Source organism: Burkholderia sp. IMCC1007, from assembly GCF_027257875.1.
Taxonomy (GTDB): domain Bacteria; phylum Pseudomonadota; class Gammaproteobacteria; order Burkholderiales; family Burkholderiaceae; genus Burkholderia.
The window spans coordinates 1-55,547 of the sequence record NZ_JAPVQY010000036.1 but is presented as its reverse complement, the minus strand read 5'-3'; the positions used below and the strand labels follow the sequence as shown (position 1 = coordinate 55,547).

Below are 55,547 nucleotides of genomic sequence, written 5' to 3'. Positions count from 1 at the left end.
GCTTATCGCCTGAGCTTCGGTGGCGGCGCGCCGCCGGTCCCGGGCGGCGCGCTTCACTCACGTTACACCGTGCGCAGCTTCGACACGCGCCGGTTCTGCAGCATCACCAGGCGTTCCATGTACGCGAGATCCTTCGGCTCGATCGTGAACGCCGCGCGAACCCATTCCTCGGTGATGTCCATCAGCTCGGAACGCGTGAGCTGGAACACGCGCTCGCGCGCGCGCAGCATCGCGCGAATGCCGTTCAGCTTCGGCTTCGTCACGTCGATGAAGGTGCGCGTCGCGAGGTACGCGTCGCCCGCTTCGAACGTCTGGTCGATCAGCCCCTGATCCTCGTACCACTCGGCCACGTGCGCCTCGCCGGACGAGATCAGCGATTCCGCGAGCCCGCGGTTCGACTTCCGCGCGACCAGCGAATAGCCGCCCATGCCCGGGAACAGGTTGAACGCGATCTCGGGAAAGCCGAGCTTCACGCCCTTCTGCGCGAGGATGTAGTGGTGCGCGAGAGCGGCCTCGAAGCCGCCGCCCAGCGCGCTGCCCTCGACCATCGCGATCGAGATCGCCCCGGTGCCGAAGCCCGTGTAGATTTCGTACACGCCGTCGATGCATGAACGCGCGTAGGCCATCAGCTGATCCCGCCTGCCGCTGCGGATCGCGTCGACGAAGAAGCTCAGGTCGCCGCCGACGTTGAACAGCTCGGGCACGAGCGAGCCCGTCACCCAGAAGTCGAACCGCAGGCCCGAGTCGCGTGCGACGCGCGCGAGATGGATGATGTCGGTGACGAGTTGCTGGTTGAAGCACGGCCGCGGCTCCGATCGAAGCATCATCCACATGACGTTGCGACCTTCTTCGTAGAACGCGGTCAATTGCGTGAGTTCACCTGCTTCGTAAAACGGGCGGCACGCCGGATGGGATTGGAGTTGCATGGTATGTCCTCGTGATGTGGTTTTTCAAAGACCGCCGCGGCCGGTGTCGCGCGGGAGACCCGCTCCCCGGATGACCCCGGCCGCGAGGCATCGCCATTGTTGCGCGCGCACTAATGGCGAACTGCGGGGAATGACGCACGACGAGGACGCGATTGCGCGTTGCATCCGGCAGGTTCAGCGTCGATCGACGCGAATGGCGGAATCGGCCTGACGGGGCGGTGGTCGGTGCGGCAGCGCGCGGGCGGCGGCCGCAGTGCGAGCTGGCGGGATACGGCGCGACATGGCGCGCCGCGGGCGGCCGGCTTGCCGGCGGTGCGAGGTCGCTGCCGCGATGTCGGAGCGATGCCGGAGCGATGCCGGAGCGATGTCGATGCGGAGCCCAAGCGATGCCGCCGCGACGCCGCCGCGATGCCCCAGCGATGCCGCTCGCGCCGCCCTTTCGCTTACGCGTTGAAAGCGCCGCCAAGCCGTTGGCGGCCTCTTATGGAATGTGCGGACTGGCGCCGCGCGCGCGGGTGGGCTAGCTTGAGAAGATGACGCCGGTGCGCCCGGCGTTCGGGGAGGGGACCATGACCGGAGTCCAGAAGATGTGGCAGTTGCTCGTCGGCAAGCCGCTGGACCCGCTCGACCCGCGCACGCGCCATGCAATCGCCGTCACGCCGCTGCTGGCATGGGTCGGGCTCGGCGCCGACGGGCTGTCGTCGTCGTGCTACGGCCCGGAGGAGGCGTTCCTCGCGCTCGCGCAGCACACGCCGCTCGCGCTGTTTCTCGCGTTGGCGACGGCGGCGACCGTGTTCATCATCGCGCTCGGCTACAACCAGGTGATCGAGCTGTTCCCGACCGGCGGCGGCGGCTATCGCGTCGCGACGTCGCTGCTCGGGCCGAAGCCGGGGCTCGTGTCGGGCGCGGCGCTGCTGGTCGATTACGTGCTGACGGTCGCGACGTCGCTCGCGAGCGGCGTCGACGCGTTCTACAGCCTGCTGCCGGTCGGTGCGCAGGCGTTCAAGCTCACGACCGAGATCGTGCTGATCCTGTTGATGACGGGGCTCAACTTCCGCGGGATGCGCGAGTCGATCATCGTGATGCTGCCGATCTTCATCGGCTTCGTCGTGCTGCATTTCGGGCTGATCGTGTACGGCATCGCGGTGCACGGCAGCAACCTGACGACGATCGTGCCCGACGCCGTGCACGACGCGCACGGGATGTCGCAATCGCTCGGCACGTTCGTGATGCTCGCGTTGCTGATGCGCGCGTTCTCGCTCGGCGGCGGCACGTATACGGGCCTCGAGGCCGTGTCGAACAACGTGAACATGCTGGCCGATCCGCGCGTGCCGAACGGCAAGGTGACGATGTGGTACATGTCGACGTCGCTCGCGTTCACGGCCGGCGGCATCATCCTGCTGTACATGCTGTGGCACGCGCGGCCGGTCGAAGGCGAGACGCTCAACGCGGTCGTGTTCGGCAGCGTGATCGATCATCTCGGGCTCGGGTCCGCATTCGCGCGGCATGCGCTGCTCGCGGCCGTGCTCGCGTTCGAGGCCGGGCTGCTGCTGGTCGGCGCGCAGACGGGCTTCCTCGACGGGCCGGCCGTACTGTCGAACATGGCATCGGATTCGTGGGTGCCGCGCCATTTCCGCGACTTGTCGACGCGCCTCGTGCGGCAGAACGGCATCATCGTCGTCGGCCTGTCGAGCCTGCTGATCCTGCTGTGGACGCACGGCAACGTCGATGTGCTCGTCGTGCTGTACAGCATCAACGTGTTCCTCACCTTCAGCATGTCGCTGCTCGGGCTGTGCACGTACTGGTGGCGCCATCGCAGCGAGCGCGGCTGGGTCAAGCACTTCTGCCTGTCGGCGCTCGGCCTGAGCGTGACGGCCACCGTGCTCGTCATCACGCTGATCGAGAAGTTCACCGCCGGCGGCTGGCTCACGGTGCTCGTGACGAGCGCGGTGATCGCGCTGTGCTTCATGATCAACCGGCACTACGCGTACACGCGCGCGCAGCTCGCCAAGGAGGACGCATTGTTCTCCGGCGCACCGCCGGCAGTCGACGAAGCGAGCGCGCCTGGCCGGCCCGATCCGGCGCAGCCCACCGCGGTGCTGCTCGTCGGCAAGCATCGCGGCGCGAGCATGCACGCGCTGCTGTGGGTCAACCGGCTGTTTCCGGGGCACTTTCGCAACGTGATCTTTCTCGCGGTCGGCGAGGTCGATGCGAAGGCGTACGACGGACACGAGCATCTCGAACGGCTGCGCCACACGATCACCGAAGCGCTCGACTATTACGTCGCGCACTGCCGCCGCAACGGCATTGCCGCCGACTACCGGATCGCGTTCGGCACGAACCCGGTCGTCGAATTCATGAACCTCGCGTCGTCGACGCTCGACGTGTATCCGAACGCCGTGTGCTTCGCGAGCAAGCTGATTTTCCGGCGCGTGAACTTCCTGACCGCGTGGCTGCATAACCAGACGCCGGTCGAATTGCAGGCGCGGCTGCATGTCGAGGGGCGGCAGATGGTGCTGCTGCCGATGAACGTCGGTTAGCGGGTGAGTAGGTGGTCCGCGTCGCTGCCTGCCCGCCGAGTCCGACCGAGCACGAACGCGCGGAGAGCTTCTACGTGGTGCGTTTTCCGTTCCGCCGATTGACCGGCCACTTCCCGGCGCGCACGGCTGCACTCGCCGGCGTCCTCGCTGCGCTTGCGCTGGCGCTTGCACGGCCCGCTTTCGCGGCGACGGACGACACGGCGCCGGTGACGCTCGTCAGCGACGTCCACGTATTCGTGCTGCAGCACGACGGCTCGCTCGACGAGCACGACGATTCGACGCTGCGCGCGAACGACGCGAACGGGATCGATGCGATCGCGCAGCGCTACGTGTGGTTCGACAAGAACCTGGAGAAGGTCGATTTGCTCGCGGCCGAGACCGTCGATCGCGACGGCGTCGCGCATCCGGTCGGCGCCGACGCCATCCGCGACGTGCAGGAGCCGCGTTCGGCCGGCGCCCCGACGTTTCAGGACGGCTTGCTGCGCACCGTCGTGTTTCCCGGCGTCGAGGCGGGATCGAGCACGCGCATCGTGTTTCGCAAGACACGCACGAAACCCGTCAACGCCGGGTACTTCGGCTACTACGTCGAGCCGTCGCGCGAGCCGGTCGAGAGCCAGCGGTTGATCTTCGATCTGCCGGCCGACATGCCGCTGCATGCGGACGCACGCGGCTACGTCGCACTGCCGCCCGTGACCGAAAACGGCCGCACGCGTTACGAGTTCGATTATCGGCACGGGCCGTACGACCGGATCGAGAGCGGCTCGGTAGGCTACCCGACCTACGGCGACCGGCTCGTGGTGTCCACGCTGCCTGACTACGCGGCGTTCGCCGCGCGCTACCGCGATGCGGCGGTCGACCCGAGCGCGAACGATCCGGCCGTCGTGCAACTCGCGCGCGCGCTCACCGCCGCCGCTGCCGATCCTTACGACAAGGCGCGCATCCTGTACGACTGGGTGCAGGCGAACGTGCGTTACGTCGCGCTTTTTCTCGGCGAAACGGCCGCCGCGCCGCATCGCGTGGCTGACATCCTGCGCAACCGCTACGGCGACTGCAAGGACCACGTCGCGCTGTTCGGCGCGTTGCTCGCGGCAGTCGGGATCCGCAGCGAACCGGTGCTGATCAATCTCGGCTCGGTCTACACGCTGCCGTCGATGCCCGGTTACGGCGGCGGCGCGATCAATCACGCGATCACGTGGCTGCCGGATCTCGCGCTCTACGCGGACACGACGACAAGCGGCATCGCATTCGGCTACCTGCCGCCGATCGTGATGGATCGTCCGGCGCTGCTCGTCGACACCGGCGTGCTGTCGCGTACGCCGGCCGCGCAGCCGCGCCGCCGCGTCGCGCGGCTGGAGATCGATGCCGCGCAGGCGGGCGCCGCGCGTGTCCAGGCGCTGGTCGAGGACGAAGGCTGGACCGCGGAGCTCGAACGTACGATGTTTCGTCGTGCGCCGCCCGACCGTGTGCGGCAACTCGCGAACGAGCGCTTGCGGCAAAGCGGGCTGCGCGGCCGCGCGCAGATCGCGACGAGCGATCGCCGGGCGACGAACGGGCCGTTCGACGTCACGTATTCGGGCACGCTCGATCACTTCGTGTGGCCTGACGGCACGACGGCGGTGCCGGCGCTGTCGAGCCTGACGGGCGGGATCGCGACGCAGGTCGAAGGCTGGCTCACGGAGCCCACGCGCACGCAACCGTGGGTGTGCATCGGCGGCACCTTCGACGAGACCGGCCAGATCGCGTTGCCGGCCGACGTCGCGGTCACTGACCTGCCGGCCGATACGGCCGTGCACGAGCGCTTCGTCGATTTCACATCGCATTACGTATTCGATGCGAACGCGCACGTCGTGCAGGTGACGCGCCGGATGACGGCGGCTTTCGGGCGCCAGGTCTGCACGCCCGACGAATTCACGGCGCTGCGTGCGTCGCTCGAACGCATCGAACGCGACACGCAGGCGCAGATCGTCGTGCGGGCACGGCAACGTTGAATGTCGGGCACGGTACATGCTCTCCATGCGGCATGCGCGGCGCCCGGCACGATCGGACGCGTGGCCGAACCCGGCCGAACCGGGCGCGACGCGCGGGAGACGAACATGACTGAACGGGAACATGAGATCGCCGACCTGTCGAAGGATTTGCTGGGCCGGATCGTGCAGGGTGTGGTGATGAAGGGCGCGCCGGTGGATGCGCAACAGTGCGCGGCGCTGGCCGTGCAGTGTGCGACGGCGTTGGTGGACCAGCTCGACGCGCGCAGCGGGGGAGTCGGTCCGTCATGACCGGCGACGCGTATCGCGATGCCGATGGATAGCGCGGGCGCGACACGACGCGGCCGGCTCGCGCACAGGAAGGCGTGCGTTGCGCGAGGCTCGCTACGCGAGCCCCGTCACGCGTCGGCGTGCGCGTCGCTTTCCGCGCGCACCGCGCCCGGCGGCCGCCCGACCACGCGCTTGAACGCGCGGCTGAACGCGGCGAGCGACCCGTAGCCGAGCCGGTACGCGACCGCCTCGATCGCTTCGCGGTCGCGTGCGATCCACTGCGCGGCGAGCCGCATCCGCAGCTCGGTCAGATAGCGCACCGGCGTCATCCCGGTGGCCGAGAGAAAGCGCTCGGCGAACACCGAGCGCGACACGCCGGCTTCGGCGGCCAGTTCCGCGACACTCCAGTTGCGCCCCGGATCGCGATGCAGCGCGACGATCGAGCGGCCGAGCCTCGGTTCGCGCAGCGCCTGCACCCAGCCCGTCGCGTCGCCGCATCCGCATTCCACCCAGCCGCGCACGATGAACGCGGCGACCACGTCCGCGAGCCGCGCGAGGATGCCCGCAAAGCCCGCGCGCGCGGAGCACGATTCGCGCTCCATCGCGTCGAGCATCGGCCGGATCTCCGGGTAGCGCGCGAGCAGCGTGCCGACGTGCATGAACTCCGGCATCGTGCCGACGAGCGGCTGCATGCCGCCGAGATCGAGCTCCATGCACGCGCTGAAGATCAGCGCATCGCCGGCGCCCGGCTCCGGCGTCGCGCACGACGTTGCACCCACCGCCGCGACCGTGTCGCAGATCTTCGCGACCTCGAACCCGCCGATCTCGCGGCACGTGGCATCCGGATCGGACACCAGCGCGTGCGTGCGGCCGTGCGGCAGCAGGATCGCGTCGCCGGCTTCGAGCTGCACGGTCGTGCCGGCCGCGTCGCGCAGCAGCACCGGCCCGCGCCCGACGAAATGGAACTGCGCGCGGCCCGGCGCCTGGCCGAAGCTCAGCCCGAACGGCCGCGGCACCTGGATCCGGCGGTACTGCACGCCGCTCAGGCGCATGCCGAGCAGCAGCTCGCTGACGAGGTCGTGCGCGTCGTGGGCATCGGGAAGCAAAGGCTCGGACATATCAGATTCGGACGTTCGATCAATAAGAGCGGATTGTATGTCATAGACCGTCCTGCCGTGGTTCCTTACGATACGCCATCACTGGAACGCCTTTTCGTACGGAACCACACATGAATCCCGGAATGTCTTCTGCCGCCACCTCAGCGGCTCCCCGCGAACCGGCCTGGGGCGCGGTGTTCGCGATGACGCTCGGCGTGTTCGGCCTCGTCACCGCCGAATTCCTGCCCGCGAGCCTGCTCACGCCGATGGCCGACAGTCTCGGCGTGACCGAAGGCGTGGCCGGCCAGGCCGTGACGGCCACCGCGACGGTCGCGCTCGTCACCAGCCTGTTGATCTCCGCGCTGACGCGCACGATCGACCGGCGGCGCGTGCTGCTCGCATTCTCGGTGCTGCTCGTCGCATCGAATCTCGCGGTCGCGTTCGCGCCGAACCTGACGACGCTGCTGGTCGGCCGCGTGGTGCTCGGCGTCGCGCTGGGCGGCTTCTGGACGATGGCGACGGCCACCGCGATGCGGCTCGTGCCGACCGCGATGGTGCCGCGTGCGCTGTCGATCATCTTCAGCGGCGTGGCGGTCGCGACGATCGCGTCCGCGCCGATGGGAAGTTACTTCGGGCACCTGATCGGCTGGCGCAACGTATTTCTGATCGCGGCCGCGATCGGCGGCGTCGCGCTCGTGTCGCAGGTGATGACGCTGCCGTCGATGCCGCCGAGCGGCACGACGCGGCTGCGCACGCTCGTCGACGTGCTGCGCCGGCCGACCGTCGGCCTCGGGATGTTCGCGACGATCCTCGTGTTCACCGGGCATTTCGCGTTCTTCACGTATCTGCGGCCGTTCCTCGAACAGGTGGCGGGCGTCGGCGTGAACGGGCTGTCGGCGATCCTGCTCGGCTACGGCATCGCGAACTTCGTCGGCACGTCGCTCGCCGGCCGCGTGCTCGAACACCGGCTGCGGCCGATGCTGATCGGGATGCCCGCGCTGATGGTCGTGCTCGGCATCGCGCTCGTCGCGCTCGGCCGTGCGCCGATGATCGACGCGGTGCTGGTCGCGTTGTGGGGGATGGCGTTCGGCGGCGTGCCGGTCGCATGGTCGACGTGGGTCACGCGCACCGTGCCCGATGAAGCGGAGAGCGCGGGCGGGCTGATCGTCGCGGCGATCCAGCTCGCGATCGCGACCGGCGCGGCGGTGGGCGGTGTCGTGTTCGACGCGAACGGCGCGGGCGGCGTGTTCCTGGGCGCGGCCGCGGTGCTGGCCGTCGCGGTGGCGACGATCGTGACCGGCGTGCCGAAGCGGGTCGGGGCGGCGGCGGCGCTGGCCGAGTGAACGACGCGTGAGCGCCGGCTGCGGGCTGTTCGGCGCGTCGGCTGCGCGTCGAGCAACCGCCGGTGACGTGTTTCGGTGGCGTCGTCAGCGGGGAACATGCACTCGATGTGCAGCTCCTGCGCGGCGGCGCTTTGCGGCGTACCGACCGTCGTGATCGACGAGAAATAGCGCAGCACGACGCCTTCGTGGACGAAGCCGACCGGCACGACCGGCAGCGATGGTGCGGCGGTGCGGCGGTGCGGCGGCCGGCGCCGGCGGCGTTTTCCAGTCGTGCGCGGCCTGCGGACTGGCAAGCAGGTCGTCAAGCAGTCGCTGCGTGTCGTCGTCGATCACGCGCATCGGATGTAATCGATCGGGCTATGCACGTTGCTTCACCACCGCCGCAAGCGCGTTCATCGCCTGCAGGTATGGGTACGGCCCGTGACTGATGCGCGCGACGCCGTATTCGGCGAGTTCGGCCAGCGTCGGCGTGTCGGACACGCGCATGATGTTCACCGGCAGCGGCGATGCGGCCGTCAGCGCGCGAATCAGCGCGGGCGCACGCAGGCCCGGCACGAACAGGCCGTCGGCGCCGGCCGCCGCATACGCGCGTGCGCGGGCCAGTACTTCGTCGAGCAGCCGCTCGTCGTGCGTGTCGGCCGCGGCCTTGAAGAACACGTCGGTGCGCGCGTTGATGAAGTAGCCGATGTCGGCGCGATCGGCCGCCTGCCGGGCCGATGCGACACGCGCGGCTGCGTCGTCGAGCGTACGCAGCTCGCCCGTGGCCGGGAAACTGTCCTCGAGATTGCAGCCGATCGCGCCGGCCTCGATGCTGTGCGCGATCGTGTCGGCGACATCCGCCAGCCGCTCGCCATAGCCGCTTTCGAGATCGGCGGTGACGGGCAGATCCGTCGCCTGCGCGATCCGCGCGAGCACCTCCATCATCAGCGCCTTCGGCATCTTTTCGCCGTCGCTGAAACCGTTGGCGGCCGCGACCGACCAGCTTCCGGTCGCCAGCGCGACGCCGCCCGCATCGGCGACGGTACGCGCGCTGCCGGCGTCCCACACGTTGAACAGCACCAGCGGCTCGCCTGCGCGGTGAAGCGAACGGAAATACGCGCCTTTCTCTTTGTTACTGCTGCTCATACTCGTCTCTCCTGGTGAAAACGGGATCGTCAGTGGTGCAGAACGATACGGTGATCGCATCGAGTGCCGCGAGGAAATCACGCGCATCGAACAGTTCGCCGAGGCTGCAGACGCCGCCCGACGTCAGCGTCCTGCCGGTCAGCAGGCGGACCGTCGCTTCGACGATGATCGGTGCGCTGACCGCGTAGATGTCGCGTCCCGACGCGGTCGCGCGATGCATGACGCCGTTCTGCACGACGACGGCATCCATCGCGAACTGCTGCGCGGAGCGGCCGAGCGCGTCGACCGGTTGCGGCGGCGGCGTGCCGGCATCGCGGACGTCGCGCAGCGCGAGCGTCGCGAGCCAGGACTCGATCGTATCGACACGCAGATGTCGCGCGAGTGTCATCACTTCGGAAAACGGCAGCAGCGTGACGTCGACGTCACCGAGCGGCGGCGGGAACGGCCACCTGCGTTCGCGGGCGGCCGACGGCACCGCGGTCGGCTTGCCGCCCTTCACGATGAGCCGGGTCGCATGATTGCGCTCGCCGGTCACGCGCGTGCCGCGGGTCGGATGCCAGCTGTCGAGACCGGTCGCGATGTCGATGCGATCGATCGGCTGGTTCGCGTCGATCACGGCCGTGACGAGCAGGTCCGCCAGTCCGCCGTAGAACGCGGCGGCCGGCACGAGCGTCACGCCGGCGGCGCGCGCGCGGGCGTCGCGCTGTTCGGTCAGTGCGTGGACCGACGGCTGCTCGGCCGTCAGGTCCAGATACGGGATGCCGGCCCGCAATGCCGCATCGGCGACCGGCAGCGCGGTATCCAGGTACGGCCCCGCGCAGTTGATCACGGCGTGCGCGCCGCGCAGCGCGGCGTCGAGCGAGGCCGGATCGTCGACCGACGCGACGCGCCACGGCGCCGCGTCGTTGCGGCCTTGCGCGAGCCGCACCGCATCGCGCCCGATGCGGATCGTGCCGAGGCCGCGGCGCTCCAGTTCCGCGATCACGAATCGCGCGGTGTGACCCGTCGCGCCATACACTGCAACCGTCATTCGAGCATCCATGATCGACTCCGATACAGAACGGTCTGTTTTATAGTACAGACCTGTAGCGTCGTCAAGCACGCGGTGCTATCATCGGAACCACTTTGCGGGACAGGCGGCCCTGGATGGCCAAGTCGGGATGAAAAAGGCAACGGACACGAACGGCGTCGCGCTCGATACGCGCGAACGCATTCTGCAAACGGCCAGCGAGCTGTTCTATCGGGAAGGCACGCGGGCGGTCGGCGTGGACTTGATCGTCGCGCAGGCCGGCGTCGCGAAGACGAGCCTGTATCGGCACTTCGCAACCAAGGACGACCTGATCGAGGCGTTCCTGTTGCGCGAGGACGCGGATTTCTGGGCGCACTGGGATGCGGTGGCCGCGCAGTATCGCCGCACGCCGCGCGAGGAACTGGACGCGCAGCTGCAGTGGATCGGCGAACGGATCGAGCGCCCCGGTTATCGCGGTTGCCCGCAGATCAATATCGCCGCCGAATATGCGGACGGCAATCATCCGGCGCGCAAGGTCGCCGTCGCGCACAAGCAGGAACTGCGGCGACGCTTGACCGAGCTGGCGAATGCGATGGGGATCGACGAGCCGGAAACGTACGCGCTGCGGCTCGCGACCGTCATCGACGGCGCGCTCAGCAGCGGGCAGGCGCTGCACGCGCACGGGCCCGTGCGGTTCCTGCAGGAGTTCGCGCAATTGCTGATGCCGAAGCAGGGCCGCAAGTGAGCGGTGCGCGCGTCAGTCTCGCGTAGCCGGATCCTCCGACAGCGCGCGCAACTGGCCGCGCAGCAGATCGACTTCTCCCGGCGCAAACGGCCGTTCGATGTCGGCATGCGTTTGCTGCCACACCGGAAACGCGTCGGCGAGCAGCCGATGGCCGGCCGGCGTGAGTGCGAGCAGGCGGCTGCGCCCGTCGTCCGGATCCGGCTCGATCGTGACCAGCCCGCGCCGCTCGAGCGGCTTGAGCGCGGCGGTCAGCGTAGTGCGGTCCATCGCGAGCAGCGACGCGACCGATTTCATCGCGGCCGGTTGCGGCCGGTTCAGCGACATCAATAGCGAAAACTGACCGTTGGTCAGATCCAGCGGGCGCAGCGCATCGTCGAAGATGCGCGCGAGATTGCGCGCCGCGCGCTGCATGTGCAGGCACAGGCAGCAATCGCGCACCATCAGCGTCGTTTCGAAAGGGAGCTTTTCTTTGCGTGCCATGTTGCAATTGTGTTGATATCAACCTATCGTGTCAAGGGCGAGGTGCGGCGTTCCGTCGTGCCCGCGATCGGACGGAGGAAACATGAGTGCTCAACAGCAGTTGTATCTCGCGGTATTCCTCGGCAGCAAGGACAGCCCGCGCATGAAGGCATGGATGGCGTTGCCCGACGACGAGCGGCGCACGCGCGAGCGGGAAGGCATCGCCGCGTGGCACGCGTGGGTCGAACGGCATCGCGACGCGATCGTCGAGCTCGGCGGGCCGCTCGGCAAGACCAAGACCATCGGAGCGGGCGGCGTGAAGGACACCGCCAACGCGATGGGCGGTTTTACCGTGGTGCGCGCCGCGTCGCACGAGGCGGCGGCCGCGCTGTTCGAAGGCCATCCGCATTTCACGCTGTTCCCGGGCGAGACGATCGACGTGATGCCGGTGCTCGCCGTGCCCGGCATGTAAGCGGGCAGCGCAGGCGCGAGGCGCGTCGTCGCGGTGATCGCGGCGGGTGGTGTCGTCGTGATCGCGGCCGATGCGCGTTCGCCTGCACACGGAAATGGAAATTTCCCCGACGTTTTCGACGGAGACATGGCGATGAAGCTTTACGGATTCCCCGGCACGCGTTCGCAGCGCGCGCTCTGGGGGCTCAAGGAACTGGATGCGGATTTCGAGTTCGTGTCGGTCAACCTGCTGGCGGGCGAGCACAAGCGGCCCGAATTCCTGCGCCTCAATCCGGCGGGCAAGGTGCCCGTGCTGGTGGATGGCGATCTCGTGATTCCGGAGTCCGCCGCGATCGTGCTGTATCTCGCGGACAAGTATCCGGAGAAGGCGCTGCTGCCCGCTGATCTGGCGCTGCGTGCGCAGGCGTACCGATGGGTCATGTTCGCGGTGACGGAGCTCGAGCAGCCGCTGTGGCGCATCACGCGGCATTCGTTCATCTATCCGCCCGAGAAGCGGCTGCCGGCCGACATCGAACTCGCGCGCGAGGATTTCGCGACGATGGCCGCGATTCTCGACCGCCATCTGGAAGGGCGCGAATTCATCGTCGGCGATACGCTGACGGTGGCCGATTGCGTGACGGTGTATCTGATCGACTGGGCCAGCGAGTGCCATTTGATCGATGCGTTTCCGCAGTTGCGCGCGTATGTCGACCGGCTGTATGCGCGGCCGAAGGCGCCGCAGCGGATCGCGGAGGCGCGCAAGGCGGCGTGAGGCGCGGTGAAGTGGAATGGCGTGATCGACCGGGTAACTCGCCGGCCTGCGCCTACGACGCCTCGACAGGACCACCCAGCAGACGACACAGCACCGACAAGTCGCGAACGGTCAGATGCGCGGACGGGGCACGATGCGCAGCGTGCTCCGCTTCCGCGCGTTCATCGCGCACGACCCACGCCGCCTGCAGCCCCGCCTGCAACGCACCGACGATATCGAGGTGAAAGTCGTCGCCGACGTGCAGCAGTTCCGCCGTATGCACACCGAGTGTCGCGGCGGCCGCATGAAAGATCTGCGGCTCCGGCTTCGCGAACCCGAACGCCCGCGCGCTGAGCGTTTCGCGAAAGAACTCGCCGCCGCCCGTCAGCCGTAAATCCGCATTGCCGTTGGTCACCGCGATCAGCGGAAACCGCGCGCTCAACCACGCGAGCGCGGGCAACGCATCGTCGAAGAATTCCACCTGGTTCCGTGCCGAATAGAACACGTCGTATGCGCGGTTGGTCAGCGTGACGTCTTCGTTCGCGCGTTCCAGCGCAAGCCGGATCGATCCGATTCGCAACGCACGATAGTCGCTGACGAGATCGGGCCGCAGGCGCTCGTATTCGTCGCGCAATACGGCCAGCGCGTGCGACGTCGGCAGCACGCGCGCGGTATTGGGCGCATGTTCGATCAGCCACGCATGCAGCGAGGCTTCGGCTCGTTGGACCGAAGGTCCGAACGGCCACAGCGTGTCGTCGAGATCGAACGAGATGGCGGAAACGTGGGTGAGGCGCATGGCGATGGAAGATACCACGCAACGGCCGCTCACCACGGCCACGGGATCGAGCGCCCCGTCCCGTCGTCGACGGCCTGCCGATACAGGAAACGCGCAACGGTCAGATCCTGCAGCGCGAGGCCCGTCATGTCGAATACGGTGATGTCGCTCGCGCAGCGATCGACCGATACGGCCCCGGCGAGTACGGCGCCGATCTCGGTGCGCGGCAGCTCGGGCGCCCACTGGCACTCGCCGATGCTGCGCGCCTGCTCGTGATCGTCCACGTAAATGCGCGCGCGCTGCAGCACGCCGTCGGGCAGTTCGCGCTTGCCCGCGGTATCGGCGCCCACGCAGGTCAGGTGCGTGCCGGGCTGGACCGCGTCCGCGTCGAACAGCGGGCCGCCGCCCGGCGTCGCCGTGATGACCACGTCGCTGTCGGCCACCGCATCGTTGCGGTCGCGTGCGACGCGGAGGTCGCAGCGTTCGCGGAATGCCGATTCGAACCCCGGATCCGTGTCGCCGCTGACGTTCACGTATTGCACCGTGCATCGTTGCGGCAGCAGCCGGATCGCATAGTCGAGCTGGACGCGCGCCTGCACGCCGGTGCCGAACACGCAGATTCGTGAACTGTCGCGGCGAGCGAGCGCCTGCAGCCCGAGGCCGCCGGCCGCGCCGGTGCGGCCGGTGGTGATCGCATTGCCATCCATGATGCAGAGCGGCCGGCCGGTGGCCGGATCGAACAACGCGATGGTCGCCTGGTGCGGCTCGCCACCCCGGCTTCGGTTACTGGGCCAGAACCCGGCCGCCTTGAAGCCGAGCAGTTCCTGGCTCGCGACGTCGCCCGACTTGATGCCGAACACGCCGCCCGTGTGCAGTTTCTCGCGCACGACCGGGAATACGCGTCCGGCGCGTTGACTGTGCAGTACGAACGCTTCGCGGACCGCGGCCATCACCTGTTCGGCTTGGAGGGCCGGTTCGACGACATCCCGGTCGAGAAGAAGGAGTTGCGCGTCTGTCGGCATGGTCAGCGAGCCTGTGCAGGTGCAATACGAATTGCGGTATTTATAGTTTGTCTAGATTTGGACAATTAGTCAATGTCGTTCGGGCTAACGCGCGGCGTCGAATTTCTCGCGGGAAATCGGGGCGTTATGGGCGGCGACGCTGCTTACCACCCGTAGAAGCGCGGCCAGGTCTCGACGGCACCGTCGCCGCTCAGCGCGAGATATTCCGGATGTTGCGCACCGGTCGCGCACGCATGGTTCGGCAGGATGCGCAGACGGGTCCCGATCGGAAACCGCTGCGCGATGCCCGCATCCGGCGTACCGATCCGCGACACGATGCCGTGCTCCTGATTCGCCGCGCTCATCACGTACTCGCCGAGCACGTCGCCGTCCTCGGTACACACCTGCCCGTAGCCGAAATCGCGCGCCTGCCGCTGCGTGCCGCGATCGCGGCTCATCGCCATCCAGCCCGCGTCGACGATCGCCCAGCCTTTCTCTTCCTGATGCCCGATGACGGTGGTCAACACCGACAGCGCGATGTCGGACAGCGCGCACACGCCGATGTTGTGCATCACGAGGTCGAACATCACGTACACACCCGCGCGGACTTCCGTCACCCCGTCGAGGTGTTCCGCCGACAGCGCGGTCGGTGTCGAACCGATGCTCACGACCGGGCACGGCAACCCCGCGGCCCTGACGCGCTCGGCCGCGCGCACGGTGCGGCTGCGCTCCTGTTCGGCGATCGCGACCAGCGCTTCGCGCGTGTCGTATTCGTAGCTGGAGCCGGCGTGCGCGAGCACGCCGCCGAGCGTCATGCCGCCGTCGACGAGCGCTCGGCCGACGGCGATCAGCAGGTCGTCGTCGGGCGCAATGCCCGAGCGGTGGCCATCGACGTCGACTTCGATCCAGACTTCGAAGCGCTCGTCGTGCGCGCGCCCGAATTCGGCGATGGCGTTGGCCGTCTGCAGGCTGTCGGCGACGATCTTCAGGTCGCAACCCTGGCGGCGCAGCGCGAGCGCCTGGCCGAGCTTCGTGGGGATCATGCCGACCGCGTAGACGATGTCGCGCACGCCGCCGGCGAAGAACTGTTCGGCTTCCTTCAGCGTCGACACCGTGATGCCCCGCGCACCGGCGGCGATTTGCGCGTCGACGACGTGCCGGCACTTGGTCGTCTTCACGTGCGGACGGAACGTCACGCCGAGCGCGTCCAGATGCGTTTGCATGCGCGAGATGTTGTGCTGCATGCGGCCGACGTCGATCAGCGCGGCCGGTGTGTTGACGACGGGAATGCCCATGATGTGTGTACCTCGCTGGATTGCCGACGCGCACACTGTAGGGTCTTTGGCGCCGCGCGTGTTTAACGCGTGCCAAATCGTTCATTAAGCGCGGTTTAATCGCGTGGCGCGACGGATGCCTTGCCACGCCACGGCGGCGGGTCGAAGAACTGCGTCGCGGCTTCGAGGAACACCCGTTGCCGCGCCGAGCGGCCGGTGCGCGACGGCAGCAGGGCGGTCACGGGCGCGGGCGGCAGATGCCAGTCGGGCAGCAGCCTGACGAGCTTGCCGCTGGCGAGCAGCGGTGCGACGTCCCACTCGGAGCGTTCGACGATGCCGAGCCCGGCCAGTGCCCAGTCGGTGATGACGGTGCCGTCGTTCGACGACAGCGCGCCCGTGACGCGAATCACCGCCGAGCGTCTGGGTTCGCGTTTGCCGTCGCCGGCCTGCGAGAAGCGCCAGCGCGGAATGTCCTCGTCGTTCTCGCGCAGGCACAGGCAGTCGTAGCGGGCGAGGTCGGACGGATGGTTCAGTGACTTGATCCGGCGCGCGTAGCCGGGGCTCGCGCACAGGAAGCGCTCGTTGGGCGCGAGCGGATAGCCGATCCACGACGACGACTTCAGGCTGCCGACATGGACGACCACGTCGGCGCCCGATGCGCTGGTCAACGGGCTTTCCGACAGATGCAACGAGATCTCGAGCTTCGGGTGCGCGCGCTGGACGTCGCGCACGATCCGCGCGACGTACTTGCGCCCGAAGCCGAACGGCGCGACGACGCGCAGCGCGCCCTGCACGTCGCCGTGGTCGCCGGCGATATTGACCGGCAGCGCGTCGACGCGCTCGAGAATCCCGATGGCTTCCTGGTACAGCCGCTGGCCTTCGTCGGTCAACGCGATCCCTTTCGACTGCCGCACCGCGAGCCTGACGTTCAGGCGCGCCTCCATCCGCTGCAGGCGTATCGTGACCGCGGGCGGCGTGAGGTCGAGCAAGCGCGCGGCGGACGCCAGGGAGCGCGACGCGCCGATCGCGCGAATCAGTCGAAGGTCTTCGAGGTCGAGCATTTCGTGTCTCTTAACGGCGGGTGTGGCGAGCATTAAACCTCACATCACGCGGCGAGTCTGAAAATCAACGCGCATTTGTCGGCGGCGCTGAGAGGCCGAGACGACGCTGCTCGCGCGCTTCGGCGAGGTGACGCTGCTTGCTGTCGCGCGAATTCGAAGCGACGGCCGTGCGTCGCCGCAAGCCGCGCTGACGCGCCGCAACATCGCGTTCGGCGCGCGCTAGCGTGTAGTCCGACGCAATCCGGCGCAGCGTGAAATCCGTGCGCCGCACCGATCTGTCCCCCAACTTCTGCCCGGTTCGCCCGGCACAGGGCAAAATACGGGTTTTCCGCATCCGCGAGGGTGTGTCCGAATCACGCGCCGGGCGGTGGCAGTGCGCAATCGCACGCCGCCGCCGGGCGCCCAGGCAAGCTGCTCGCCGTGTCGCGAGCCCACAGGAGTCCAGACCTCATGCCCGAATCGAACCTGTCCTTCTTCGGCCGGCTATCGCTGGCCGTCGGCACATTCTTCTCCGTGCTCGGCAACCGCGAATTCGCGGCCGCCGTGCTGCGCGTGCGCAACGGCCCGCCGGCCTCGGCCCCGGTTGCACCCGCACCGGCGGCGGCCCCGGTTGCGCCTGCCGCTGCACCGGCCCCGGCACCCGCGCCCGTGAAGGCGCCGGCGCCCGAGCTGCGCGAAGCGAGCCCGCAAGCGGCGCTGCAACTGCTCGGCCTGCTGCAGCGCGATGCGCGCTTCATCGATTTCGTCGAGGAAGATATCGCCGGCTACGGCGACGCCGACATCGGCGCCGCCGCCCGCCTCGTGCACGACGGCTGCCGCGCCGCGCTGCGCGAACACTTCACGATCGTGCCGGTGCGCGACGAAGCCGAAGGCAGCCGCGTGACGCTGCCGGCCGGCTTCGACGCGACGGCCGTGCGCGTGACCGGCAACGTGGTCGGCGCGGCACCCTTCACGGGCACGGTCAGCCATCGCGGCTGGCGTGTCTCCGACGTGCGCCTGCCGAAGCTGACGGGCAGCCACGACGCATCGGTCATCGCACCGGCGGAGGTGGAACTGTGAGCGATCCGCGCTATTCGATCGGTATCGATCTCGGGACGACCCACTCCGCGCTGTCGTACGTCGACAGCGCCGCGAGCGACGGCGAAAAAGTCACGCAGCAGGTGCTGCCGATCCCGCAGCTGACCGCACCCGGCGCGCTGGAGTCGCGCGACCTGCTGCCGTCGTTCCTCTATCTTCCGCATGAAAGCGAGCTGACGCAGGGCGACCTCACGCTGCCGTGGACGGACTCGCGCGCGTTCGCGGTCGGCGAGATGGCGCGCACCCGCGGCGCCGGCACGCCGATCCGCCTCGTGTCGAGCGCGAAAAGCTGGCTGTGCCACCCGGGCGTCGACCGCCGCGCGGCGATCCTGCCGAGCGATGCGCCGCCGGAAGTCGCGCGCGTGTCGCCGCTCGAAAGCTCGATCCGCTACCTGACGCACCTGCGCGAAGCGTGGGACCACGCACGTCCCGATGCGCCGTTCGTGGATCAGGACGTGACGGTCACGATCCCCGCGTCGTTCGACCCGGCCGCGCGCGAACTGACGGCGGAAGCCGCGCGTGCCGCCGGCTATTCGCGGATGACGCTGCTCGAAGAACCGCAGGCGGCGCTCTACAGCTGGATCCAGAAGAGCGAAGGCGGCTGGCGCAAGCAGGTGCAGGTCGGCGACCTGATCCTGTGCGTGGACGTCGGCGGCGGCACGACCGACCTGTCGCTGATCGCGGTGGTCGAGCGCGACGGCAATCTCGAACTGCACCGCGTGGCGGTCGGCGAGCACATCCTGCTCGGCGGCGACAACATGGATCTCGCGCTCGCGCACGTGGTCGCGCGCAAGCTCGCGCAGCAGGGCACGCAGCCCGATCCGTGGCAACTGCGCGCGCTGACCTACGCGTGCCGGTCGGCGAAGGAAATGCTGCTGTCCGACCCGACGACCGACGCGGTGCCGCTCGTCGTGCCGAGCCGCGGCTCGAAGCTGATCGGCGGCTCGATCCGCACGGAGCTCACGCGCGCGGAACTCACGCAGACGATCCTCGAAGGCTTCTTCCCGCAAGTCGACGCGGCGGCGCGCCCGGTGAGCCGCGCACGCGTCGGTCTCACGCAGCTCGGGCTGCCGTATGCGCAGGACGCGGGCATTACGCGCCATCTCGCGGCGTTCCTCGGCCGCCAGGTCGCGGCGCTCGACGCACTCGAAGGCGTGCAGCGCACGCTGCCGCAGGGCGCGACGTTCCTGCATCCGACCGCGGTGCTGTTCAACGGCGGCGTGTTCAAGTCGACGCTGCTCACGGAGCGCGTGCTCGATACGCTCAACAGCTGGCTCGCCGCCGAAGGTGCGCCGCCCGCGCGACTGCTCGAAGGCGCGGATCTCGATCTCGCGGTCGCGCGCGGCGCGGCGTACTACGGCTTCGTGAAGCGCGGCCGCGGCGTGCGGATTCGCGGCGGCACGGCGCGTGCGTACTACGTCGCGATCGAGTCGGCGATGCCGGCCGTGCCGGGGCTCGAACCGCCGGTGCAGGCGCTGTGCGTCGCGCCGTTCGGGATGGAGGAAGGCACGGACGCGGCGCTGCCGCCGCAGGAGTTCGGCCTCGTCGTCGGCGAACCGGTGCAGTTCCGCTTCTTCGGGTCGTCGGTGCGGCGCCAGGACCAGGTCGGCACGCTGCTCGACTACTGGTCGCCGGAAGAGCTGCAGGAGCTCGAGGAAATCCAGGCGACGCTGCCCGCCGAAGGGCGTACGGTCGGCGAAGTCGTGCCGGTGAGGCTGCATGCGCGCGTGACGGAGGCCGGCACGCTTGAACTCGAGGCGATCCCGAGCGGCACGGACGAGCGCTGGAAGGTCGAGTTCGACGTGCGCGGCACCGCCTGAGCGCGATGAAGCGCTATACGGTCGGCATCGACCTCGGCACGAGCAACACGGTCGTCGCGTACGTCGAGGCCGGCTCCGACACGATCCGCGTGTTCGACGTCGAGCAATTGGTCGGCCCCGGCGCGGTGGCGGCGCAGCCGCTGCTGCCGTCGGTCCGCTATCACCCGGCGGCGGGCGAACTGCCGCCGGATGCGCTGCGGCTGCCTTGGACGCCCGGCCCGAAGGCCGATGCGAAGGCCGATGGGAAGGCGGCCGGCGCTCCGCCGGCCGTGATCGGCCGCTATGCGCGCACGCTCGGCGCGCAGGTGCCGGGCCGGCTCGTCACCAGCGCGAAGAGCTGGCTGTCGCACGCATCGGTCGACCGGCTCGCGGCGATCCTGCCGTGGGGCGCGGCCGACGGCGTCGACAAGGTGTCGCCGGTCGATGCGAGTGCGAGCTACCTCGCGCACGTGCGTGCCGCATGGGACACACGCTTTCCCGATGCGCCGCTCGCGAAGCAGGACGTGATCCTCACCGTGCCGGCGTCGTTCGACGACGGCGCGCGCGCGTTGACGGTCGAGGCCGCCCGGCGCGCGAAACTGCCGGCGCTGCGGCTGCTGGAAGAGCCGCAGGCCGCGTTCTACGACTGGTTGTACGGCCAGCGCGCGACGTTGCGCGACACGTTCGCCGCGGCGCGGCGCGTGCTGATCTGCGACGTCGGCGGCGGCACGACCGACCTCACGCTCGTCGACGTCGCGCCGGGCGACGACGGTGCGCCCACCTTCACGCGCGTGGGCGTCGGCAATCACCTGATGCTCGGCGGCGACAACATGGACCTCGCGCTCGCGCGCCTGGTCGAGACGCGGCTCACCGAGCCCGGCACGCGGCTGTCGGCCGCGAGCCTGTCGCAGCTCGTCGAACGCTGCCGTGCGGCGAAGGAGCGGCTGCTCGGCGACGATGCGCCCGCGTCCGTCACCGTGACGCTGCTCGGCGCGGGCAGCAAGCTCGTCGGCGGCGCGCGCTCGGCGGAGCTCACGCGGCAGGAGGTCGAGCAGATCGTCGTCGACGGGTTCTTTCCGCAGGTCGAGGCTGGCGACTTGCCGCGCCGCGCGCGGGCCGCGATCGTCGAATTCGGGTTGCCGTATGCGAGCGATGCGGCCGTCACGCGGCACGTCGCCGCGTTCCTGAATCGTCATGCGGAAGGCCCGCTGCCCGACACGCTGCTGCTCAACGGCGGCGTGTTCCGCGCGGGCGCGCTCGCCGGCCGTCTCGCGCAGACGCTCGGCGCGTGGCGCGGCGCGCCGCTCGACGTGCTGCACAACGCGCATCCGGACGTCGCGGTCGCACGCGGTGCGGTGGCCTACGGGCTCGCGCGCGCGGGGCATGCGCCGCGTATCGGCGGCGGCTCGGCGCGCAGCTATTTCCTGGTGCTCGACGATGGTGCGGGCGACGCGGCCGCGCGCGGCGTCTGCCTGCTGCCGCGCGGTTCGGAAGAAGGCCGCGAGATCCGGCTCGAGGATCGCACGTTCGCGCTGCAGCTCGGGCACCCGGTGCGTTTCCACCTCGTGTCGACGGTGGCCGATACCGTGTACCAGCCCGGCGATCTCGTCGACCTGGACCGCGGCGATTTCGTGCGGCTGCCGCCGATCGCGACGGTCGTCGATCGCAAGGCCGGCGGCGACGCGCGCGAAACGCCGGTGAAGCTCACAGCGTCGCTGACCGAGGTCGGCACGCTTGAAATGCATTGCATCGCGACCGACGATGCGTCGCGCCGCTGGCGGCTCGAATTCCAGCTGCGCGGCGACGCGCCCGCGCAGGGCGACGATGGGACACCGTCCCGCCATCCGCGTCTCGATCACGCGATCGAGCTGATCGACCGCTCATTCGGCGGCAAGGCCGCGGGCGTCACGCCGAAGGACACGCGACGGTTGCGCGCGCAACTGGAACAGGTGCTCGGCCCGCGCGACGAGTGGGACGTCGCGCTCGCGCGCGAACTGTTCGATGCATTGCTCGCGCGGGCGCGTCGGCGCCGGCGTTCGGCCGATCACGAGCGCGCGTGGCTGAATCTTGCCGGCTATTGCCTGCGTCCGGGCTTCGGTCATCCGCTCGACGCGTGGCGCATCGAGCAGCTCTGGCCGCTGTTCGACGACGGGATCCAGTACGTGAACGACGCGCAGGTGTGGTCCGAATGGTGGACGCTGTGGCGTCGCGCGGCCGGCGGTCTCGACGACGATGCGCAGACGCAGGTGCGCGATGCGATCGCGTTCCTCGAACCGTCCGACGACAAGCGCCGCAAGCTGCCGTTCGACCCGGCCAAGGTCGGCCCCGCCGACATGACGCGCTTGTCGGCGTCGCTCGAGCGGCTGCCGGTCGAGCGCAAGGTGGAGCTGGCCGAGCGTTTGATCGGGCAGTTGCAGAAGCCGGCCGAGCGCACGCTGTGCGCGTGGGCGCTCGGGCGCATCGGCGCGCGCCGGCCGTTCTACGGCAGCGCGCACAGTGTCGTGCCGGCCGACGTCGCGACGCGCTGGCTCGACGCGCTGTTCGCGCTCGACTGGAAACAGGTCGAACCCGCGGCGTTCGCGGCGGCGCAAATCGCGCGCATGACCGGCGACCGCGAACGCGATCTGCCGGACGATACGCGCGAAGCGGTGATCAAGCGTTTGTCGGCGGCCAACGCATCGGCGGCGTGGATCGACATGGTGCGCGAAGCGATCGCGTTCGACGAGGCCGACACGGCACGCGTGTTCGGCGAAACGCTGCCGGCCGGGCTGAAGCTGCTGGGTAGTTGAATCAACAACGGATGCATCGATCCCGTTCGGAGACCGATGCATCCGCTTGTGTCCGACAGTCCGCTGCAATGGCGGACGTGTGTTCGCTCAGGCGAGCGCCGTTGCTTCGCGTTGCCGCTCCACCGCTTCGCTTGCCATCACGCCATGCATCGACGTGCGCCGTGCGAGATGAATGCCCGCGAGCATGCAGCGCACCGAGCCGCCGGCCAGTTCGATCGTCGGCACGTCGAGCGGCAGCAGCCGCGCCGAGCGCTCGATCGTCACGCGTTGCTCGCCGGTCAGGCAGTCGAATGCGCGTCGCGACAGCGCAAGCACGCGCCCGTCCGTGCCCGACAGTTCCAGCGTATTGCCCGCGAAATGGGCGATCTGCGCGTAATCGAGCGCGATCACCGTGCGGCCGGTTTCGGTCAGGCGTTGTGCGATTTCCTCGCGGCGCCGGCGATCGGCGATCAGGTCGAGACCGACCATCGCGAACTCGGTCGCGACGCTCATCATCACGTTCGTGTGATAGATCGGCCGCCCGTTCGCGTCGGCCGTGTCGAAGCAGATCGGCTCGAAGTTGAAGTTCGTGCAGAAGCGTTCGAGTGCGACCGGATCGGCGCGGCGCGAACGCGCGGTGTATGCGATTCGTGCGACGTGGTCGAGCACCATCGCGCCGGTGCCTTCGAGAAACACGTCGTCGTATTCGAGGCCCGAGTAGTCGATCACGTCCTGCACGCGGTACTCGGCCTTCAGCATGTCGATGACATCGGCCCGCCGTTCGCGGCGGCGGTTCGGACTGTACATCGGGTACAGCGCGACGTGCCCGCCCGGATGCGTGGAGAACCAGTTGTTCGGGAACACGGAGTCCGGCGTGTCGCGCTCGCCGTGGTCGTCGAACACGTGCACGCGCACGCCGGCTTCGGCAAGCGTTTGCGCGGCGGCCGTGACTTCGTCGCGCGCGGCGGCGGACACCGACGCCGTGTCGCGCGCAGCGCCGCCGGCCGTGCGCTGGAACGCGTTGTCGGCCGCGGTCTGCGGGTTCGGCAGGAAGCGGTGCGGCCGGATCATCACGACGGCGGCCGGCGCCTGGATCGATACGAGATTCATGAACGGTAGTGGCGAGAGGCGAGGAACCGGGCGGCGCGCACGCCGCCCGGCAATGACGGTCAGCGCGCAAACGCGGCGACGGCTTCGGCGACGAACGCCGCGTGACCCTGCGCGACTGCGGCCGGATCGTCGATCAGCGCGAACAGGTTCTTCGGATCGACGGCCGGCGGAATCAGCGCGATCTCGATGCCGGCGTTGTGCTGCTGCGCGAGCGCGTACAGGTAGCGCAGCGCGGAATAGTCTTCGAGCGCGAAGCCGACCGAGTCGAACACGGTGACTTCGTCAGCGCGTTCGCGGCCCGTCGTTTCGCCCTGCAGCACGCGCCACAGTTCGGTGACGGGGAAGTCGGCCGGCATCTGCTGGATCTCGCCTTCGATGCGCGACTGCGGCTCGAATTCGACGAACACGCGGCCCGCGTGCAGCACGCCGGCGTCGAGCTCCGTCTTGCCCGGGCAATCGCCGCCGACCGCGTTCAGGTGCATGCCGGGCTCGATCATGTCGGCCGTGACGATCGTCGCGTATGCCTTGTCGGCGGTGACGGTCGTCACGATGTCGGCGCCGCGCACGGCATCGGCGGTCGACGCGGCGCGCACGACGCGCAGCGCCGGATACGCGGCGAGGTTCTTCGCGAGCTTGTCGGTGGCGAGCGGATCGACGTCGAACACGCGGATCTCTTCGATGCCGAGCAGCGTGTGGAATGCGATCGCCTGGAATTCGCTTTGCGCGCCGTTGCCGATCAGCGCCATCGTGCGCGAATCGGGGCGGGCGAGCGCCTGCGCGGCGAGCACCGACGTCGCGGCCGTGCGCAGCGCAGTGGTCAGCGTGAGTTCGGCGAGCAGCAGCGGGTAGCCGGTGTCGACTTCGGCGAGCGCGCCGAACGCCATCACCGTGTGCATGCCGCGCGCGGCGTTCACGGGATGGCCGTTCACGTACTTGAACGCGAACAGCGAGTCGTTCGCGACGGGCATCAGTTCGATCACGCCGTCGCGCGAGTGGCACGCCACGCGCGGCGACTTGTCGAAGTCGGCCCAGTGCAGGTAATCGGCGCGCAGCGTGTCGACGAGTTCGCGCAGGAACGGCGTGACGCCGGTCCTGGCGATCAGTCGGGCGGTGGCGGGAACGTCGAGGAAGCGAGTCATCGGTCTGTCTCCATTATTTTGCCGGTGCGGATATCCGGCGTTCCGGTCGACCGGGGCGGGCGCTGTGGCCCGGGCCCCGGCTCCATGAAAAGCGGCGTCGCGGCGCGTTGGGCCGGTCGATGGAGTCATTATTTCCGGGAGTCGAGCCAACAAAAAGACGGCAAAAGTGGCAGATTTCTCGGTAGACTTTGCAAATTGCTTGACATATCCGGCAGTTTGCTCAATTCCCGCTGGTCGGAATGCGCACTGTCCGGCACGCTGGCGGCCCGTTCACGCTCAACAGGAAGAGGCGTTCATGATTACGCTCGACGACGTCGACCGGCAGCTCATCGCGCTGCTGCGCGATAACGCGCGGCTGCCGGTCGTCGCGCTTGCGAAGGAACTGCGCGTCGCGCGCGCGACCGTGCAGAACCGGCTGACGCGGCTGGAGAAGAACGGCGTGATCGTCGGCTATACGGTGCGGCTCAAGCCGGCCGCCGAGCGGCACCGGATCCGCGCGCTGATGTCGATCGCGGTGCAGGGCAATCGCGGCGCGGAAGTGGTGAAGGTGCTGCGCGGGCATCCGAACGTCGCGTCGATTCACAGCACGAACGGGCGCTGGGATCTGGTCGCCGAGCTGCACGCCGATTCGCTCGAGCATTTCGATCGCGTGCTCGGCGCGATCCGGCTCATCGACGGGATCGCAAGTACGGAGACGAGTATTTTGTTGTCGACGCACAAGGCGTGACGCGGCGTGGCGTGCGCGTCAGTTCCGTTGCCAACGCGTGTTTGAAACGCCGACGGATACCACCGACGCGGCTGCGGCGGCCGTGCAAACGATAGCGGCGCGAAGTTCGTGAGCGGGCGTCGTCGTTCGGTTGCGATCACGGCCACGGGCCACGGCGTACGCGGCAATTACCGGGCCTGCTTCGTTCGGAATCCGAGCCAGTCTATTGCGGAGCACGAAGATGATTTCGTCAGACCGAGGAGCGTAGGCGCGGCGAAATTCAGCCCTTCTGACCTTCCACTCGTCCGATGTCCTCGGGACTTACACTAATCAACGTCACAAAGTCAGAAACCTGGCCTGCTGCATCGAGGCGGGCCATGCTAACCTGCAGCCGCAATATAAAAAAACGCGATAAATGACGGGGTCTATAAGATGAGAGAGGCCGTACAGGATGCAGGGGGACGGGGAGCATACGAGGAAGAAGCGCTGGTGCCGCACGTCGCAAGCGCGGCAGCGGAGTCGGAACAGATCGACCTGATCGAACTTGGCGCGCGCGTGTCGTCGGTGACCGTACTGGGCGCATTTGCCTATCTGACTTACATCCCGTGGCGACAGGATCCGAGCCGGATCACGCTGGTCCTGCTGCTGGTCGCCGCGGCATTGACCGTCGGCATGTCGGCATTCGCGAAATTGCCGAAGCAGCGCGACTGGCATCCCGTCGCGGTGTGCGTTTCTCTTGGCGGTTCGTTCTACTGCCTCGCCTATCAGCTCGACGCCAGCACACACCTGATTCCGGAGTGGGCAGGCGGAGCGTTGCAGATTTTCGGGATCGCATTCCAGCTGCTCGCGAAGCTGTCGCTGGGGCGCTCGTTCGGTCTGTTGCCGGCCAACCGCGGGGTCGTGGCGAGCGGCGCATACCGGTTCGTGCGTCACCCGATCTATGCCGCTTACCTGGTGTCCGAGCTTGGTTTCCTGCTCGCAAACTTCAGCTCCCGAAACTTGCTCATGGTCAGCAGCTGGATGCTGTTGCAGGTCGGGCGAATCATTCTGGAAGAACGCGTGTTGTCGGAAGACGCGGATTATCGCGCGTACAAGGCGCAGGTGCGGTACCGGTTGGTTCCGGGCGTGTTTTGACGGGCATGCGGAACGCCCGCCATTGCGCATTACCGGTGAAGCACCTTGGCGCCGGCCGTCGTGTCGCGATCGGTCGAGCGCCCGCCGGTCTATCGGCAAACCTCAGCATCGCTGAATTGACGGCGTCAGACAGTCATGTCGACGGGCCGCGTGCGCGCGTGATCGGGAAACACCGGTTCACCCAGCGTCAGCATCAACCGGTTCGCCCACGCGAAAATCGCGACGGCATGCGACAGGTCGAGAATTTCCTCATGCGTCAGCCCTTCCGCTTCGAGCGCGGCGATGTCGTGCTCGTCCACCGCGTCGGGCCGTTCGGTCAGCGCGATCGCGTAGCGGATGATCGCGCGTTCGCGCGCGGACGTGCCGGCCGTGGCCGGATCGTCAAACACCTGTTCGATCGCATCGGTACGCTTCGCGAGCTGCGTGAAGCGCTGCGCATGCACCGATGCGCAATACACGCAGCCATTCACGCGCGACACGACCGTGCTCGCCAGTTCGCGTTCCGCGCGTGAGAGGCCGCCGGGGCCGTACATGATCGCGTTGAACACGCCCGAGCGCTGCCGCAGGATCTCGGGCAGATGGACGAGCAGCAGGTAATAGTCGGACGTCTTTGCTTGCGGATGGCTCGCTTCGAGCACCGCGAGCTGGTCGGCCGTTGCGCCGTCGAGCGGCACGGTGTCGAGCCACGCGCGCCAGCCGAGCGTGTCGGACGTGAAGCCGTGGGCGGTCGTGGTCGTCATGCGGCCTCCTTGCCGGCGCGTGCCTGCAATGCGTGCGCGGCTGCCGCGACGCGCAATTGATAGGTAACGAATGCGACGAGCTGCGACAGCGCGACGATCGCCGGCGTCGTGAGCCCGGCCGACTTCAGCGCGTCGAGATCGGACGGGCGCGCGTCGACGGGCGCGAGCGTCAGCCGGTGTGCATGTGCGAGCAGTGCGCCGATGCGTGGCGGCAGCGCGTCGAATGCATCGGCGTCCGCATGCGCGATGTCGTCCGCCGTGCCGCCCGCAGCGAGCAGTCGTGCGCGGTACGTTGCGGCGAGCGCATGCGCGTTCGAGCGCTGCGCGACATATCGCGCCGCATGCAATCGTTCGGCCAGCGAAAGATCGGGCAGAGCGGGATCGAACAGCGCGGCTTCGCTCGATCGCGTATGGAGCAGGATCTTGTCGCGGGCGCGACGCAGTGCGGCTACTGCATCGCCGTCGCGCAGGCCGGCGACGGCGTCGATCGTATCCGGCGCGGCGGCCGGCGTGATGGGTTCGGTCATCGTGGTGGTTTCCAGTCTCGAGTGTCGTCGTTGATCGCCGCGGCGCTCATGCATCGGCATCGTGCCATTCGTCGCCTTGCAGCTCCGCGTTCGCGAACGCGACGAGCGCGTCGTAGTGGCGGTCGCGATCGGCATCGAACAGCCGGCTCGCGATGCCGCGCGCGAGCCGTTCGGCGCCGGCGCTGATCGCGGGGATGTCGCCGGACAGCTTGCCGTGGCTCAGGCTCGCCGCATGGTTGAAGCAATGAATGCGCGTGACGGCCGGGCATGCGCCGGGTTCGCGCTCCTGGAACGCGAACGCAGGGCCGAGATCGGGCGACTCGGCGAGCTCGTCGAGCGACGTGCCCGGCTCCGGGCGATAGCGATCCCTCCAGCGCCGCACATGCGGCCCGAACGACGCGAATTCCGCACGCGTCGTCCAGTCCGAATGAAACCCCGTCGCGAAGATCAGGAAGTCGACCGTGTAGCGCCCGCGCGGCGTGATCACGTCGAGGCCGTCCGCGTGTTCGACGAGCGTTTCGATCGGGCTGCCCGCATGGAAATACGCATGCGCATGCCGGGACACGCGCAGCACGCTGTCGCGCGGCGGCGGTGTCTGCGACGTCAGCGCGTAGTGCATGAAGCGCCACTTCGTCGCGTCGTCGAGATCGGCGTAGCCGTGCACGAGCCCGGGGCTGCCGATGCCCGTCAGCTTGTTGATGCGCGGAATGTCCGCACGTCGGAACAACAGGTCGACGCGCGCGGCGCCCGCTTCGAGCGCGGTGCCGGCATTGTCGAACGCGGATGCGCCCGCGCCGACCACGCCCACCCGCTTGCCGGCAAGCGCGGCGAAATCGATCGGCTCCGAAGAATGGGCCCAGCGGGTGCGCGGCGCACGTTGCGCGACGGGCGGCACGTATGGGCCGCCGAGTCCGTCGCGGCCGGTGGCCAGCACGACGTGCCGTGCGAGCAGCGTGTCGCCTTCGCCGTTTGCGCGGATGTCGAGCGAGAGCAGGCCGTCGTCGCGCGGACGCAGCGCGACGAGCGTGGAGTCGTTGCGCACCTGCAGGCCGAGCACGCGGCGATACCAGCGCAGGTAATCCATCCATTGCGTGCGCGGAATCTTGTAGAGCGCATCCCATGCTTCGCGGCCATATTGCGCTTCGAACCACGCGCGGAACGTCAGCGCGGGGAGTCCCAGCGCGGGGCCGGTGAGTTGCTTCGGTGAACGCAGCGTCTCCATGCGCGCGAACGTGATCCACGGGCCCTCGTAGCCGGCCGGCGCGCGGTCGATCACGCACTGGTTGTCGATGCCGAGCAGGCGCAGTTCGGCCGATGCGGCGAGCCCCGCCATGCCGCCGCCGATGATGGCGACATCGAGCACGCGTGCGCCGTCGACGTCGCGCGGCGGCACCCACGACGGGGCGGGCAGATCGAGCCAGCGCAGATCCTGCGCGAGCCGCGCTTCGAGGGCTTCGAGTGTGGCGGGCGTCGTCATGCGGCCTCCCGGCGCGTACGGCGCGCGCGCTTGGTGCCTGCGGTGCCTGCCGCTCGGGTTGCGCGATCGGTGCGCAGGCGGTCGCCGCGCAGCAGCGCGTCGTGCGCGGCAGCGTCGTGGAAGATCACGTCGTCGAGCAGCGTGCGCGTCGTGCGATGCAGCGCGTCGAGCAGCGCGTCGACGGCGGCCGTGCGCGCTTTGCCGGCCGGTGTCGCGACCCCGAACGCGAACGGGATGTCGACGTCGAGCGGGCGCGCGGCGACGCCGTCCACCGGCAGCGCGACGCCGGTCGCCGGATCGACGATGCCGATCCCGATGCCCGCGCGCGCGGCCATCACCGCATTCAACGACGCATTGGTTTCGATGAACACGCGCGCATCGACGCGGGCGGCGGCGAACGCGGCATCGATCCGCTGGCGCAGCCGGTGCCGGTTCGCGACCGTCACGATGCGACGCCGCGCGAGATCGCGCAGCGCGATGCGCGGCTTCGTCGCGAGCGGATCGTCGGCGGGCAGCACGGCGACGCACGGCGTCTGCGCGATCCAGTGCACGTCGAGCCCGGCATGCGCCATCGGCAGCGTGACGACGCCGATATCGGCGGTGCCGGCCAGCACCTCGTGCACGACGTGTTCGGCCGACTCGCTGCGCAGTTGATAGTGCGGCGCATGCGCGTCGCCGGGAAGGGCCGCAAGCGCGGCCGGCACGAGCGTGGCCGCGAGCGAGGGCGTGGCCGCGATGCGCACGGGTTCGGCCGTTTCGTCGCCGAGTGCGCGTGCACGCGCTTCGATCGCGCGCAGCCCGACGAGCGAACGCTCGACTTCCTCATAGAGCAGGAACGCGCGGCGCGTCGGCGTCACGCGCGGGCCGTGCCGGTCGAACAGCGCGTAGCCGAGATCGGCTTCGAGCTCCTGGATCTGCCGCGTGACGGCCGGCTGCGAGCGGCCGAGCAGTTCGCCCGCGCCGGTCACGCTGCCGGCCGACATGACCGCGGAAAAGGCTTCGAGTTGATGCAGCTCCATGACGCGTTCCGATGATGCGATTTGCGCATTGTAGGAGTGCGAGCATGCGCGATTCATATAATGATTTTTGCTATCGACAGCGCGATAAATGCGAAGCGCATACGCGCCGCGACGGCCGGTCATGCATGCACGCGCACTCGTTGCCATCGGCCCCGCGCGGGAAACGTCAATCGAATCAATGTGCTGCGCCGCGCGCCGATGCAGCGCGCGATGCGCGATACGCGGGACACCGTCACGCATGCGTTTCACTTCGCGCCATGCGCGATATCGATATGCGCAAAACTTCGTTGGAACGCTCCGGACCGGATGGTTACATGCCCTCACTCTTTTCGATCGACTGAAGCTGGGGGACGCATGAACGTTTCGGGGAACGACACACGCGGCGCATGGCGGCGCGTGCTGGGCACGGTGGCGGCGCTGGCTGCCGCATGGGGTTTGTCGACGGGCGGCGCGCTCGCGGCAGGCGTGGCGGGCGAGCCGGTCGTGATCGGCGTGAGCGGGCCGCTCACCGGGCAGGACGCGCAATACGGCGAGCAGTGGAAGCGCGGCTTCGATCTCGCGCTCGACGAGATCAACGGCAGCGGCGGCATTCATGGCCGGCCGCTCGCGATCGACTTCCAGGACAGCCGCAGCGATCCGCGCCAGGCCGTGGCGATCGCACAGAAATTCGTCGCGGACCCGCGCGTCGTGATCGAGCTCGGCGACTTCTCCAGCGCGACGTCGATGGCCGCGTCGCCGATCTACCAGCGCGGGCAACTGCTCCAGTTCGGCTTCACGAACTCGCATCCGGATTTCACGAAGGGCGGCGACTATCTGTGGAGCACCGCGCTGAGCCAGGCCGAAGAGCAGCCGCTGCTCGCGCGCTATGCAGTGAAGGAACTCGGCTTCAAGCGGATCGCGGTGCTGTACCTGAACACCGACTGGGGCCGCACCAGCAAGGACATCTTCGCGAAGGCGGTGACGGGGCTCGGCGCGCAGGTCGTCGCGGCCGAGGGCTACCAGCCGACGGAGAAGGATTTCCGTTCAACGCTTGTGCGCATCGGTGAATCGAAGCCCGATTCGATCGTGCTGATCTCGTACTACGCGGACGGCGCGCAGATCGTGCGGCAGGCGCGCACGTCGGGGCTCACGCTGCCGATCGCGGCGGTGGGCTCCGTGTATTCGCCGAAGTTCCTCGAACTGGGCGGCACGGCCGTCGACGGCGTCTATACGGAATCGAACTTCTTCCCGGCCGAGCCGCGTCCGGAAGTCCAGGCGTTCGTGCAGCGCTATCGCGCGAAATTCCATACCGATCCCGATTCGTTCGTCGCGCGCGCGTACGACGCGCTGATCCTGTCGGCCGACGTGCTGCGCCGCTACGGCACGACGCGTCAGGCCGCGCACGACGGTTTCGCGAAGGTGAGCGACGTGCCGAGCGTGATTTTCGGCAAGGTGCGCTTCGATCCGCAGACGCGCCGCGTCGCGGGCGCGCGCACCGTGTATCTCGTCGTGAAGCAGGGGCAGTGGGCGCTGTGGGATGGCGCGAAGCCGCAGATCGCGGCGCGCTGAATCCGAACGCGAATCTCACCCTCACTCTGACCTAGACCCGCATGCCCAAGACGGACGCATCGTGATGGCTTCCTGGCTCGACTACACGCTCAACGGCCTCATCGTCGGCAACATCTACGCGCTGCTCGCGGTCGGGCTCGCGCTGATCTTCGGCGTGTCGCACCTGATCAACTTCGCGCACGGCTCGGTCTACATGGTCGGCGCGTTCATCGGCTGGCTGTGCCTGACGCGCTTCGGGCTGCCGCTGCCGATCGCGCTCGCGGCGGTCGTGGTCGGCTGCGGCGCGCTCGGCATCGCGATCGAGCGGATCGGGTTGCGGCCGCTGCGCCATGCCGCGCGCATCGCGCCGCTGCTCGCGACGATCGGCATCAGCTTCATCCTCGACCAGCTCGCGTTCGGCGCGGACCCGCGCGCGGTGCCGACGCCGCTGCCCGACTGGCACGTGCGGATCGCCGGTGCGACGCTCGGCTCGCTCGACCTGCTGATCGCCGGCATCGGCATCGCGGCGGCCGCGCTGCTGTACGGCTTCCTGCGCTTCACGCGGCTCGGCTGGGCCGTGCGCGCGACCGCGCAGGATCGCGACGCCGCGCTGCAGATGGGCGTCGACGTCGATCGCGTGAACCAGACGGTGTTCGCGATCGCGTGCGCGCTCGGCGGCGTGAGCGGCCTCCTGGTCGGCATGTACTACAACAGCATCGATCCGGCGATGGGCTTCCAGGCGACGCTGAAGGGCGTGGTCGCGCTGCTGATCGGCGGGCTCGGCAACGTGCCGGGTGCGATCGCGGGCAGCCTGCTGCTCGGTCTCGTCGAAAGCTACGGCGTCGCGCTGTTCGGCACGAGCTACCGCGACCTGTTCGCGTTCGGACTGCTGATCGTGTTCCTCGTCTGGCGTCCGAACGGGCTGTTCAGCGCGAACCGCGCGCTGCCGCCGGAGCCGATGACGGGCACGTTCCTCGCGGCCGCGAAGGCGGTGCGCGTGCCGCGCCCGGTGCTGGCGCTGCTGATCGCGCTGGCGGCCGTGCTGCCGTGGCTCGGCGCATCGCCTTACGTGCTGCAGACGTTGACCAACGCGTGGCTGTACGGGCTGCTCGCATTGAGCCTCACGCTCGTCGCCGGCACGGTCGGGCAGATCTCGCTTGGTCATGCGGCGCTGCTCGTGATCGGCGCGTATGCGTCCGCGCTGCTGTCGTCGGATCTCGGCTGGTCGCCCGCGGTGACGATTCCGTGCGCGGGCGTGATCGCCGCCGTGCTCGGCACGCTGCTCGTCTATCCGGCGTTCCGGCTGCGCGGACACTACGTGTCGATCGCGACGCTCGGCATCGGCGAAGTGGTGAGCCTCGTGATCCTGAACTGGGACGGCCTGACGCGCGGCCCGCTCGGCATCACCGGTATCGCGCCGCTGCCGTGGGCGACCACCGCGCGCGCCGCGTACTGGTTCACGTTCGCGGTGCTCGTCGTGTTCGCGCTCGTGCAGGTGCGGCTGTTGCGCTCGCATCTCGGCCGCACGCTGCGCGCGGTGCGCGAGGACGACGTCGCCGCGCGCGCGCACGGCATCGCGCCGAACCGCTACAAGGCGATCGCGTTCGCGGTCGGCGGTGTCGCGGCGGGCGTGAGCGGCGGGATTGCCGCGCATCTGTACAGCTACATCAATCACCAGACCTTCGATTCGCAGGTGTCGATCCTCGCGCTGACGATGGTGATCCTCGGCGGGCTCGGCAACGTGCTCGGCGGCATCGTCGGCGCGGTTGCGCTGATCGGGCTGCCGGAGTTGTTCCGCTGGGCGGCCGACTACCGGATGCTGATCTACGGGCTCGTGCTGCTGCTCGTCCGGTTCCGGCCGCAGGGCGTGCTCGGCACGGTGTGAGGAGGAATGCAATGACCACCACCCGACCCTTGCTCGACGTGCAGGGCCTGACGCGCCGCTTCGACGGCGTGACCGCGCTCGACGGTGCGAGCCTCGCGCTCGCCGACGGCGAACTGCTCAGCGTGATCGGCCCGAACGGCGCGGGCAAGTCGACGCTGTTCAACCTGATCGCGGGCGCCGACCGGCCCGATGCCGGCCGCGTGACCTTCGACGGCCGCGACATCACCGGCACCGCGCCGGAACGGCTCGCGGCGCTCGGCATCGCGCGCACGTTCCAGCACGGCCGCGTGTTCGGCAACCTGAGCGTGCTCGACAACGTGCTGATCGGCGCGCATGCGCGGCTGCGCGCGGCGCGTCCCGGCTGGCCGGCGCTCGGCGCGGCCGCCGAAGTGCTGCGCGCGCTCGTGCGGCCCGCGTCGGTGCGCCGCGAGGAAGCGGCGCTGCGCGACGAGGCGCGCGACATCATCGCCGGCTTCGGCGAGCGGCTCACGCCGCGCATCGATCATCCGGCGCACAGCCTGTCGTATGCGAACCGGCGGCGCGTGGAGATCGGCCGCGCGCTCGCGCTGCATCCGCGCCTGCTGCTGCTCGACGAGCCGACGGCCGGCATGAACGAGACGGAAACGGCCGAGATGCTGCAGCTGATCCAGTCGCTGAAGGCGCGCGGGCTGACGATCCTGCTGATCGAGCACAAGCTCGAACTGGTGATGCGCGTGTCCGACCGCGTGATGGTGCTCGACAACGGCGTGAAGATCGCCGAAGGCGCGCCGCGCGACGTGCGGCACGATCCGCGCGTGGTCGAGGCTTATCTCGGCCGCCGCCATGCGGGCGGCGCGGCGGCCGAGCGCACCGTGCAGGCGGCCGCATGAGCGCACTTTATTCGGACGCCGATACGACTATGACCGACGCGCTGCTGAAACTCGAACACCTCGACACGTTCTACGGGCCGGTACAGGTGCACTTCGACGTGAATTTCGAAGTCGGCCGCGGGCAGATCGTCAGCTTGCTCGGCGGCAATGCGAGCGGCAAGTCGACGACGATGAAGCTGATCCTCGGGCTGATGCGGCCGAAGCGTGGCGTCGTACGTTTCGACGGCGACGACGTGACCGCGCTCGCGACACCGCAGCGCGTACGGCGCGGGATCGCGGCCGTGCCGGAAGCGCGGCGGCTGTTCGGCGACATGAGCGTGCGCGAGAACCTGTTGATGGGCGCGTACACGCGCGGCGATCGTGCGGCGGTGAGCGAAGACTACGAACGCATGCTCGACCTGTTTCCGCGTGTGCGAGAACGGCTCGCGCAGCGCGCGGGCACGCTGTCGGGCGGCGAGCAGCAGATGCTCGCGATGGCGCGTGCGCTGATGGCGCGGCCGAAGCTGATCTGCATGGACGAGCCGACGATGGGGCTGTCGCCGCTGTACGTCGACAAGGTGCTGGAGCTGATCGACACGATCAACCGGCAGGGCGTGACGGTGTTCATGGTCGAGCAGAACGCGAGCCTCGCGCTGGAGATCGCGCACTACGGCTACGTGCTGCAGACGGGGCGCGTGGTGCTCGAAGGGCCCGCGAAAACACTGCTCGACGATGAACGCGTGCGCGATGCGTATCTCGGCGGGGAGGCGGTGGCGGCGTAAGTCGTGCACCCTGGCGCGGCCGTGCTCGATGAAAAGTGGAGTAGATTGATGTTCTGTGGCGATCGGCGCCACGGAGATCACCCGCCATGTTGACCTATTCCACGCAGAAAGTCGGCTACGACTACGACCAGCTGGATCCCGAGCGAGCGACGGACTACGCGTCGTTCGCGCGGGCCTTCGATGCATTCCCGTGGGTCGCGCAGCATGCGGACTGGAACGTGTTGCAGGACGGCCCGTTGCCCGCGCTCGTGCTGCAGCATGCCGGCGATCGGCGCGAATTGTGGATCAGCGCGCTGAGCGACGCGCATTCGGACGGCTTCCAGTTGAATGCGGTTTCCATGCGGATGAAGAAGGGGTTGTTCGGCATCGGAAAGGCGAAGCTGGGGCAATACGTCGAAACGATCGACGTCAGGAAGCGCGTCGACGTCGACACGTTGTGCCGTCTCTTCTGCGACCGCCACTATCACGAGCTGGACCGGCTGGTGGCGCGGCATGCGGAGCGCAACGCCGACCGTCGCGACAGCGACGATTGAGCGCCTGTCGCGCGCTGCCGTTCGACTGACTCCGCGTCAGATCGTCCGGCGAACCGCGGCTTTGCTCGCGTGAGCCGTCACCGGCTGCGGAAACGTAAGCACCACCGCAAACCCGCCCGCATCGGGAAACGCGAACCCGACACGCCCGCCGTGCGCCTTCATCACTTCCTGCACGATCGCGAGCCCGAGGCCCGACCCGGTGCGGCGCTCGGTGCCGTCCGGCGCGAGCCGCACGAACGGCTGCAACGCCGCATCCCAGTGCTCGCGCGGAATGCCTCGTCCGTTGTCGGTGACGGTCAGCGTCACCGCGTCGTCCGCGTTGCCTGCGTTACCTGCGTTGCCTGCGTTGCCTGCGGTGGCGACCGATACGACGATGTCGTCCGCATGCCCATGCAGCAGCGCATTGTGCAGCACGTTCGACAACGCCTCCTGAAGACTGATCGCATCGCCGTCGATCCACGCTTGCGGCGCATCGCTTGCGAATGCAACGGCCACATCGCGTTCGTCCGCGAGTGGAATCGCGCGGCCTAACACGTCCTTCGCGAGCGCGACGAGTTCGACGGGTTGCAGCGGCACGGCCTCGGTGCGATGGATCACCATCGCATGATTGAGCAACTGCCCGGTGAGCCGTCCGACATCCGCGCTGGTCGCACGCAGCGCATCGAGCCGCGCCGCATGACGCGCGGGATCGGATTCGCCGTCGAGCAGCTCGATCTGTGCGTCGAGCCGCGCGAGCGGCGTGCGCATCTGGTGCGCGGCGTCGGCGATGAAGCGCTGCATCGCGTTGATTCGCTCGGCGAGGCGGTGCATCAAACCATTGATCGAACCGATGATCGCGTCGATCTCGCTCGGCGTATCGACGGCCACCGGCCGCAGGTCGGCCGGGTCGCGCGCGGCGATGATCGTGCCGATCTGCGCGAGCGGGCGCAGCCCGCGCCGGATCGCGAGGCCGCTCGCGCCGATCGCGAGCACGCTCATCAGCAGGATCAGCGTCCACACCTTGATGCTCATCTCGTTCGTCAGCTGCTGGCGCGCGTTGGTTGTCTGCGCAACGGTGACGAGCGCCCAACCGGGCGTGCTTTCCTCGGGCATGTAGCGCGCGATGGTCGCGGTGCGGATCCGGTGCCCCTGATAGACGGCGTTCGCGAACGCCGGGCCCTGTTTGGCGGCGGCGAGCGTCGCGGGGCTCGCGAGATCGTTGTAGCCGGCCACGACCACGCCGCGCGAATCGACGACCTTGTAGTAGACGAGGTCGTAGCGCGACAGCGTCGACAGCGCTGCCACGGGCGGATTCAGCGCAAGCACGCCGCCTTGTACGTAGAGGTTCTCCGCGACCTGGATCGATGCGCCGGCGAGCAACTGGTCGTAAGCGCGTTCGGCCGCGACGCCCGCGTAGTAGCGCGCGATCGCCGCGAGCGCGAGCGCGCCGGTCGCGACGACGAGCGCGATGAACAGCAGCGTGCGCCCGAACAGCGTCTTCGGGAACCAGTCAATGCGCGGCAATCTGATACCCCATCCCGCGTGCGGTACGGATCTCGACCGAGCTGCCCTGCAGCTTCTTGCGCACGCGCGTCACGTATTGCTCGACCGCGTTCGCGGTCGGCTCGTTGCCGAAGCTGAACAACTGGTTCAGCAGTTCGTCCTTCGAGAAGATCCGTTGCGGACGGCTCGCGAGAATCTCGAGCAGCGCGAACTCCTGGCGCGATAGCGACAGCGGCTGGCCGTCGAGTTCCGCGAGGCGGCTGCTGCGGTCGATCACGAGGCCGCCGAGCGTCAGCACGTCGTTCGCATGGCCGCTGTTGCGGCGCAGCAGCGCCTGCACGCGCGCGTCGAGTTCGCGGTAGTCGAACGGCTTCACCAGATAGTCGTCGGCGCCGAGGCCGAGGCCGCTCACGCGGTCGTCGATCGCCGAGCGCGCGGTGACGAGCAGCACCGGCGTCGTGCTGCCCGATGCGCGCAGGTTGCGCAGCACCGCGAAGCCGTCGAGGCCGGGCAGGTTCGCATCGAGCACGACGAGGTCGAAGCGCTCGACGCGCAGCAGGCTGTTCGCGGTCGACCCGTCGGTCTCGAGATCGACGGCGTGGCCGAGCCGCGTCAGGCGGCTGCGGATCGCCGCGCCGATTTCGGCATCGTCCTCCACGACGAGAATGCGCATGGTGCCGGTTCGCAGGTAGATGGGTTAGGGGTTTTCCCGGGGCCGGGGTGTCAGTATTTTCTCAGACTCGCTCGATAACCTGTGTCGAGCCGGAAGCAGGATGCAAGGACGGCATTAATACCAGAAATATTCAAGGAGACGGCAACATGCAGCATGTCACGGGCACGATGAACGCGCGCCGCGGCGCCACGCCGGCCTGCGCGTGGCCGCTGGCCGACCGCCGCACGGCGGCGCGCGCATGACGACGTCGCCACGCCGCCGCGCGTTGATCGCAGCCGGGCTCGGCGCGCTGGGCGTGCTCGGGGCGCCGGCGCTCGTGCGCTCGACGCCGCGCACCGTGCGGATCTCGAAAGGCTATGGCGTGCTGTACCTGCCGCTGCTCGTGATGGAGAAGCAGCGGCTGTTCGAGCGGCACGCGGCGCGGCACGGCCTGCGCGAGATCGCGGTCGACTGGGTGCTGCTCGACGGCGGCAACTCCGTCAACGACGCGATGATGGCCGGCACGCTCGATTTCGCGGGCGCCGGCGCGCCCGGCTTCATCGAGCTGTGGGCGCGGGCGCGCGGGATTCCGAACGTCGAGGTCATCGGCATCAGCGGGTTGTCGACCACGTCGCTGTCGCTCAATGCGAACCGTCCCGGCCTCGCGTCGCTGCACGACTTCACGCGCGCCGACCGGATCGCGGTGCCGGGCATCCACACGTCGCTGTCGGCGGTCGTGCTGCAGATGGTCGCGAGCCGGCAGCTCGGTGCGAAGCATTTCGCGCAGCTCGACTCGATCACCGTGAACCTGCCGCATCCGCAGGCGATGCAGGCGCTGATCCACCGCGAGAACGGCATCACCGCGCACTTCACGTCGCCGCCGTTCTCGACGCTCGAGTTGCGGCAGCCGGGCATTCATCGCGTCGTGAGTTCGGTCGACGTGCTCGGCCCGATGACGCTCGACGTCGTGTTCGCGCCGAAGCGGCTCGTCGATGCGGAGCCCGCGCTGGCCGCCGCGTTTCTCGGCGCGCTCGACGAAGCGAATCACGTGATCGCGCAGGATCCGCGCGCGGCCGCTGCGCTGTATGCGGCGTCGTCGGGTGTCGGCGTGTCGCACGACGACGTGATGCAGATGCTCGCCGCGCCCGACACGCGCTTCTCGGTGCGGCCGAACCAGCTGATGGACTACGTCGAATTCCTGTATCTCGCCGGCACGATCAAGGCGAAGCCGCGCGCGTGGCACGAGATGTTCGCGCCGATGCTCGACGACTACCGGTCGGGCTGAACGCCGCACGCGGCACGCCATTCACCGAAACATTTGCGCGCCCGCGCGCTCGTCGAGCGCGGCGCCGATTCAACCGATTCAACCGATATGCAACCGATTCACCCAAGGAGCCTGAAGTGAACGCCACCGAAACCCTGGACCCCGCGTCCGCCGAAGAGCAGCGCATCATGTCGAAGATGGCGCGGCGCCTGATGCCCATTCTCGTCGTGATGTTCCTGATCGCGTTCATCGACCGGCAGAACGTCGGTTTCGCGAAACTGCAGATGGTGCACAGCCTCGGGATGACCGAGGCCGCGTTCGGTCTCGCGTCGTCGCTGTTCTTCATCGGCTACCTGCTGTTCGAGGTGCCGAGCACGCTCGCGCTGCATCGCTACGGCGCACGCGTGTGGCTCGCGCGGATCATGCTGACGTGGGGCCTCATCACCGTGCTGATGGGCTTCACGACGTCGATGCCCGCGTTCTGTTCGCTGCGGTTCCTGCTCGGGATCGCCGAGGCCGGCTTCTATCCGGGCGTGATCTATTACCTGACACTGTGGTTCCCGCAGAGCTACCGCGCGAAGGTGCTCGGCATCTTCACGCTCGGCAGCGCGCTCGCGAACATGCTCGGTTCGCTGGTCGGCGGCGTGCTGCTGAGCCTGAACGGCGTGTGGGGGCTCGCGGGCTGGCAGTGGGTGTTCGTGGCGACGGGCATCCCGGCGGTGATCGTCGCGATCGTCGTGTTCCGCGTGCTGCCGGCGTCGTTCCGCGAAGCGCCGTTCCTCGATGAACGCGAGAAGCAGATCGTCGCGGCCGCGCTGGAGCGCGAGAAGCCGGCGCAGGCAGAGCATGCGCAGCCGTGGAAGGCGCTGCTCGATCCGCGCGTGATGCTGTTCGCGGCGACCTACATGCTGATGTCGACGTCGCTGTACGGCGTCACGTACTGGCTGCCGACGCTCGTGAAGTCGTTCGGCGTGTCGAGCACCATGAACGGGCTGCTGAGCATGCTGCCGTGGGCGCTCGCTGTGGTGCTGCTGGTGTGGCTGCCGTCGAAGCTGCGCCGCGCGAAGAGCATCCTGCGCACGATCGCGATCGTCGCGGCGCTGGGCGCGCTCGGGTTCCTGCTGAGCCTCGTGCTGCCGTCGACGCCGCTGCGCTTCATCGCGCTCGTGCTCGGCGGCGCGTGCATCCCGCTGCTGTATCCGTGCTTCTGGTCGATGCCGCCGCGTTACTTCACCGGCGCGCGCGCGGCGGCGAGCGTCGCGGCGATCAACTCGATCGGCAACCTCGGCGGCTTCTTCAGCCAGAACCTGATGCCGTTCGCGGGCAAGGTCACGGGCACCGCGTTCGGGCCGATGATCGTGCCGATCGTGTGCCTCGCGTTGCTCGGCGTCGGTGCGCTGGTCGCGTGGACGCGCTCGGAGCGGGGGATGGTGGCGGCGCGGGCGTGATGGATGCGGGAAGCGTTGGCGCTGCGCTTCCACGCGGTCCCAGCTCCCGGGCGTGCCGATGTGCTACCGTGCATGCGGTCGAGATGCATGGAGAGCGAAATGAAAACGACGGCGATGTCCACGCTAAGCGTCGATCGGAAACTGCTCGAGGCAGCGGAAACTGTGTTGGCTGAAAACGAGACGCTATCTGCGTTCGTCGAGTCGACGCTGCGCGATGCCATTGCGCGACGCCGCTTGCGGCGCGAGTTTGTCGCGCGCGGTCTGGCGTCGGCGCGTGAGGCGCGACGTACTGGTGAGTACGTCGACGCCGCGGAAGTCCAGGCCAAACTTGAGACGATGCTGAAAGCCGCGCGCGCTGCGGCGGCACCGCATTAGACGATCGGTGTCGATTCGTGCGAACGGTAGAACAAGTCACGATCCCGGCCGTCCGGTAGCCCCGTCCCCCCCATGCGCGATCGCCACATGCGCGGACGCCACCGGAATATCCACCTCGACCGTCGTCCCTTCGCCGAGCGTCGTATCGATCCGCAGCGTGCCGCCGACGAGATACGCGCGCTCGCGCAGCCCCACCAGCCCGAACGATCCCGACTTGCGCGCTGCGCCGGGATCGAAGCCGGCGCCGTCGTCGCGGATCGTCAACGCGATCGTCTCGTCCCGGTACAGCAGCGCCACGCTCGCGCTCGACGCGGCCGCGTGCCGCGCGACGTTCGCGAGCGCTTCCTGCGCGATGCGGAACACGGCCGTCGCATACGGTTCGTCGAGGTTCAGCTCGCCCGGCTCGACCTGCAGCGTGCACGCCATCCCGTGACGTTGCTGGAAATCCTCGACGAGCCATTGCATCGCCGCGGCAAACCCGAGATCGTCGAGCATCAGCGGCCGCAGGTCCGATGCGATGCGCCGCGTGGCGGTCACCGCGCCGCGCGCGAGCGCATGCATCGTCGCGATCTTGCGTGCCAGCGGCGCGTCGTCCTGCGGCACGTGATCGAGCAGCCATTCGAGATCGTTTTTCAGTGTCGCGAGCGTCTGCGCGAGTTCGTCGTGCAGTTCGCGCGCGATGCGGCGCTGTTCGGCCTCGCGCGCGGTCGCGCTGATCGCCGCGATCTCGCGCAGATCCTCGCGCGACGCCTGCAATGCCCGCTCCGCGCGCACGCGCTCCTCGACCTCGCGCCGCAGGTCGCGGTTCGACGCGCTCAGCTGCGCGGTGCGCGCGGCGACGCGTTGCTCCAGCCGTTCGTTCGCGTCGTTGAGCTGCGCGCTCTTCTGCACGACCAGCAGATGCTGATAGCGCGCGCCGGCCAGCGCGCGTACCGTCTGCGCATGCAGCCGGCCGTTCTCGAACAGCAGCGCGAACAGCACGACACCCGACGCGACGAGGCCGTAGGTGCGCCCGGCATAGAAGCCGAGATCGAAGCGCCCGCGATTCAGCATCGCCGACAGCGCGATGTCGAACAGCCACGCGACGAGCACGATCATCACCCACAGGTCGAGCACGGAATGCGGCCGCCGCTGCCGCCACATCAGCACGAGCGCGGCGAGGTTCAGCATCCAGACGGTCGTGATCGCGTAGCGCATCGTCGCGGCCATCCGGTTGCCCTGCATGATGCGCGGCAGCAGATCGTGGCCGGCGGTCGCGAGCAGCGCGAGCGCGATGGTTGCGGCCGCAACCGACACGATGCACAGCAGAATCGGAATCGCCGCGCGGCGCTGCGTCACCGACGGCTGGCGCGCGCGCGGCGCTTCACGCAGCAGCACGTACGCGGCGACCGCCAGCGGAAAGCCGCCGTGCCAGAACAGGTACAGCCACGCGGTGGTCTGTTCGCCCGCGCCGAGCAGGCCCGACGGCGTGAACAGCCCGGGGAAGCTCAGCATGTGCGTGCCGGCCATGAAGCCGGTGAACAGATAGCCGCCCGCGAGCGCGAGCAGCGATTTCTCGCGCAGGATCGCGTACTGGCCGAGCAGGAGGCCGGCCGTCACCATGTCGTTGACGACGATCGCCGACTGGTACACGGGAATGAATCCCCAGACCCGCGCAAACTGCACGCCCGCGAACGGCGCGAGCACGGCGAAGACCACGGCCGACACGACGACCGTCGCGATCGCGAGCCGCCGCTCGGGCCGGCCCGGCGGCAGCGACGACATGAACATCCGCGACGGCTCCGACGTGCCGTCTTCGTCGTCGGAAGCGGAAGCGGCAGCGGAAGCGGAAGCGGAAGCGGCAGCGGCAGCGGCCGGGCGGTCGCGGAATGCGGACATCATGCGTCGTCGGGGCCGAGGCCCAGGTCGAGATCGTGCCGCACCGCGTAGCGCACCAGCGCGGCTTCGTGCGGCAGATCCATCTTCTCGAGAATGCGCGTCTTGTACGTGCTGACCGTCTTCGCGCTCAGCGTGAGCTCGGACGCGATCCGCGTGACGGTCTGGCCGGCGACGATGCGGCGCATCACGTCGAGTTCGCGCGCGGACAACCGTTCATGCGGCAGCATGTCGGCCGGCGCGCGCAGCGTGCGTGCCAGGCTTTCGGCCGCCGACGGGCTCACGTACACGCCGCCCGCGGCCACCTTGCCGACGGCTTCGACGAGCTCGGCGGTCGCGCTGTCCTTCGTCAGGTAGCCGGTGGCGCCGGCCTTGAACGCGCGTGCCGCGTACTGCGCCTCCGCATGCATCGTCAGCACGAGCGTGCGCAGCGACGGCGCGCGCGTCTTGACGAGCCGGATCAGCTCGATGCCGGTCGGTGCGGGCATCGACAGGTCGAGCAGCAGCACGTCGGCGGCGTGATGCCCGGCCAGCTCGAGCGTGGCCGAGCCGTCGCTCGCCTCGCCGACGATTTCGAAGCCGCCGGCCGTTTCCAGGATGTGACGCAGTCCGTCGCGCATGACTGCGTGATCGTCAGCCAGAATTACCCTGATCATCTAGCGGTCCTCTTCGGGATGACACCGCGGGCTGTGCTGCCGGTAGCCGCCGCGGCCGTTCTTCTGATCAATATATTCCGCCGAAGCGGGAAATGGTGCACCAACTGTAAATTTTTGAGACATCCTGATGTGGATCGTATTCCGGAGCGCAATAATCGACGGGAAATGGTACAGGCGATCGGCCCATGCGGGGCGGGCATTCCCGGGGAGTCGTCGGGGTGGGGCAGGCGCCGCACCTCGCGGATCGCCCTAATTAAGAGATAAACTGGTGCCTGATTGCCGCGTCCCGCCCCGAGGAGCTCCCACGATGATCGATCTCGCCGACATCCTGCCGTCCGCGCTGCCCGACGCCGTCGCATGGGCCGCTGCGCAGGCGGCCCACGGGCTCGCCCAGGGCGTGCCGCTGACGCCCGCGCAGGTCGACGACGCGCGGGCCGTGGGCGTCGCGCAGCCGGAGCGGATCCGGATCGTGGTCGCCGAGCGGCTGCCGTTTCCCGACACGCCGGCGCTGGGCGCGATCGCGCGCGACACCGGGCTGCTGTCGCCCGGGACGATCGGCCTCACGCTCGGCCATGCCGTGTTCGTGCTGCGCGGCCACGATACGCGACGCCTGCTCACGCATGAATTCCGCCACGTGCATCAGTACGAGGCGGCCGGCTCGATCGACGCGTTTCTCGCGCGCTATCTGCACGAGATCGCGACCGTCGGCTATCACGACGCACCGCTCGAGGCCGATGCGCGCCAGCACGAATTCGACTGACGCCCCGACCGCCGCGAACGCGCGCAGACTCCGATGAACCTTCCCCACGCCACCGCGGGCCCGGCGCATGCACGTCGCGCCGCCACGCCGCGCGCCCTGCGATGAGCGACACGATCCACGCGTGGCTCGCCGCGATCGGCGCGCATCCGGCGCTCGTGCTGGCGATCGTGTTCGTCACGGCCTGTGCCGAGGCGATCGCTCTGATCGGCACGGTCGTGCCGGCCGGCGCCGTGATGTTCGCGGCCGGCACGCTGATCGGCGCGGGCGCGCTCGACGGCTGGATCACGATCGGTGTCGCGGCCGCCGGCGCGATCGCCGGCGACGCGATCAGTTACGAACTCGGACGGCGCTACCGCAGCGCGGTGCGAGACGGGCTGGTGCGCGTCGGCTATGCGGACGCGTATTCGCGCGGCGAGCAGTTCGTGCTGCGGCACGGCATCAAGAGCATCGTGCTCGCGCGCTTCCTGGCGCCGGTGCGAGCGGTCGTGCCGGTCGTCGTCGGCTGCGCGACGTTGCCGCGGCGCGCGTTCTATCCGGTCAACATCGTGTCGGCGCTGATCTGGGCGCCCGTGCACGTCGCACCCGGCATCCTGTTCGGCGCGTCGGCGGCGCTGGCCGCGGCGATCAGCGTGCGGGTCGCCGCGATCCTGTTGCTCGCCGCCGCGCTCGTCGCGCTCGTGTGGATCGGTGTGCGCATCGCGCTGCGCCGCGGCTTACCGTTGCTGCACCGCGCGATCGCTGCGTGCGTGCACGCGTGTGTGCGCCGCTGGCCGCGCGTCGGCGCACGGCTGCACGACGGCCTCGCGCGGGTGCGCCGCCTGCCGGGCGCGGTGCTGGTGCTCGCGCTGCTGTTCGTCGGCTGCGTGTGGCTGTTCGCCGGCATCGTGCAGGACGTCGTCGCGAACGATCCGCTGATGCACGCCGACATCGCGCTGTACGCATTCCTGCAGAACCTGCGCACGCCGCCCGTGGACGCCGTGATGCGCGCGCTCGCCGTGCTGCACGGACACGATACGGGGATGATCGTGGCGGCCGCGTTTCTCGTCTGGCTGATGATCCATCGCTGCTGGCTGACGTCTGCCTGGTGGCTCGCGACGGTCGGCATCGCGGTCGTGCTCGTGCCGGTGTTCGGCGGCGGCGTGCCCGGCACGACGCCCGCGAATTTGCCGCCCGGCGCGCTGCACGTGGCGTTGCCCGACGCCGACGCGGCGTTTGCGATCCTCGCGAGCAGCGGCCTCGGCTGGGTGCTGGCGCGCGACCGGCCGGCGCTGTGGCGCATTCCGGTCGTGACGGCGGTCGGGCTGTGGGTCGTGCTGGGCGGCTTCGCGCGGTTGTACGTGGGCGATACGTGGTTGTCGGGCTTGCTGGGCGGCTGGAGTCTCGGGCTTGCGTGGTTCGCGCTGCTGGCCGGCGCCTATGCGTACTGGCAGGTGCGCGAGCATGTGCAGCCCCGCGGCGCGTTCGTCGCGGTGCTCGTCGTGCTCGCGACGGCGGGCGTGTGGACCGTGCCCGCGCAATGGCAGCTCGATCGCGCGGCGCGTCCGCATGTCGGCGACGTCGTGGCGATGACCGTCGATCAGTGGCTGCGCGGCGGCTGGCAGCGTGTGCCGATGCGGCGCACCGAGATCGGCGGCGACCGCGAGGAATATCTGCCGCTGCAATGGTGCGCGACGTCGGACACGCTCGATCGCCATCTGTCGCTGGCCGGCTGGCAGCGGTCGCCGGCGTGGACGCCGGCGACCGCGCTGCGCTGGCTGCTGCCGCAGTCGCCGGCCGACACGCTGCCCGTGCTGCCGCGCTACACGCACGGCGAAAGCACGCGCCGCGTGTTCGTGCGCGTCGATCCGGCGTATCCGGACAGCCGCTTCGTGCTGCGGCTGTGGCGTTATCCGTATGTGCTGGAGGACGCGCGCGGGATGCGGCCGCTGTGGTATGGCGCGCTGTATCGCGAGACGCTGCATCGGCCTGCGCGGCTGATGACGAGCGTGCGCACGACGACGATCGACGATCCGGCGGCGATCGCGCAGGCGCTCGCGATCGAACCGACGATCGCGCATCCGCCGGCGGCGATGCGTGCCGCGCCCGCGAACATGCTGCTCGTGTGGATGGTGCAGCCGTGACGGCGCCATGCGGGCGGAAAGGCACGTTCCCCTGTTTGGAAAATTCATTCGTGGGGCCGGCGCAAGCCCGTTATTAGCATGAACAGGCCCTATGCGTGCGCCGGCTGCGCGGGGACGACGGACAGGCGCAGGCCGACGGTCTTGAGCACCGCGAGCAGGGTTTTCAGTGTCGGGTTGCCGTTGGGCGACAGCGTGCGATACAGCGATTCGCGGCTGATGCCGGCTTCCGCGGCAACCGCGCCGAGGCCGCCGTACGCTTCGGCGACCGTGCGCAGCGCGAGCAGCCCGGCCGCGCGATTGTCGGGATCGTCGAGCGATTCCATCGCGACGCGCAGATAGGCGACCGCGAGCTCGCGATCGGCGCCGAGTTCGGCGACTTCGGCGTCGTGGTGCGATACCGCGCCTTTCAGCTTCTTCATGTTTGCCTCCGCTTCCAGTTCAACCAGTGTTCCTTTGCGCGCCGGATGTCGTCGGGTTGGCTGTGCTTGTCGCCACCGGACAGCAGCAGCACCAGTGCACTGCCGTGTCGGCCGAAATACACCCGATATCCCGCGCCGACATGGACGCGCAGTTCGATCACGCCTTCGCCGACCGCTTCGCAATCGCCGAAATTTCCGGTTTCCACGCGGCGCAGGCGTTCGCGGATCCGCGCTTGCGCGAGCTTGTCGCGCACGGTGTTCAGCCATTGGGTGAACGGCTCGCGACCGTCGTCGCGCTGATAGCGAAGCAGTTCGAACTTGGAGAGCATTGTAACTTATAAGCTACATGAAGGGTATAGGGAGCAGCGTGGTCACACGGTCTGCCGGATGGGCGCGGAGCAAGCCCGATGCAGCGCGGCCGGGCTGCCGAAATCGACGCGGAACGCCGCGCGCCGGCGCCGCGACGGGAATGCACGCGGCGCCTTCGTGGTTCGGGATTTCGGGTGATGAAGCCTGCTTCCCGAACGACGATCATTCTTCCAGTCGGGACGTGCGGAGACGATTCGGCCGGATGGCCGAACGCGTTGGCGCGCGGGGAGTACGCGCCACGGGGGGAGGGGACCGCGGGGACGATCGACCTGCCGAAGCCGAAGCCGAAGCCGAAGCCGAAGCCGAAGCCGAAGCCGGAGCCGAAGCCGAAGCCGGATCCGAAGCCGAAGCCGGAGCCGGCCGCCGGACATTGCGACGGGCGACCCCGCAAGTGCAACCGCGTTACGGCTTCGCGGGCGCGGCCGTCGCGACCTTGTCGAGCGCGGCCGGGATGAACGCGTCGAGCTGCGCGGTCACCGATTCGTAGAAGTCGATCGGCTTGCCCCACGCGTCGGGCACGTCCTTGTGCTCGCCGGTCGCATATTCGGCGAGCGTAAACACCTTGCCGGCCGCCGACGGATAGAGCGCGAGCACTTTTTCCTTGTGCTTGTCGGTCATCGTCAGGATCACGTCGGAATGCTTGACGTCGTTCGCGTTCAGTTGCACCGAACGATGCGCGGACGTGTCGAGCCCGCGCCGCTTCATCAGGATCACGCCGTTGGCCTCGGGCTTCACGTCGTACGGATCCTCGTCCACCGCGCGCGAGATCACCGCGATATGTGCGTGGCGTTGCTCGATCAGTTGTCCTGCGATCGCTTCGGCCATCACGCTGCGTCCGGTATTGCCCGTGTCGACGAACGCGACCTTCTTCGGTTCGTCCGCGAACGCCGACGTCGCGCACTGGAGGCCCACGCAGCAAAGCAGAGCAAGCGTGTTGAGGGTATGGGTTCTTTTCATTGTGTCTCCGCCGGAGTGAGGGGATCGTCGCCACGGCAGCGCGCCGAGGCTTGCGGAGATGATGCGCGGCCGCGCGCGCCGGAAAAAAATAAACGGCCGGTTTTGGCAAGACGGTGTCGCATTGCTGCAAGCGGCGCGATCGGGGCCGCGGCGAACCGCTGCGCCGATCGCGCTGCATCACCGGTGCAGGGTCATGGCGCCGCCACCGTGGCCACCCGTTCCGCCGCAAATGCGGCCAGCGTGCGCAGCGCATCGCGCGCCGAGCGCAGGTAGAACGCCTGCAGATGAAACACGTGCCAGCGCGCGGCATGCACTTCGAGCCGGCACGGCACGCCGCACGCGCGCGCATGCTCGGCGAGCCGCTGCGCATCCGACAGCAGCACCTCCTGATCGCCGGCCTGCACCAGCATCGGCGGCATGCCGCGCAGATCGGTGTCGAGCGGGCCGCGCGCCGCAGCCGAGCCCGCCCCGTGATACCAGCGCAAACCCTGTTCGAGCCAGCCGCGCCGGATCATCGGATCGTCGTGGCGGCGCGACGTGAGCGTGTCGCCGCCCAGTGCGGGATCGGTCACGGGCGAGATCAGCAGCAGCGCGGCGGCCGCCGGCTCGCCACGATCGCGTAGCGCGACGGCGAGCGCCAGCGCGAGCGCGCCGCCGGCCGAATCGCCGGCAATCACGATCCGGTGCGGCGCGTAGCCCTGCGCGCGCAACGCGTCGTAGGCGGCGAGCGCATCGTCGAGCGCCGCGGGGCTCGGATGCTCGGGCGCGAGCCGGTAGTCGGGCACCCACACCGGCAGGCCGGCTTCGGCGGCGAGCCGCGTCGTCACGCCGCGATGCGTATGCGGGCCGCCGACACAGAACGCACCGCCGTGCAGATACAGCATCGCGCCGCCCGCATCGCCGTGCTTCGGCGCGATCACTTCGACCGGCACGCCATGGGCCAACATCCGGTAGCGCAGCGTACCGCCCGCGCCGGGCATCAGCGGCGCCAGCAACGCGACGACACCGCGCTGCATGCGCGCGCCGAACGGCGGCCCGATCAGCGGCCGGAACGCGACGCGCAGAAAGCCGCGCAGCGACGCGGCGGCGAGCGCTTCTGCGCGGCCGGCAGGCGGCGCGACGACGACGCCGTGCGTGGGCGTCGGCGTGGGCGTGAGCGTGTGCCTGAGCGTGTGCGTGTGTGTGGGCACGGGCACGGGCACGGGCACGGGCACGGCCACGGCCACGGGCGCGACGCCGCCGGGCAGCGGCCGCGTGAAGCGGTACGGGGACAGCCCGGCGAAGCGCGTGAGCCATCGATAGGTCAGCGTGAAGCCCGGCCAGTTCGTGCTGTTGTGCCCCGACGCATCGACGTACCAGCTGTTGCAGCCGCTCCATATCGAGCCGGCGAGCCGCCGTTGCACGTGCACGTTGAAGTGCCGGTAGCGGCGCGGATCGACGTCGATCGCGCGCGCGCCGTCGCGCCGCATCGCGAGCACGCAGCGCATCACATGTGCGATCTGGCTTTCGAGCATGTACACGATCGAGTTGTGGCCGAGGTTGGTGTTCGGCCCGTACAGCATGAAGAAATTCGGAAAGCCGGGCACGGTGAGGCCGAGATACGCCTGCGCGCCGCGTCGCCATGCGTCGTTCAGCTCGAGCCCGTCGCGGCCCGTGATGCGCATCGGCGACAGGAACGCGGTCGCGGCGAAGCCGGTGCCGTAGACGATCGCGTCGACCGGATGATGGACGCCGTCGTCGGTCTCGATGCCGTCCTCGGTCACGCGCCGGATGCGTTGCGTGACGAGTTCGACGTTGTCGCGAGCGATCGCGGCGAGATAGTCGCTCGACAGCAGGATCCGTTTGCAGCCGATCGGATAGTCGGGCGTGAGCCGTGCGCGCAGCGCGGGGTCGCGCACATCGCGCGCGAGCAGCTTGCGAAACGGCCGGCCGACCGCGAGATCCATCAGCCCGCGCAGCCGCGTGAACGCGACCGCCCGCGACTCGTAGCGCACATAGATCGACGCGCGGTACAGCTTCATCGCCCACGGCAGCCGGCGGAACAGCGCGTGCTCCCACGCGCGATACGCGCGGTCGGGACGCGGCATCACGTAGGCCGGCGAACGCTGGAATACGACGAGGCGCGCGACGTCACGGGCGATCGCAGGGACGAACTGGATCGCCGACGCGCCGGTGCCGACCACCGCCACGCGTTTGCCGGCAAGCGAATAGTCGTGATCCCAGTGTGCGGAGTGGAATGCGCGGCCGCGAAACGTGTCGATGCCGGGCAGGTCGGGCATCGCGGGGCGGCTCAACTGGCCGGTGCCGCTGATGAGCAGGGTCGCGCTGAGCGTCGTGCCGTCGGCGAGCGTCACATCCCACCGTGCGCGGGCGTCGTCATATCGCGCATCGGCGACTTCCGCGCCGAAACGCAGATAGCGTTCGAGGCCATATTTGCGCGCACAGTGCTGCAGATACGCATGGATTTCCGGCTGCGGCGCGAACACGCGCGACCACGCCGGATTCGGCTCGAACGAGAACGAGTACAGATGCGAGGGCACGTCGCACGCGGCGCCCGGGTAGCGGTTGTCGCGCCACACGCCGCCCACGTCGTGCGAGCGTTCGGCGATCACGAAGTCGTGAATGCCGGCGCGTTGCAGTGCGATCGCCATGCCGATGCCGGCGAAGCCGGCGCCGATGATGATGGCCGACAGCGGCGCGGCCGATGCGGCGGAATGGAGCGCTTCAGGCGACGACATGGCGGGTTTCCTCGTGCTGGATCGCATCGCGCGACATGCACGACGCTGGAACGGTATCGCGGTGTGCCGGCGCATCGGCCGGCTCGCAGCGCGTATCGGCGGGTGCGCATGCCGCCGTGCGCCGCACGCCGCGCATCAGGTCGACGGCCTTCTCGGCGATCATGATCGTCGGCGCATTGGTGTTGCCGCCGATCAGCGTCGGCATGATCGACGCATCGACGATGCGCAGCCCCTCCATGCCATGCACGCGCAACTGAGGATCGACGACGGCGAGCGCATCGCGGCCCATCCGGCATGTGCCGACCGGGTGATACACGGTGTCGGTGCGCCGGCGCAGCACGTCGCGAATCGCGTCGTCGGTCGTCACGTTCGCGGTGAACACGTCGCGCGTGGTCCATTCGGCGAGCGCGGGCGCTTCCATCAGCCGGCGCGTGAGCTTGAAGCCGGCAACCATGTCGTCGAGGTCGCGCGGATCGTCGAAGAACGCGGGATCGATGCGCGGCGCGGCAAGCGGGTCGGCGCCGTGCAGCGTGACCGAGCCGCGGCTGCGCGGCCGCAGCAGGCACACATGGCACGACAGCCCGTGGCCGGCATGCAGGCGGCGCGCATGATCGTCGACGAGCGCGACGACGAAGTGCAACTGGATGTCGGGCGCATCGAGGCCGGCGCGCGTCTTGAGGAAGCCGCCGCCTTCCGCGAAATTCGACGTCAGCATCCCGCGCCGTTCGCGGCGAAAGCGCATGAATTCGCGCAGCATGCGCAGGCCGCCGCGCGCGGATACACCCATCGTGTCGACGCTGCGCGCGCGGTAGCCGAGGATGAAGTCCGGATGATCCTGCAGGTTGCGGCCGACGCCGCGCAGGTCGGCGCGCATCGGAATGCCGTGCCGTTGCAGTTCGGCGGCCGGGCCGATGCCGGACAGCATCAGCAACTGAGGCGTCTGCAACGCGCCGGCCGCGAGCACGACTTCGCGTCGCGCATGCAGCGTGCGGACTTCGCCGTGCTGCCGCACCTCGACACCGGTGGCGCGCGTGCCGTCGAACAGGATGCGCAGCACCTGCGCATGGGTTTCGACGGTCAGGTTGTCGCGGCGGCCGATGTGCGGCAGCAGGTACGCGCGTGCCGCGCTCCACCGTTCGCCGTGCTTCTGCGTGACCTGGTAGATGCCGACGCCTTCCTGCTGCGCGCCGTTGAAGTCGTCGGTGAGCGGCAGGCCGGCCTGGCGCGCCGCATCGAGATAGCGCGCGTGGAACGGGTTGCCGGTGCGCAGGTCGCTGACCCACAGTGGGCCGTCGCGGCCGTGCCACGCATCGTCGAAGCGCTCGTTGTGCTCGCTCAGGCGGAAGTACGGCAGCACGTCGTCGTAGGCCCAGCCCTCGTTGCCGAGCGCCGCCCAGCCGTCGTAGTCGACGCGATGGCCGCGGATATAGACCATCGCATTGATCGCGGACGAGCCGCCGAGCGCCTTGCCGCGCGGCTGATAGCCGATGCGCCCGCCGAGCCCCGGCTGCGGCACGGTATCGAACGCCCAGTTGTTCAAGCGGGTCGACAGCATCGCCACGGCGCCGGTCGGCACGTTGACGACCGCGCTGTCGCCGCGGCCGCCGGCCTCGAGCACGCACACGGTGACGGCCGGGTCTTCGGTCAGTCGTCCTGCCACGACGCATCCGCCCGAACCGCCGCCGACGACGATGTAGTCGTAAGTCTTGCTCATGAAATTCTCTCCAGATGGTCGATGGGTCATGCGATGCGCGTCGGCACGCGCAGCAGCCGGTCGAAGGTCTGGCCGTACGGCGTGCGGAACGGCGCGGTGCCGCTGCGGCGCGCGTGATCGAAAACAGGCTTGCGATCGCTGAATACGCGGCGCGCGAGCGGCGGCGCAGGGTCGCGGGCGCATGCTTCGTGCTGGCGCGCGAAGCGGGCGGCGAGGTCGGGGGGGCGACTCGGTCGCATGGTGTCTCCTCCTGGGCGTTGGCGTCGTTCGGGCGACGATCGATGACGCCGATGGTGCGGGCCGGATGGGAAAACACCAATGCTGCTTCGGGACAATTGTTTTAGTATTTGGGCCAAATCGGCGCTTCGAGGGTTTCTCCGCATGAGCTTCTGGGACTTCACCCGGAGTCCGGCCAGCGCCCGGCTGCTGGTCGATTTCGGCGACGCACGCGGCGTGTCGCGCACGAAGCTGCTGGCCGGCACGGGCCTCGCGGACGCGCAACTCGACGATCCGAACGTCGAGGTGACGGCCGCGCAGGAACTGCGGCTGACCGGCAACCTGCTGCGCGCGCTCGGGCGTGCGCCGGGCCTCGGCTTCGAGGTCGGGCAGCGCTATCACTTCTCCGCGTACGGCGTCTGGGGCTACGGGCTGATCGCGAGTGCGACCGCGCGCGACGCGCTGGCGCTCGCGATGCGCTTCCTGCCGCTCACGTATGCGTTTACCGTGATCACGTATCGCGAGGAGCCGGGCGCCGGTGTGCTCAATTTCGGTGCGCCGGAGCTCGACGCCGACCTGAGCCGATTCCTCGTCGAGCGCGACATGACGGCCGCTGCCGTGCTGCTGCAGGAAATCGGCGGCGGCGATTTCGCGTTGTCGCGCTTCACGCTGCAGGCCGCGGGCGTGGCGAGTGGCGCCGCATCCGTGCCGCGCATTGCCGGCGTCGAGCCGGCGTTCGGTGCGCGCGCGAACACCCTCGCGTTCGACCGCGCGTTTCTCGACCGGCCGCTGCCGCATGCGAACCCGCTGACGGTGTCGATGTGCGAGCAGATGTGCAGCCAGCTCGTCGAAGCGCGGCGCGCCCGCGTGGGCACGGCGGAGATGGTGCGGCAATATCTGACGGCGACGCCCGGCAACGTGCCGTTCTCGCTCGAGGACATGGCGCGGCTGATGAACACGAGCCCGCGCACGCTGAAGCGCCGGCTGCAGGACGAACACACGACGTTTCGCACGCTGCTCGCGCAGGCGCGCGGCGCGATGGCCGAGACGCTGCTCGGCGACGCGCATCTGTCGCTGACGGACGTGGCCGAGCGGCTGGGGTTCAGCGACCTGTCGAGCTTTTCGCAGGCATTCAAGCGCTGGTATGGCGTGCCGCCGGGCACCTATCGCAGCGGTCTGCTGCGCGACGGCGATGTGCGCTGATGTGCGCTGAGTTGCGCCGAGTTGCGCCGAGTTGCGTCGCGTTGCGCGATGCCGTGCGCGTGGCGCCGTCCGCATGTCTCTTAACCCGATCACGAAAGGACCCGCATGATCACGATTCGCCCGATGACCGAAGACGATTTCCCGCGCTTCTGGCCCACGTATCAAGCGATCGTCGCCGCTCAGGAAACCTATGCATTCGATCCGGCGCCGACGCGCGAAGCGGCCCGCGCACTGTGGCTCGACGCACCGCTCTGCACGTGGGTCGCCGAAGAAGACGGCGTGCTGCTCGGCTCGTACTACCTGAAGGCGAATGCGGCCGGCCCCGGCAACCACGTGTGCAACTGCGGCTACATGGTCGGCGAGGCCGCGCGCGGCCGCGGCGTCGCGCGCCTGATGTGCGAGCACTCGCAGCAGGTCGCGCGCGAGCGCGGTTTTCTCGCGATGCAGTTCAACTCGGTGGTCGCGACGAACGAGGTCGCGGTCGCGTTGTGGCAGAAACTTGGCTTCGACATCGTCGGCCGCCTGCCGCGCGCGTATCGTCATGCGCGGCTCGGGTTCGTCGATTGCCTCGTGATGTTCAAGTGGCTCGGCGACAAGGCGGCTGCCGACGCCTGATGCGACGCCGGCCACAACACGGATGCCGTATCGGCGATGCCACGCTGCGTCGACCGTGCGGCCCCCGGGGCCAAAGCGGCCTCGAACACGATGGAGACACCTGATGCGCGCAGCGCCGCAACCCGAGCACGCCGGCCACGCACGGCCGGACGCCGGTGCAAAAGACCCCGAGCGCATGGCCGCATGGCGGCTCGCGATTTGCCTGTCGCTCGGCAGCGCGATCGCACTCGGCCTCGCACGCTTTTCATACGCGCTGCTGTTGCCGCCGATGAAGGCCGATCTCGGCTGGAGCTTCGCGCAGGCCGGCGCATTGAACACGGCCAACGCAGCCGGCTACCTGATCGGCGCGCTCGCCTTCCCGTTCCTGTCGCGACGCTGGCGCACCGGCGCACTGCTCGCGGCCGGCTGCGTGCTCACGGCGATGCTGATGGCCGCATGCGGGATCACCGCCGGCACGAACGCTTTGCTGATCGAGCGGCTCGCGACCGGCATCGGCAGCGCGCTGATCTTCATCAGCGGCGGCTTGCTGGCCGCGCGGCTCGCGTCGGCGTCGCCGCGCGACGCGGGGCTGCTGCTCGGGCTCTATTACGGCGGCACGGGATGGGGGATCGTCGCGTCGTCGCTGCTGGTCCCGGCGACGCTCGTGCATGGCGTGCACGGCTGGCAACCCGCATGGTTCGCGCTCGCGGTCGCGTGCGTGCTGTTCTCGATGCTGGCCGTGTCGGCCGCGCGCCGCATCGAGCGCGTGCACGCGGCGCCGGCCGCGCCGCGCGACGGCACCGCGCCGGTCGCGAGCGCGAGC

Annotated in this window: 52 protein-coding genes (1 of these 52 running past the window's edge); 26 read left to right on the top strand and 26 right to left on the bottom strand. The window is 69.0% G+C overall.

Going from position 1 to position 55,547, the window contains the following annotated elements; translation table 11 throughout:
- Positions 1-13: the 3' end of a cyclic di-GMP phosphodiesterase gene (pdeR, locus tag O1Q03_RS26175; RefSeq protein ID WP_269506927.1), read on the top strand. The gene continues 1,991 nt to the left of window position 1, outside the view; only the last 13 of its 2,004 coding nucleotides appear in the window; the start codon falls outside the window, past its left edge; its stop codon occupies positions 11-13.
- 49 nt (positions 14-62) lie between these two features.
- Here the strand turns inward: pdeR and O1Q03_RS26170 are convergent, their stop codons facing one another.
- Positions 63-926, bottom strand: coding sequence for a crotonase/enoyl-CoA hydratase family protein (locus O1Q03_RS26170; protein WP_269506926.1), 864 nt, complete (start codon positions 924-926; stop codon positions 63-65).
- Positions 927-1,495: 569 nt separating this feature from the next.
- On the opposite strand from O1Q03_RS26170, the gene O1Q03_RS26165 reads away from it, so the two are divergent.
- The 3 genes from O1Q03_RS26165 (at position 1,496) to O1Q03_RS26155 (ending at position 5,742) form a co-directional block, all read left to right on the top strand.
- On the top strand, positions 1,496-3,466 hold the full coding sequence (locus O1Q03_RS26165) for an APC family permease (RefSeq protein ID WP_269506925.1): 1,971 nt from the start codon (positions 1,496-1,498) through the stop codon (positions 3,464-3,466).
- A 74-nt stretch (positions 3,467-3,540) separates the two neighbouring features.
- On the top strand, positions 3,541-5,454 hold the full coding sequence (locus O1Q03_RS26160; RefSeq protein ID WP_269506924.1) for a DUF3857 domain-containing transglutaminase family protein: 1,914 nt from the start codon (positions 3,541-3,543) through the stop codon (positions 5,452-5,454).
- Positions 5,455-5,559: 105 nt separating this feature from the next.
- Entirely contained in the window at positions 5,560-5,742 is a 183-nt protein-coding gene (locus O1Q03_RS26155; protein ID WP_269506923.1) for a hypothetical protein, read from the top strand.
- A gap of 107 nt (positions 5,743-5,849) precedes the next feature.
- On the opposite strand, the gene O1Q03_RS26150 is transcribed toward O1Q03_RS26155, so the two are convergent.
- On the bottom strand, positions 5,850-6,839 hold the full coding sequence (locus O1Q03_RS26150) for an AraC family transcriptional regulator (protein WP_269506922.1): 990 nt from the start codon (positions 6,837-6,839) through the stop codon (positions 5,850-5,852).
- Positions 6,840-6,949: 110 nt separating this feature from the next.
- On the opposite strand from O1Q03_RS26150, the gene O1Q03_RS26145 reads away from it, so the two are divergent.
- Positions 6,950-8,161 (top strand): MFS transporter, encoded by a 1,212-nt coding sequence (locus O1Q03_RS26145; protein ID WP_269506921.1) that lies wholly within the window; start codon positions 6,950-6,952, stop codon positions 8,159-8,161.
- An 84-nt stretch (positions 8,162-8,245) separates the two neighbouring features.
- Here O1Q03_RS26145 and O1Q03_RS26140 read toward each other — a convergent pair whose 3' ends face one another.
- The 3 genes from O1Q03_RS26140 to O1Q03_RS26130 are packed head-to-tail and all read right to left on the bottom strand — an operon-like array spanning position 8,246 to position 10,328.
- Positions 8,246-8,500 (bottom strand): hypothetical protein, encoded by a 255-nt coding sequence (locus O1Q03_RS26140; protein ID WP_442865853.1) that lies wholly within the window; start codon positions 8,498-8,500, stop codon positions 8,246-8,248.
- A gap of 18 nt (positions 8,501-8,518) precedes the next feature.
- Positions 8,519-9,286: an isocitrate lyase/PEP mutase family protein gene (locus O1Q03_RS26135; RefSeq protein ID WP_269506920.1), complete on the bottom strand. Its 768-nt coding sequence runs from the start codon at positions 9,284-9,286 to the stop codon at positions 8,519-8,521.
- The gene (locus O1Q03_RS26130; protein WP_269506919.1) at positions 9,273-10,328 is read right to left on the bottom strand and encodes a saccharopine dehydrogenase family protein; all 1,056 of its coding nucleotides are present in this window, start codon (positions 10,326-10,328) and stop codon (positions 9,273-9,275) included. The genes O1Q03_RS26135 and O1Q03_RS26130 overlap by 14 nt, the downstream gene beginning before the upstream one ends.
- A gap of 118 nt (positions 10,329-10,446) precedes the next feature.
- On the opposite strand from O1Q03_RS26130, the gene O1Q03_RS26125 reads away from it, so the two are divergent.
- Positions 10,447-11,040 carry a TetR/AcrR family transcriptional regulator gene (locus O1Q03_RS26125; RefSeq protein WP_269506918.1) on the top strand — a complete coding sequence of 198 codons (594 nt, stop codon included), beginning with the start codon at positions 10,447-10,449 and terminating at the stop codon, positions 11,038-11,040.
- 12 nt (positions 11,041-11,052) lie between these two features.
- Here the strand turns inward: O1Q03_RS26125 and O1Q03_RS26120 are convergent, their stop codons facing one another.
- Positions 11,053-11,520, bottom strand: a complete 468-nt coding sequence (locus O1Q03_RS26120; protein WP_269506917.1) for a MarR family winged helix-turn-helix transcriptional regulator — start codon at positions 11,518-11,520, stop codon at positions 11,053-11,055.
- Positions 11,521-11,602: 82 nt separating this feature from the next.
- On the opposite strand from O1Q03_RS26120, the gene O1Q03_RS26115 reads away from it, so the two are divergent.
- Positions 11,603-11,971, top strand: coding sequence for a hypothetical protein (locus O1Q03_RS26115; RefSeq protein WP_269506915.1), 369 nt, complete (start codon positions 11,603-11,605; stop codon positions 11,969-11,971).
- Between the two features lie 132 nt (positions 11,972-12,103).
- Positions 12,104-12,721, top strand: coding sequence for a glutathione S-transferase family protein (locus O1Q03_RS26110; RefSeq protein ID WP_269506914.1), 618 nt, complete (start codon positions 12,104-12,106; stop codon positions 12,719-12,721).
- 52 nt (positions 12,722-12,773) lie between these two features.
- Here O1Q03_RS26110 and O1Q03_RS26105 read toward each other — a convergent pair whose 3' ends face one another.
- The 4 genes from O1Q03_RS26105 to O1Q03_RS26090 form a co-directional block, all read right to left on the bottom strand.
- Positions 12,774-13,496 (bottom strand): HAD family hydrolase, encoded by a 723-nt coding sequence (locus tag O1Q03_RS26105; RefSeq protein ID WP_269506913.1) that lies wholly within the window; start codon positions 13,494-13,496, stop codon positions 12,774-12,776.
- A gap of 29 nt (positions 13,497-13,525) precedes the next feature.
- On the bottom strand, positions 13,526-14,497 hold the full coding sequence (locus O1Q03_RS26100) for an ornithine cyclodeaminase family protein (protein WP_269506912.1): 972 nt from the start codon (positions 14,495-14,497) through the stop codon (positions 13,526-13,528).
- Positions 14,498-14,640: 143 nt separating this feature from the next.
- Entirely contained in the window at positions 14,641-15,771 is a 1,131-nt protein-coding gene (locus O1Q03_RS26095) for a DSD1 family PLP-dependent enzyme (RefSeq protein WP_269506911.1), read from the bottom strand.
- Between the two features lie 95 nt (positions 15,772-15,866).
- Complete coding sequence (locus O1Q03_RS26090) at positions 15,867-16,811, bottom strand: LysR family transcriptional regulator (protein WP_269506910.1); 945 nt, start codon at positions 16,809-16,811, stop codon at positions 15,867-15,869.
- Between the two features lie 450 nt (positions 16,812-17,261).
- On the opposite strand from O1Q03_RS26090, the gene O1Q03_RS26085 reads away from it, so the two are divergent.
- Genes O1Q03_RS26085 through O1Q03_RS26075 form a run of 3 tightly spaced genes read left to right on the top strand, consistent with a single transcriptional unit; the run spans position 17,262 to position 22,476 of the window.
- Entirely contained in the window at positions 17,262-17,870 is a 609-nt protein-coding gene (locus O1Q03_RS26085) for a DUF2760 domain-containing protein (protein ID WP_269506909.1), read from the top strand.
- On the top strand, positions 17,867-19,708 hold the full coding sequence (locus O1Q03_RS26080; protein WP_269506908.1) for an Hsp70 family protein: 1,842 nt from the start codon (positions 17,867-17,869) through the stop codon (positions 19,706-19,708). Before O1Q03_RS26085 ends, O1Q03_RS26080 begins: the two co-directional genes overlap by 4 nt.
- A 5-nt stretch (positions 19,709-19,713) precedes the next feature.
- Positions 19,714-22,476 (top strand): Hsp70 family protein, encoded by a 2,763-nt coding sequence (locus tag O1Q03_RS26075; protein ID WP_269506907.1) that lies wholly within the window; start codon positions 19,714-19,716, stop codon positions 22,474-22,476.
- A gap of 87 nt (positions 22,477-22,563) precedes the next feature.
- Here O1Q03_RS26075 and ctlX read toward each other — a convergent pair whose 3' ends face one another.
- Together ctlX and O1Q03_RS26065 are read right to left on the bottom strand one after the other, a co-directional pair.
- Entirely contained in the window at positions 22,564-23,565 is a 1,002-nt protein-coding gene (gene ctlX, locus O1Q03_RS26070) for a citrulline utilization hydrolase CtlX (RefSeq protein WP_269506905.1), read from the bottom strand.
- A 59-nt stretch (positions 23,566-23,624) separates the two neighbouring features.
- Complete coding sequence (locus O1Q03_RS26065; protein WP_269506904.1) at positions 23,625-24,704, bottom strand: ornithine cyclodeaminase; 1,080 nt, start codon at positions 24,702-24,704, stop codon at positions 23,625-23,627.
- 295 nt (positions 24,705-24,999) lie between these two features.
- On the opposite strand from O1Q03_RS26065, the gene O1Q03_RS26060 reads away from it, so the two are divergent.
- Both O1Q03_RS26060 and O1Q03_RS26055 read left to right on the top strand, forming a co-directional pair.
- Positions 25,000-25,431, top strand: coding sequence for an Lrp/AsnC family transcriptional regulator (locus O1Q03_RS26060; RefSeq protein ID WP_006753967.1), 432 nt, complete (start codon positions 25,000-25,002; stop codon positions 25,429-25,431).
- 534 nt (positions 25,432-25,965) lie between these two features.
- Positions 25,966-26,544, top strand: a complete 579-nt coding sequence (locus O1Q03_RS26055; RefSeq protein WP_269506901.1) for a methyltransferase family protein — start codon at positions 25,966-25,968, stop codon at positions 26,542-26,544.
- A gap of 125 nt (positions 26,545-26,669) precedes the next feature.
- Here the strand turns inward: O1Q03_RS26055 and O1Q03_RS26050 are convergent, their stop codons facing one another.
- From O1Q03_RS26050 to O1Q03_RS26035, 4 genes are read right to left on the bottom strand one after another with little or no spacing between them, the layout of a single operon-like run.
- Positions 26,670-27,284 carry a peroxidase-related enzyme gene (locus O1Q03_RS26050; RefSeq protein WP_269506900.1) on the bottom strand — a complete coding sequence of 205 codons (615 nt, stop codon included), beginning with the start codon at positions 27,282-27,284 and terminating at the stop codon, positions 26,670-26,672.
- The gene (locus O1Q03_RS26045; RefSeq protein ID WP_269506899.1) at positions 27,281-27,811 is read right to left on the bottom strand and encodes a CMD domain-containing protein; all 531 of its coding nucleotides are present in this window, start codon (positions 27,809-27,811) and stop codon (positions 27,281-27,283) included. The genes O1Q03_RS26050 and O1Q03_RS26045 overlap by 4 nt, the downstream gene beginning before the upstream one ends.
- 46 nt (positions 27,812-27,857) lie before the next feature.
- Positions 27,858-29,288, bottom strand: a complete 1,431-nt coding sequence (locus O1Q03_RS26040) for an NAD(P)-binding domain-containing protein (RefSeq protein WP_269506898.1) — start codon at positions 29,286-29,288, stop codon at positions 27,858-27,860.
- The gene (locus tag O1Q03_RS26035; protein WP_269506897.1) at positions 29,285-30,307 is read right to left on the bottom strand and encodes a LysR family transcriptional regulator; all 1,023 of its coding nucleotides are present in this window, start codon (positions 30,305-30,307) and stop codon (positions 29,285-29,287) included. Before O1Q03_RS26035 ends, O1Q03_RS26040 begins: the two co-directional genes overlap by 4 nt.
- A gap of 354 nt (positions 30,308-30,661) precedes the next feature.
- Between O1Q03_RS26035 and O1Q03_RS26030 the strand changes: the two genes are divergently transcribed.
- The 5 genes from O1Q03_RS26030 (at position 30,662) to O1Q03_RS26010 (ending at position 35,882) form a co-directional block, all read left to right on the top strand.
- Positions 30,662-31,855, top strand: coding sequence for an ABC transporter substrate-binding protein (locus O1Q03_RS26030; protein ID WP_269506896.1), 1,194 nt, complete (start codon positions 30,662-30,664; stop codon positions 31,853-31,855).
- 64 nt (positions 31,856-31,919) lie between these two features.
- Positions 31,920-33,719: an ABC transporter permease gene (locus tag O1Q03_RS26025; RefSeq protein WP_269506895.1), complete on the top strand. Its 1,800-nt coding sequence runs from the start codon at positions 31,920-31,922 to the stop codon at positions 33,717-33,719.
- An 11-nt stretch (positions 33,720-33,730) separates the two neighbouring features.
- A complete protein-coding gene (locus O1Q03_RS26020) occupies positions 33,731-34,588 on the top strand; it encodes an ABC transporter ATP-binding protein (protein ID WP_269506894.1) in 858 nt (285 codons plus the stop codon).
- Entirely contained in the window at positions 34,585-35,349 is a 765-nt protein-coding gene (locus tag O1Q03_RS26015; RefSeq protein WP_269506893.1) for an ABC transporter ATP-binding protein, read from the top strand. Before O1Q03_RS26020 ends, O1Q03_RS26015 begins: the two co-directional genes overlap by 4 nt.
- 86 nt (positions 35,350-35,435) lie before the next feature.
- Positions 35,436-35,882, top strand: a complete 447-nt coding sequence (locus O1Q03_RS26010) for a hypothetical protein (protein ID WP_269506892.1) — start codon at positions 35,436-35,438, stop codon at positions 35,880-35,882.
- A gap of 36 nt (positions 35,883-35,918) precedes the next feature.
- On the opposite strand, the gene O1Q03_RS26005 is transcribed toward O1Q03_RS26010, so the two are convergent.
- Both O1Q03_RS26005 and O1Q03_RS26000 read right to left on the bottom strand, forming a co-directional pair.
- Positions 35,919-37,385, bottom strand: a complete 1,467-nt coding sequence (locus tag O1Q03_RS26005; RefSeq protein ID WP_269506891.1) for a sensor histidine kinase — start codon at positions 37,383-37,385, stop codon at positions 35,919-35,921.
- Positions 37,372-38,037, bottom strand: a complete 666-nt coding sequence (locus tag O1Q03_RS26000) for a response regulator transcription factor (protein WP_269506890.1) — start codon at positions 38,035-38,037, stop codon at positions 37,372-37,374. The genes O1Q03_RS26005 and O1Q03_RS26000 overlap by 14 nt, the downstream gene beginning before the upstream one ends.
- Positions 38,038-38,275: 238 nt before the next feature.
- Between O1Q03_RS26000 and O1Q03_RS25995 the strand changes: the two genes are divergently transcribed.
- The 3 genes from O1Q03_RS25995 to O1Q03_RS25985 all read left to right on the top strand — a co-directional run bounded on the left by O1Q03_RS25995 (position 38,276) and on the right by O1Q03_RS25985 (position 41,103).
- Complete coding sequence (locus O1Q03_RS25995; protein WP_269506888.1) at positions 38,276-39,301, top strand: ABC transporter substrate-binding protein; 1,026 nt, start codon at positions 38,276-38,278, stop codon at positions 39,299-39,301.
- Positions 39,302-39,417: 116 nt separating this feature from the next.
- Positions 39,418-40,728 carry an MFS transporter gene (locus O1Q03_RS25990; protein WP_269506887.1) on the top strand — a complete coding sequence of 437 codons (1,311 nt, stop codon included), beginning with the start codon at positions 39,418-39,420 and terminating at the stop codon, positions 40,726-40,728.
- Between the two features lie 99 nt (positions 40,729-40,827).
- A complete protein-coding gene (locus tag O1Q03_RS25985) occupies positions 40,828-41,103 on the top strand; it encodes a YlcI/YnfO family protein (protein WP_269506886.1) in 276 nt (91 codons plus the stop codon).
- Between the two features lie 36 nt (positions 41,104-41,139).
- Here O1Q03_RS25985 and O1Q03_RS25980 read toward each other — a convergent pair whose 3' ends face one another.
- Together O1Q03_RS25980 and O1Q03_RS25975 are read right to left on the bottom strand one after the other, a co-directional pair.
- Positions 41,140-42,984: a sensor histidine kinase gene (locus tag O1Q03_RS25980; protein WP_269506885.1), complete on the bottom strand. Its 1,845-nt coding sequence runs from the start codon at positions 42,982-42,984 to the stop codon at positions 41,140-41,142.
- The gene (locus O1Q03_RS25975; RefSeq protein ID WP_269506884.1) at positions 42,981-43,634 is read right to left on the bottom strand and encodes a response regulator; all 654 of its coding nucleotides are present in this window, start codon (positions 43,632-43,634) and stop codon (positions 42,981-42,983) included. Before O1Q03_RS25975 ends, O1Q03_RS25980 begins: the two co-directional genes overlap by 4 nt.
- 307 nt (positions 43,635-43,941) lie before the next feature.
- Here O1Q03_RS25975 and O1Q03_RS25970 point away from each other — a divergent pair, with 307 nt between their 5' ends.
- Together O1Q03_RS25970 and O1Q03_RS25965 are read left to right on the top strand one after the other, a co-directional pair.
- The gene (locus tag O1Q03_RS25970) at positions 43,942-44,394 is read left to right on the top strand and encodes a hypothetical protein (protein ID WP_269506882.1); all 453 of its coding nucleotides are present in this window, start codon (positions 43,942-43,944) and stop codon (positions 44,392-44,394) included.
- 101 nt (positions 44,395-44,495) lie between these two features.
- Positions 44,496-46,514 carry an LssY C-terminal domain-containing protein gene (locus tag O1Q03_RS25965; RefSeq protein WP_269506881.1) on the top strand — a complete coding sequence of 673 codons (2,019 nt, stop codon included), beginning with the start codon at positions 44,496-44,498 and terminating at the stop codon, positions 46,512-46,514.
- An 89-nt stretch (positions 46,515-46,603) separates the two neighbouring features.
- On the opposite strand, the gene O1Q03_RS25960 is transcribed toward O1Q03_RS25965, so the two are convergent.
- The 6 genes from O1Q03_RS25960 to O1Q03_RS25935 all read right to left on the bottom strand — a co-directional run bounded on the left by O1Q03_RS25960 (position 46,604) and on the right by O1Q03_RS25935 (position 52,950).
- The gene (locus tag O1Q03_RS25960; protein ID WP_269506880.1) at positions 46,604-46,933 is read right to left on the bottom strand and encodes a helix-turn-helix domain-containing transcriptional regulator; all 330 of its coding nucleotides are present in this window, start codon (positions 46,931-46,933) and stop codon (positions 46,604-46,606) included.
- A complete protein-coding gene (locus tag O1Q03_RS25955; protein ID WP_269506879.1) occupies positions 46,930-47,262 on the bottom strand; it encodes a type II toxin-antitoxin system RelE/ParE family toxin in 333 nt (110 codons plus the stop codon). Before O1Q03_RS25955 ends, O1Q03_RS25960 begins: the two co-directional genes overlap by 4 nt.
- Positions 47,263-47,704: 442 nt before the next feature.
- The gene (locus O1Q03_RS25950; protein ID WP_269506878.1) at positions 47,705-48,259 is read right to left on the bottom strand and encodes an arsenate reductase/protein-tyrosine-phosphatase family protein; all 555 of its coding nucleotides are present in this window, start codon (positions 48,257-48,259) and stop codon (positions 47,705-47,707) included.
- Between the two features lie 191 nt (positions 48,260-48,450).
- Positions 48,451-50,997: an alpha/beta hydrolase fold domain-containing protein gene (locus O1Q03_RS25945; protein ID WP_269506877.1), complete on the bottom strand. Its 2,547-nt coding sequence runs from the start codon at positions 50,995-50,997 to the stop codon at positions 48,451-48,453.
- Positions 50,984-52,711: a GMC family oxidoreductase gene (locus tag O1Q03_RS25940; protein WP_269506876.1), complete on the bottom strand. Its 1,728-nt coding sequence runs from the start codon at positions 52,709-52,711 to the stop codon at positions 50,984-50,986. The genes O1Q03_RS25945 and O1Q03_RS25940 overlap by 14 nt, the downstream gene beginning before the upstream one ends.
- Positions 52,712-52,737: 26 nt before the next feature.
- Positions 52,738-52,950, bottom strand: coding sequence for a hypothetical protein (locus O1Q03_RS25935; RefSeq protein WP_269506875.1), 213 nt, complete (start codon positions 52,948-52,950; stop codon positions 52,738-52,740).
- A 142-nt stretch (positions 52,951-53,092) separates the two neighbouring features.
- On the opposite strand from O1Q03_RS25935, the gene O1Q03_RS25930 reads away from it, so the two are divergent.
- The 3 genes from O1Q03_RS25930 to O1Q03_RS25920 form a co-directional block, all read left to right on the top strand.
- Positions 53,093-54,130: an AraC family transcriptional regulator gene (locus tag O1Q03_RS25930; RefSeq protein WP_269506874.1), complete on the top strand. Its 1,038-nt coding sequence runs from the start codon at positions 53,093-53,095 to the stop codon at positions 54,128-54,130.
- 105 nt (positions 54,131-54,235) lie between these two features.
- On the top strand, positions 54,236-54,745 hold the full coding sequence (locus O1Q03_RS25925; protein ID WP_269506873.1) for a GNAT family N-acetyltransferase: 510 nt from the start codon (positions 54,236-54,238) through the stop codon (positions 54,743-54,745).
- A 103-nt stretch (positions 54,746-54,848) separates the two neighbouring features.
- A partial coding sequence (locus tag O1Q03_RS25920) for a YbfB/YjiJ family MFS transporter (RefSeq protein ID WP_269506872.1) occupies positions 54,849-55,547 on the top strand: 699 nt, incomplete at its 3' end.

What these genes read in the sequence shown, in the direction of transcription:
- O1Q03_RS26155 (WP_269506923.1), top strand. Translation starts at nt 5,560, where the DNA reads ATGACTGAACGGGAACATGAGATCGCCGACCTGTCGAAGGATTTGCTG.
- O1Q03_RS26165 (WP_269506925.1), top strand. Translation starts at nt 1,496, where the DNA reads ATGACCGGAGTCCAGAAGATGTGGCAGTTGCTCGTCGGCAAGCCGCTG.
- O1Q03_RS26035 (WP_269506897.1), bottom strand. Translation starts at nt 30,307, where the DNA reads ATGGAGCTGCATCAACTCGAAGCCTTTTCCGCGGTCATGTCGGCCGGC.
- O1Q03_RS25970 (WP_269506882.1), top strand. Translation starts at nt 43,942, where the DNA reads ATGATCGATCTCGCCGACATCCTGCCGTCCGCGCTGCCCGACGCCGTC.
- O1Q03_RS25965 (WP_269506881.1), top strand. Translation starts at nt 44,496, where the DNA reads ATGAGCGACACGATCCACGCGTGGCTCGCCGCGATCGGCGCGCATCCG.
- O1Q03_RS26060 (WP_006753967.1), top strand. Translation starts at nt 25,000, where the DNA reads ATGATTACGCTCGACGACGTCGACCGGCAGCTCATCGCGCTGCTGCGC.
- O1Q03_RS25935 (WP_269506875.1), bottom strand. Translation starts at nt 52,950, where the DNA reads ATGCGACCGAGTCGCCCCCCCGACCTCGCCGCCCGCTTCGCGCGCCAG.
- O1Q03_RS26025 (WP_269506895.1), top strand. Translation starts at nt 31,920, where the DNA reads ATGGCTTCCTGGCTCGACTACACGCTCAACGGCCTCATCGTCGGCAAC.
- O1Q03_RS26010 (WP_269506892.1), top strand. Translation starts at nt 35,436, where the DNA reads ATGTTGACCTATTCCACGCAGAAAGTCGGCTACGACTACGACCAGCTG.
- O1Q03_RS26030 (WP_269506896.1), top strand. Translation starts at nt 30,662, where the DNA reads ATGAACGTTTCGGGGAACGACACACGCGGCGCATGGCGGCGCGTGCTG.
- O1Q03_RS26040 (WP_269506898.1), bottom strand. Translation starts at nt 29,288, where the DNA reads ATGACGACGCCCGCCACACTCGAAGCCCTCGAAGCGCGGCTCGCGCAG.
- O1Q03_RS26135 (WP_269506920.1), bottom strand. Translation starts at nt 9,286, where the DNA reads ATGAGCAGCAGTAACAAAGAGAAAGGCGCGTATTTCCGTTCGCTTCAC.
- O1Q03_RS26120 (WP_269506917.1), bottom strand. Translation starts at nt 11,520, where the DNA reads ATGGCACGCAAAGAAAAGCTCCCTTTCGAAACGACGCTGATGGTGCGC.
- O1Q03_RS26130 (WP_269506919.1), bottom strand. Translation starts at nt 10,328, where the DNA reads ATGGATGCTCGAATGACGGTTGCAGTGTATGGCGCGACGGGTCACACC.
- O1Q03_RS26090 (WP_269506910.1), bottom strand. Translation starts at nt 16,811, where the DNA reads ATGCTCGACCTCGAAGACCTTCGACTGATTCGCGCGATCGGCGCGTCG.
- O1Q03_RS26095 (WP_269506911.1), bottom strand. Translation starts at nt 15,771, where the DNA reads ATGGGCATTCCCGTCGTCAACACACCGGCCGCGCTGATCGACGTCGGC.
- O1Q03_RS26050 (WP_269506900.1), bottom strand. Translation starts at nt 27,284, where the DNA reads ATGACGACCACGACCGCCCACGGCTTCACGTCCGACACGCTCGGCTGG.
- O1Q03_RS26100 (WP_269506912.1), bottom strand. Translation starts at nt 14,497, where the DNA reads ATGCCGACAGACGCGCAACTCCTTCTTCTCGACCGGGATGTCGTCGAA.
- O1Q03_RS26075 (WP_269506907.1), top strand. Translation starts at nt 19,714, where the DNA reads ATGAAGCGCTATACGGTCGGCATCGACCTCGGCACGAGCAACACGGTC.
- O1Q03_RS25930 (WP_269506874.1), top strand. Translation starts at nt 53,093, where the DNA reads ATGAGCTTCTGGGACTTCACCCGGAGTCCGGCCAGCGCCCGGCTGCTG.
- O1Q03_RS26065 (WP_269506904.1), bottom strand. Translation starts at nt 24,704, where the DNA reads ATGACTCGCTTCCTCGACGTTCCCGCCACCGCCCGACTGATCGCCAGG.
- O1Q03_RS26170 (WP_269506926.1), bottom strand. Translation starts at nt 926, where the DNA reads ATGCAACTCCAATCCCATCCGGCGTGCCGCCCGTTTTACGAAGCAGGT.
- O1Q03_RS26145 (WP_269506921.1), top strand. Translation starts at nt 6,950, where the DNA reads ATGAATCCCGGAATGTCTTCTGCCGCCACCTCAGCGGCTCCCCGCGAA.
- O1Q03_RS25940 (WP_269506876.1), bottom strand. Translation starts at nt 52,711, where the DNA reads ATGAGCAAGACTTACGACTACATCGTCGTCGGCGGCGGTTCGGGCGGA.
- O1Q03_RS25995 (WP_269506888.1), top strand. Translation starts at nt 38,276, where the DNA reads ATGACGACGTCGCCACGCCGCCGCGCGTTGATCGCAGCCGGGCTCGGC.
- O1Q03_RS26020 (WP_269506894.1), top strand. Translation starts at nt 33,731, where the DNA reads ATGACCACCACCCGACCCTTGCTCGACGTGCAGGGCCTGACGCGCCGC.
- ctlX (WP_269506905.1), bottom strand. Translation starts at nt 23,565, where the DNA reads ATGAATCTCGTATCGATCCAGGCGCCGGCCGCCGTCGTGATGATCCGG.
- O1Q03_RS26125 (WP_269506918.1), top strand. Translation starts at nt 10,447, where the DNA reads ATGAAAAAGGCAACGGACACGAACGGCGTCGCGCTCGATACGCGCGAA.
- O1Q03_RS26105 (WP_269506913.1), bottom strand. Translation starts at nt 13,496, where the DNA reads ATGCGCCTCACCCACGTTTCCGCCATCTCGTTCGATCTCGACGACACG.
- O1Q03_RS26000 (WP_269506890.1), bottom strand. Translation starts at nt 38,037, where the DNA reads ATGCGCATTCTCGTCGTGGAGGACGATGCCGAAATCGGCGCGGCGATC.
- O1Q03_RS25925 (WP_269506873.1), top strand. Translation starts at nt 54,236, where the DNA reads ATGATCACGATTCGCCCGATGACCGAAGACGATTTCCCGCGCTTCTGG.
- O1Q03_RS25945 (WP_269506877.1), bottom strand. Translation starts at nt 50,997, where the DNA reads ATGTCGTCGCCTGAAGCGCTCCATTCCGCCGCATCGGCCGCGCCGCTG.
- O1Q03_RS26015 (WP_269506893.1), top strand. Translation starts at nt 34,585, where the DNA reads ATGAGCGCACTTTATTCGGACGCCGATACGACTATGACCGACGCGCTG.
- O1Q03_RS26150 (WP_269506922.1), bottom strand. Translation starts at nt 6,839, where the DNA reads ATGTCCGAGCCTTTGCTTCCCGATGCCCACGACGCGCACGACCTCGTC.
- O1Q03_RS26110 (WP_269506914.1), top strand. Translation starts at nt 12,104, where the DNA reads ATGAAGCTTTACGGATTCCCCGGCACGCGTTCGCAGCGCGCGCTCTGG.
- O1Q03_RS26115 (WP_269506915.1), top strand. Translation starts at nt 11,603, where the DNA reads ATGAGTGCTCAACAGCAGTTGTATCTCGCGGTATTCCTCGGCAGCAAG.
- O1Q03_RS26140 (WP_442865853.1), bottom strand. Translation starts at nt 8,500, where the DNA reads ATGCGCGTGATCGACGACGACACGCAGCGACTGCTTGACGACCTGCTT.
- O1Q03_RS25975 (WP_269506884.1), bottom strand. Translation starts at nt 43,634, where the DNA reads ATGATCAGGGTAATTCTGGCTGACGATCACGCAGTCATGCGCGACGGA.
- O1Q03_RS26045 (WP_269506899.1), bottom strand. Translation starts at nt 27,811, where the DNA reads ATGACCGAACCCATCACGCCGGCCGCCGCGCCGGATACGATCGACGCC.
- O1Q03_RS25960 (WP_269506880.1), bottom strand. Translation starts at nt 46,933, where the DNA reads ATGAAGAAGCTGAAAGGCGCGGTATCGCACCACGACGCCGAAGTCGCC.
- O1Q03_RS25950 (WP_269506878.1), bottom strand. Translation starts at nt 48,259, where the DNA reads ATGAAAAGAACCCATACCCTCAACACGCTTGCTCTGCTTTGCTGCGTG.
- O1Q03_RS26085 (WP_269506909.1), top strand. Translation starts at nt 17,262, where the DNA reads ATGCCCGAATCGAACCTGTCCTTCTTCGGCCGGCTATCGCTGGCCGTC.
- O1Q03_RS25955 (WP_269506879.1), bottom strand. Translation starts at nt 47,262, where the DNA reads ATGCTCTCCAAGTTCGAACTGCTTCGCTATCAGCGCGACGACGGTCGC.
- O1Q03_RS25980 (WP_269506885.1), bottom strand. Translation starts at nt 42,984, where the DNA reads ATGATGTCCGCATTCCGCGACCGCCCGGCCGCTGCCGCTGCCGCTTCC.
- O1Q03_RS25985 (WP_269506886.1), top strand. Translation starts at nt 40,828, where the DNA reads ATGAAAACGACGGCGATGTCCACGCTAAGCGTCGATCGGAAACTGCTC.